Consider the following 57671-nt stretch of genomic DNA (forward strand, 5'->3'; position numbering starts at 1 on the left):
ACCGACCTGAAATGGCGCCAGCTTCTCGGTCTCATACTCGCCTGCCGACAGGATCACATCCGCATTCAGGTCATCGGAGACAGAAGCCTCGAACGCTTCGAGGAAGCGGTCGATGGCGCGATCCTCCCAGTAGATGGCGGGGCTGGCGGCGATGAAGGTCCGGAACGAGAGCGGGCGCGTGAGCAAAGCGTAGAGCGCGAACAGGCCACCGAAGGAATGCCCGTAAAGCGCCTGGCGCGTCTCGTCGATCCTGGTCCGGCTGGCGACCCACGGCTTCAGCTCATCCTCGATGAAGGCGAGAAAATCCCCTGCCCCGCCGGTCCTGACTTCAGGCGTGCCCTCGTAGAAGGGCGGATAGGTCTTGCCCGGCGGCGGGCCGAGGTCCCAGGAGCGGCGCAGCGGGTCATAAGCGCCCGCGACGGGATAGCCGATGGCGACAATGACGCCCCAGCCGACATTGGTGCCCAAGGGATAGAAGGCCTGAGCGCGCATGGCATCGACCGCCGTGCCGATGACGGCGTTGCCGTCGGTCATGTAGAGCACCGGCCAGCCGGCCACCGGCGCCGGCCCAGACGGCAAATGGATGAAGACCCGCCAGGGGTCGCCGCCATGTGCCGGGACGAAGTCGTGAACAGTGGTGTCGGCGATCGAGGCTGGCGTCGACTTGGACATGAATATCTCACAGGGACAAAAATTCAGCGGCGGCGCAAGAGCCACATCAGCACCGGGCCGCCGATCAGCGTGGCGACGAGGCCGGCGGGGATCTGGCGCGGAAAGATGGCGGTGCGGCCGACCCAGTCGGCGCAGACCATGATCAGCGCGCCGGCGAGCACCGCGCCGACGGCTTGCGGCAGCGCGCGCGACAGGCCGAGGCGGCGGGCAAGGTGCGGCGCCATCAGGCCGATGAAGGTCAGCGGCCCCACCACAAGCGTCGAGGCGGCAGTAAGTGCTGCGACCATCAACAGCACCAGAAGCCGCGTTGCCCTGAGGTTGATGCCAAGACTTTGCACTGCGGCCGATCCAAGCGGCAGCATGTCCAGCCAGCGCATCAAGAGCGGGGCTGCCAGGAACAGGCAAAAGGCGATCGTCGAGGTCAAAAGCGCCGAGTTCGCGTCGACGCCATAGGTCGAGCCGGTGAGCCAGTTGAGCAAAAGCATGGCGCGCGGATCACCGGTGGCGGTGAGCACCAGGATCAGCGCGTCGAACAGGGCGGTCAGGGCGATGCCGGCAAGCAGCAGCCGCTCCGGCGCGTAGGCGGCACGGCGGCCGATCGCCAGCGTCACCAGCAAAGCGGCGAAGGCGCCGATGGTGGCGGCGGCAGTCTGCGTCGGACGACCGGCATCAGCCAGCGAAAACAGCGCCACCATCATGCCGAGCGCAGCACCCGCACTGATGCCGAGCACTTCGGGGCTGGCCATCGGATTGCCGGTCAGCCGCTGCATCATCAGCCCGGCCAACGCCAGCATGGCGCCGGCGGCCAGCGCAGCGGACACACGGGGCAACCGCCAGGACAACAAGGGCTGCAGCTGGTCGCCGGACGCGAATGTCCAGCCATGTGGCCCCGGCGCGTAAAGCAAGGCCAGCCCGAGCAGCACAAGCAGGACGCCTCCGATCACCGCCAGTACGAGGGCGGAGCGACGGGCGCGCGGCAGACGCTCCGAGCCGAGCGCCGGCGTTTCCAGCCCGAGCGCCAGGCGCGGCAGCAGCCAGAGCAGCAGCGGCGCACCGAGAAGCGCCGTCATCGCGCCGGTCGGCAGCAGGTCGCCTTGCGGGCCGGTCGCTATCTGCACGCCCTGGTCGGCGGCCCAAAGCAAGGCGCCGCCGATGAGCGGGGCCATTACCAGCTGCTGGCCAAGCCGACGGGCGCCACCAATGCGGGCAAGGGTCGCGGCAGCAAGGCCGACGAAACCGATGACGCCAACGGCGGCGACGACAAAGGCAATCAGCGCGACCGCCGCCGCCAGTCCGGCGAAACGATAGGCGCCGAGCGGGATGCCCAGGCTGCGCGCGCCTTCATCGTCGAGGCCAAGCAAGGTCAGCGGCCGCACCATCAGGCCGATCAGCAGCGCGGCGGCACCCAGGCGCGGCAGGAGCCACAGCGTCGTCGACCAGTCCTGCTGGCCGAGCGAACCGGCGCCCCAGATGAACAGGCTGGCCAACCATTCATGCCGCAGCACCACCAGGGCGGCACCAATGGCGCCGGCATAGAGGCTGACGACCAGCCCGGCGAGCAGGACCGAAAGCGGCGACAGGCCCTTGTGCCAGGACAGCGCGAAGACCGCGGCAAGGGCCGTGAAGGCGCCGGCAAGCGCCACCCATTCGCGGCCGTAGGCAAGCAGCGACGGCGCAAGCAGCGTCGCCAGCGCCAGTGCCAGATGGGCGCCGGCCGAGACGCCGACCGTTTCGGGCGAGGCGAGCGGGTTGCGCAGGACCTGTTGCAGCACCGTCCCGGCCAATCCGAGGGCAGCGCCGCAGAGAAGGCTGACGGCAAGCCTGGGCAGGAAGGCGTAGTGGACGAGCACCTGCCGCATGTCGTCGATATCGGGGCTTGCGAGCGCGTCGAGCCAGAGCGCCGGCGGCAATTGCACGACGAGGTTCGAGAGGGTCGCTGCGGCTGCAACTCCAAGAAGCACGACGCAAAGCAGAATCGCGCCCAGGGGATATCTGTCTGATAGGCGAGCCTTCGACCCACGACCGGGGATGAGGCTGGTGTCGCCTGACAGGATTGCTTGCTGCTCAGCCACCGGCGTGCTCCGCCGTCAGCGCTGCGGCCAGCAGCCGGGCAAAGCGGCTCGCCGAAGGCAGCGCGCCGAACATCAGCGTTGGAGCAAGGCGCATGATCGAGCGGTTGCGCACGAAAGGCATGGCTTTCCAGACCGGACTTTCGGTCAGCGTGCCCACAGCCCCCTCGGGCAAGGGTTCGAGATAGGCGAGGCGCGCGTCGCTTGACGTCGCCAGGCCGTCGATGCCGACGGTTGCAAACCCCCAGTAATTGGTCTCGCCGGTCCAGGCGTTGCGGATGCCGATGCGGTCGAACACCGCCTGGAACAGGCTTTTCTCGCCATAGACGCGCACATTGCGCGGATCGAGAAAGCTGACGGCGTAGATCGGCCGCGCCGAAAGCGGTCCCAGCCTCTGCCCGACATCGGAGAAACAGGCCTCCGTCGCTGCGATCAGCGCTCCGCCTTCGCTTTCCTTGCCGACAAGGGTTGCCAGTTGTCGGGTCGCCTCAATGGCGCGCCGATAGGGCTGGCCGTCCGGCGTGTAGATGCCGATCGTCGTCACCGGCGCGACGCGTTCGAGCAGCGGCTTGATGCCGTCGAGATAGGGAGTGGAAAGGATGACGTCGGGGCGAAGCTGCTGCAGGAATTCGAGATTGGGCTCCAGGATCGTCCCGACATCGGCAACTTCAGGCGGCAATGGCGGCTCGACCACCCACTTCTCCCAGACTTCATGGTCGGCGACGGCGATTGGTGTAACGCCGAGCATCAGCAAGGTCTCCGCCAGCCCGTCATCCAGGCAAACGATGCGCAATGGCTTCGCCGCGGCCGCCCGTGGCATGAAAGCGGCCAAGGGCAACGCGAACAGCGCCAAAGCGCCGCGCCGGGTAATGCAGCCGCGCGCGGGTTTGGCTGTCCCTCCGGGCCGGGCTTTCTGGTCTGTTTCCAACGTGGCGTGCCTGTCTGCGGACGACGGCCTCGAGCGGCCCATGTCGGTTGACTATAAAAACATGACTTTCATAGTCAACATTGAAGATGCAGCCGGGCATCAACAATCTGGCTGTCGCATGCCTGGATGCTGCGACTCCCCGCCGCAGCCGCGTGGCGCATGCCGACGCCGAATTGATCGGCGGCATCATCTTTTCCCCGCGAACGGGGCCTATATGGAAAGGAGATCACGGCGTGCCATCCGAGCGCGGGCGGGTGTTGCATTCGAGCCAGGTGCCCCGAAAAAGCGGTGACAAGCGCCGCCGGAACGTGTTGAAGATGACGGCCAACACGGAGAGGGGCGTGCGATCGGGTTGCACTCGGCAAGTGTTGATGGTTTGTTGCCGGTCAGCGGAGAATGAGTGATGCGAGAATCGATCGGTCAAGACGAATACGGGTCGACGAACCCCTTCGATCCGGACGACCTGCCCAATCTGAATGCGATCGGGCCAGCCATGGGCGGCGGCAACGATTTCGAGAAGTACGCGGTCGCTGTGATCATCGTGTTCGGCGCCCTGATCATCGGCGGGCTGATGGCCGCGTCGATGACCTTTGGCCATCGCAACGGGTTCCTCTTCGCGCTCGGCGGCGCCACGTCGGCCTGGATCTCCGGAAACGCGCTTCTGCTCGACCGGCCGCGCATCTACGCGCTGTTCGTCGGCATCGCCGCCCTGATGCTGATCGCATCGACCATCACGCTGGTTACCTGACGGCCCGGCCCGGCGTGAGCCGGCGCGGACCAAGAACTCACCCGGGTAAATCAGTATCCAAGCGCTTCGCCTGAGGCCGCGCGGCTGTCGATGGCGCCATTGTAGCGCGCGCCGCCGCCCTTTTCGATTTCCGCCAGACTCTTGCCGCCGACCAAGATGCCGGCCGCCTGCCCCCAGGTCTGCCCGCCTAGATCGAGATGGTAGCCCATCCCGGCCAGCAATTTCTCGGTATCCGGCGACAGGCCGAACGGCTCCACATAAACCGTGTCGGGCAGCCACTGATGATGGATGCGCGGCGCGTCGATCGCTTCCTGGATGTTCATGCCGTGGTCGATGACGTTGACGATCGCTTCCAGCGTGATGGTGATGATGCGCGAGCCGCCCGGGCTGCCGATGACCATGAACGGCTTGCCGTCCCTGGCGACGATGGTCGGGCTCATCGATGACAGCGGCGTCTTCTTCGGCTGGATGGCGTTGGCCTCGCCCTGGACCAGACCATAGAGGTTGGGCACGCCCGGTTTCTGGGTGAAATCGTCCATCTCGTTGTTGAGCAGGATGCCGGTGCCGTCGGCGACGACGCCGGCGCCGAAGGAGCCGTTCAGCGTATAGGTGACCGCGACCGCGTTGCCGTCCTTGTCGATGATCGAATAGTGCGTGGTCTCCTTCGACTCGCCAAAACCCTTCGGCATCAGATCCTGAGACACGCCGGCCCGGAACGGATCGATCTTGTCGCGGATGTCCTTGGCATAGGCCTTGTCCAGCAGCTTCGAGACCGGATTGTCGACGAAGTCGGGATCGCCGAGGGTGGAATTACGGTCGACATAGGCATGGCGCATCGCCTCGACCATGACATGCACCGCCTCGGCCGAACCGGCGCCGAGATAGGACAGGGGATAACCCTCCAGCACGTTGAGGATTTCGCAGATGATGATACCGCCGGAGCTTGGCGGCGGCGAGGAGGTGATCTCGTAGCCGCGATAGGTGCAGGTCACGGGCTTGAGTTCACGGACCGCATATTGCTCGAAATCGGCCTTGGCGAGGATGCCGCCCTTGGCGCCGCTCGCCTTGACGATCTCATCCGCGATGGCGCCCTTGTAGAAGGCATCGGGGCCTTTCTCGGAAATCGCCGTGAGCGACGCGGCCAGATCAGGCTGGGTGAGCCGCTCGCCGATCCCATAGGGCTTGCCATCCGCCTTCAGGAAGGCGGCAGCCGCCGCCGGGTCCTTCGCCAACCGGTCCGCACTGCCGGCAAAGGAAGCGGCATCGCCCTGATTGAGGATGAAACCGTCCTTGGCATAGGCGATCGCCGGCGCCATCAGGTCCTGTCTTGAAAGCGTGCCATATTTCTCGCGCGCCATTTCCAAACCGGCGACCGAGCCCGGCACGCCGACGGCGAGATAGCCGTCCAGGCTGGCGCCCTTGACCGGATTGCCATCCTTGTCGAGATACATGGTCTTGGTCGCCGCCAGCGGCGCGCGCTCGCGAAAGTCGAGAAAAGTCGATTTCCCACCGGCGAAGCGGATGGTCATGAAGCCGCCGCCGCCGATATTGCCGGCATTGGGGTAGACGACGGCCAGCGCATAGCCGACGGCGACCGCCGCATCGACGGCATTGCCGCCCTTCTTCAGCACCTCGACGCCGACTTCCGAGGCCAGATGCTGGGCCGTCACCACCATGCCATGCTCGCCCTTGGCCGGCGCGGGCGACGCGGCGAAGACGTTGGCCAGTGGCGCGAGGGCAAAGCTGAAGGAAAGACTGGCGGCGATCAGTGTCCGACGGGTGACATGCATGGCGGGTTCTCCGGGCGGGGGACGCCTAGAAGAGCCCGTCGCAGCGGCCGAGTCCACCATCAACGGTGGGCCAGGCGCATCAATTCAGATGTCAGGCGTGTCAGACAATTCCGCCCGAGCCACCGGCGACTGCCGGGCGTTCGGCGGCGACCTTGGCGCGGTAGCCCGCTGCCCGGTAGGCGGCGACGGGATCGATGGCGCCGCCGGTGTTCAGCCGCGCCATCGCCAGGATCGGCTCGACATCGGTGCGGTAGGCTGCCTTCAGCGTCTGCGTCGCCATCAGCGCGTCATTGGCGTCCTGAAAGCCTTCGAGCGCCTTGCGATCGACCAGCAATGCCTGCGCATAGGCGCGCTGCACCTCGACCGCCGACAGCATCAGGCTTTCGATCGGGTCGGTGACGTTGTGGCTCTGGTCGAGCATGTGAGCGGGATCGAAACCCTCGGCGCCGGACAGTTCGGCATCGACCAGTTCGTTGAAGACCAGGAACAGCCGGTAGGGGTCGATCGAGCCGGCGTCGAGATCGTCGTCGCCATATTTCGAATCGTTGAAGTGGAAGCCGCCGAGTTTCTTGAACTGGATCAGCCGCGACACGATCATCTCGATGTTGACGTTGGGCGCGTGGTGGCCGAGGTCGACGAGACAGAAAGCTTTGTCGCCCAATTCCTTTGATATGAGGTAGTTGGTGCCCCAGTCCTGCACGACCGTGGAATAGAAGGCCGGCTCGTACATTTTGTGCTCGGTGAACAGCTTCCAGTCAGCGGGCAGCCCTGCATAAACCTCCTTCATGGCGTCGAGATAGCGTTCGAACGCCCTGGCGAAATTGACCTGGCCCGGAAAATTCGAGCCGTCGCCGATCCACACCGTCAGCGCCTTGGAGCCAAGCGTCTTGCCGATCTCGATGCATTCGAGATTGTGCTCGACGGCCTGCCGGCGCGTGCCGGCATCGGCATGCGACAGCGAGCCGAATTTGTAGGACAGCTTCTGGTCCCTGGCATCCGAGAAGGTATTGGAATTCATGGCGTCGAAGCCAAGGCCGAAACGCGAGGCCGCCTGCTTCAGCCGGTTCGGATCGGCCTTGTCCCATGGAATGTGCAAGGAAACGGTCGGCGTCGCCTGCGTCAACTGGCTGATGACGGCGCAATCCTCGATCTTGTCGAAAATGTCGCGCGGCTCGCCGGCGCCGGGAAAGCGGGCAAAGCGCGTGCCGCCGGTGCCGACGCCCCAGGACGGGATGGCGACCGCGAATTTTTCGACCTTGTCGCGGACAGCGTCGATGGCGATGCCGCGACGGTCAAGGCGTTCGCCGAGCGAGGCGTAGTCGCGCTCGAGGTCGGGCTGGCGGGCGGCGTTGTGGCTGGCGACGAGGTCGGCTGAGACGATGGTTTCGGACAAGTGCTGGTTCCTCCCAAATGCGTTCAGTCAGCGCTGCCCCTCATCCGGCCCTTCGGGCCACCTTCTCCCCGTATAGTGACGGGGAGAAGGGAAGCGCTCCGCCGTTAGCTCAGCGCGTAAAGCTCTGCGCGTTGCCGGCGTCGACGTTGATGATGTTGCCGGTCGATTTGGCCGACATGTCGGAGGCGAAGAAATAGATCGCCTCGGCGATGTCTTCCGGGAAGACCGAGCGCTTCAGCATCGAGCGCGAGCGGTAATGTTCTTCGAGGTCGTCCGTGGACATCTTGTAGGCGGCGGCGCGCTGTTCCTTCCACTCGCCGGTCCAGATTTTCGAACCGCGCAGCACCGCGTCCGGATTGACGACATTGACCCTGATCTGCGCTTCCGCGCCCTCCAGCGCGAGACAACGAGCGAGATGGATCTCGGCGGCCTTGGCGGTGCAATAGGCGGCGGCATTGGGCGATGCGGCAAGGCCGTTCTTGGAGGCGACGAAGACGACATTGCCGCCGATCTTCTGCACCCTGAACAACCGGAACGCTTCCCGCGACACCAGGAAATAGCCCGTGGACAGGATATCCATGTTCCTGTTCCACAGCGCCAACGTCGTTTCCTCGATCGGCGCCGAGGAGGCGAGACCTGCATTCGACACCAGGATGTCGATGCCGCCGAACTCGACCGCCGTCTCGGCAAAGCCGGAGATGACCTGGTCCTCGGAGGTGACGTTGATCACCACCGGGCGGACGAAATCCTTGCCATAGGCCTTGGCCAGTTCCTCATTGGCGCTGGCAAGTGCAGCCTCATCGATATCGGCCAGCACCACGCAGGCGCCTTCGCGCAGCAAGCGATTGGCGGTCGCGCGGCCGATGCCGCCGGCGCCGCCGGTGACCAGCGCGATCTGGCCGGCAAGCGACTTCGGTTTCGGCATGCGCTGCAGCTTCAGATCCTCAAGCAGCCAGTATTCGATGTCGAAAGCTTCCTGCGCCGGCAGGCCGACATAGGACGAGACAGTCGAGGCGCCGCGCATGACGTTGATGGCGTTGACGTAGAATTCGCCCGAGATGCGCGCCGTCGCCTTGTCGCCGGCGAAGGTGAACATGCCGACGCCGGGCATCAGATAGACCACGGCATTGGGGTCGCGGATGGCGGGCGAGTCCAGATGCTTGCAGCTGTCGTAATAGGCCTGGTAGCCGACGCGGTATGCGGCGATGTCGTCGGCGAGGCGCGCGATGACCGCATCGACATCGGGCTTGGCCGGATCGAACTCGATCACCAGCGGCCGGATCTTGGTGCGCAGGAAGTGGTCGGGGCATGATGTGCCCAGTGCCGCCAGCGGGCGCAGATCCCTGGAGTTGACGAATTCGAGCACGGCGGCGGAATCGTCGAAATGGCCGAGCTTGTGGCTCTTTTCGGAGATCAGCCCGCGAATCCTGGGCATCAGTTTCGCGGCGATGGCGCGACGCTCAGTGGCGTCGAGCGACTTGACCACTTCGCCGCCGAAAATGGCGAGGCCCTCGGAGCGGCGCTCGAACCACTCGATCGCCTGGTTGATCACCGAGATCGTCGTCTCGTAGCACTCCTTGGGCGTGTCGCCCCAGGTGAACAGGCCGTGGCTTTCGAGGATGACACCCTTGGCGGCGGGGTGTTCAACACAGAATTTCTCCAGCCACAGGCCAAGTTCGAAGCCCGGCCGCTTCCACGGCAGCCAGCCGATGGCATCGCCGAAGATCTCTGTCGTCAGCGCCTTGGAGTCCTTGGCCGCGGCGATGGCGATGATGGCGTCGGGATGCATGTGGTCGACGAAAGGCTTCGGCACATAGGCATGCAGCGGCGTGTCGATCGAGGCCGCGCGCGGATTGAGATTGAAGGTGCAGTGGGGCAGATATCCCACCATCTCGTCCTCATGCTCGACGCCGCGATAGAGGCTTTTGAGCGCGCGCAATTTGTCCATGTAGAGCGTGGCGAAGCCGTCGAGCTTGATCGAGGCGCTGTCGCCACCCGAGCCCTTAACCCAGAGCACCTCGACGGTGTCGCCGCTGAGCGGATCCTTCTGCTGGATCTTCGAGGACGTGTTGCCGCCACCATAATTGGTGACGCGCTTGTCGGAGCCGAGCGTGTTGGAGCGATAGACCAGAAGCTCGGGGCCGCTCATCCCCTGGGTTTTCGCATCATCCCACAGATTGGCAAGGCGCGAGCCGGAGCGCTTGTCGAGCATAGGTATCCTCCCTGGGACGCAAAGAGCCGCAGTCCATTTTGCCGGGAATGTCTACGCAACCAGCCCGCTTGTCAATCACAAACGATCAAGATCAATCATATTGCACTGCACAATGAAATTATATGATCGGAAATGATTGACATTGCTCGTTTTGAGTGCCTAGATGGCCAGGCAGGGAGGAACCATGCACGAAAAAGAGCGCCACAGGATCATTCTGTCCGCCGTCCAGGAAAAGCCTGTGGTGACGGTGCAGGAGATGGTCGACCTGACGGAGTCGTCCGAGGCGACGATCCGGCGCGATATCGCGGCTCTTCATGTGCAAAAGCGCCTGCGCCGGGTGCGCGGTGGTGCCGAGGCGATCGCGCCGCCACAATTCATCGGCCTCGCCGGCCGGCCCTTTTCCGTCAACGAAACGATCAACGCCTCGCAGAAGCGTGCGATCGCCCGCGAAGCGGTCGAATTGTGCGGGGATGGCGAGCCGATCATCATCAATGGCGGCACCACCACCTTCCAGATGGTGCATTTCCTGACCGGCCGCCGCATGCCGATCTTCACCAATTCGTTCCCGATCGCCGAGCATCTGCTCAAGCACTCCAAGAACACGGTGATGCTGTCGGGCGGCACGATCTATCGCGAGCAGAACATCATCCTGTCGCCCTTCGACAATGACGTGACGCGCAATTTCTATGCGCGCCGCATGTTCATGGGCGCGCAAGGGCTGGGGCCGCTCGGCCTGATGGAAGGCGACCCGCTGCTGATCCAGGCGGAGCAGAAACTGATCGACCAGGCCGACGAGCTGGTGGTGCTGGTCGATTCCTCGAAATTTCGCAAACGCTCCAGCCTGATCCTGTGCGGCCTGTCGCGCATCGCCACCGTCATCACCGATGACGGCATCGAGGATCGCGAAGCCAAAATGTTGGAGACCGCGGGCGTGACGCTGATCGTCGCCCGCAAGACGGCAAAGGAAGAATCTTCACTGCAGGCCTGAGACACCCTCACGCCCGCAGCGGTGATGGAATGCAACGCTCAAGGGAGGATATTCGATGAGCTTCTTGAAGAAATTGATGGTTACGGCGGCCTTTTCAGCCGCCATGTTCGTGAATGCCGCCTATGCCGAGAACGTCAAGATCGCGCTGGTGGTGAAGTCGCTCGGCAACGGCTTCTTCGACGCCGCCAACAAGGGCGCCGAAGAGGCAGCCAAGGAACTCGGCGATGTCGACATCATCTACACCGGCCCGACCAAGGCGACCGCCGAAGCGCAGATCGAAGTGGTCAATTCGCTGATCGCCCAGAAGGTCAACGCCATCGCGATTTCCGCCAATGACGCCGACGCGCTGGTGCCGGTGCTGAAGAAGGCCATGGAGCGCGGCATCACCGTCATCTCCTGGGATTCGGGCGTTGCCAAGGAAGGCCGCCAGCTTCACCTCAACCCGTCCGACACCGGCCTGATCGGCGAGACGATCATCAAGCTCGCCGCCGACTATCTGCCTGAGGGCGGCGACGTCGCCATCCTGTCGGCCTCCTCGACCGCGACCAACCAGAACGCCTGGATCGACGCGGCCAAGAAAATCCTGCCGGAGAAGTTCCCCAAGATCAAACTCGTCGCCACCGTCTATGGCGATGACGACTCGGCCAAGAGCACCGACGAAGCCAAGGGCCTGCTGAAGTCCTACCCGAACCTCAAGGCGATCATCGCGCCGACCACCGTCGGCGTCGTTGCCGCCGCCCAGGTCGTCACCGACGAGAACCTGATCGGCAAGGTCAATGTCACCGGCCTGGCGCTGCCGTCCGAGTTCAAGAAGTTCATCGACAACGGTGCTTCACAGGCCGTGGCTCTTTGGAACCCGATCGACCTCGGGTACTCCGCCGTCTACCTCGCCCATGATCTGGCGGTGAAGAAGGAAGAGGCCAAGCCCGGCGCGACGCTGTCGATCGGCCGCGTCGGCAAGGTCACGCTCGACGATACCAACTCGGCTGCGATGGCTCCGCCCTTCCAGTTCGACAAGACCAACATCGAGAAGTTCTCCAAGATCTATTGATCTGGGGCACTTGCACCCTCCCCCTTGTGGGGAGGGTCGGCGAGGCGGTCTTGCGAAGCAAAACCGGCGAGACGGGGTGGGGGTGGCGACATCTCCACGCACCAGGACCTTGATATGCTAGACAACCCCCACCCCGCTCACGTTGTTCGCGACTCTCCCCACAAGGGGGAGGGTGAAGCGGCGCCACGCCTGACGCTGTCCGGCATCTCGAAGAGCTTTCCCGGCGTGCGGGCGCTGCACGATGTCAGCCTGTCGCTCTATCCCGGCCAGGTGACGGCGTTGATCGGCGAAAACGGCGCCGGCAAGTCGACGCTGGTCAAGATCATGACCGGCATCTACCAGCCCGACGCCGGCACGATCAGCATCGACGACCGGGCCGTCACTTTGCACAGCGCGCATGCCGCTTTCGGCCATGGCGTCACCGCCATCCATCAGGAAACCGTGCTGTTCGACGATCTGAGCGTCGCCGAAAACATCTTTCTCGGCCACGCGCCGCGCACGCGCTTCGGCACAATCGACTGGCGCATGATGCGCAAAAATGCGCGCGAAGTGCTCGACACCATGCATGCCGGCCATATCGACGCCGATGCGCGGCTGAAGGACCTCGGCATCGCCAACAAGCACCTGGTCGCCGTCGCCCGTGCCATGTCGATCGACGCGCAGATCGTCATCATGGACGAGCCGACCGCGGCGCTGTCGATGAAGGAGATCGAGGAGCTCTTCCTGCTGATCGAGTTCCTCAAGAGCGAAGGCAAGGCGATCCTGTTCATCAGCCACAAGTTCGACGAGATTTATCGGATCGCCGACCGCTACACGGTGTTCCGCGATGGCGAGATGGTCGGCGAAGGGCTGATCAGGGATGCCGGCCAGAGCCAGATCGTGCGCATGATGGTCGGCCGCTCGGTCGACCATATCTTTCCGCAGCGCAAGGCCGAGATCGGCGCGCCGGTGCTGTCCGTCGCCGGCCTGTCGCACCCGACCGAATTCAACGATATCGGTTTCGAACTGCACAAGGGCGAGATCCTCGGCTTCTACGGCCTTGTCGGCGCCGGGCGCAGCGAGGTGATGCAGGCGATATCGGGCATCACCCGCACATCAGCCGGCACGATCACGCTGGAAGGCAAGGTAATCGCGCCCAAATCGGCGGCGGATTCGATCGAGGCTGGCATCGTCTACGTGCCGGAAGAGCGCGGCAAGCAGGGCGTGGTGATCGGCCTGCCAATCTTCCAGAACGTCTCGCTGCCGTCGCTGAAGCGTACCTCCAAGTCCGGCCTGTTGCGGCTGGCGGAGGAGTTTTCGCTCGCCCGCTCCTATACCGAGCGGCTGGATCTCAGGGCCTCTTCGCTCAGCCAGGATGTCGGCACGCTGTCGGGCGGCAACCAGCAGAAGATCGTCATCGCCAAATGGCTGGCGACGTCGCCCAAGGTGATCATTCTGGACGAACCAACCAAGGGCATCGACATCGGTTCCAAGGCCGCCGTGCACGGCTTCATGGCCGAGCTCGTCGCGCAGGGCCTGTCGGTGATCATGGTGTCGTCGGAGCTGCCGGAGATTCTCGGCATGTCCGACCGCGTCGTGGTCATGCGTGAAGGCCTTGTCGCGGCGGTCTATGATAATAAAGGGCTAGACGCCGAGACGCTGGTCCGGACGGCAGCGGGGATCGCGGCATGAAGGCTTTCCTGAAATACCGCGAGGTCTGGCTGGCGGCGGCCATCATCGTGCTGATCGGGCTGATCTCGACTCGCTTCCCGGCATTCGCCGATCCCGGCAATCTGCGCCAGGTGTTCAACGACACCTCGATCCTGATGATCCTGGCGCTCGGCCAGATGGTGGTCATCCTGACCCGGTCGATCGACCTGTCGATGGCCTCGAACCTGTGCTTCACCGGCATGGTGGTGGCGATGCTGAATGCGGCACACCCGGCGATCCCGATCCCGTTGCTGATCGTCATTGCGCTGGTCGTCGGACTGGTTCTGGGTGCCATCAACGGCCTTCTGGTATGGCGGTTGAACATTCCGTCAATCGTGGTGACATTGGGCACGCTGACCATCTATCGCGGCGCGACCTTCGTCCTGTCTGGTGGCGCCTGGGTCAATGCCGACAAGATGAGCCCGGATTTCATCGGCTTCCAGCGCGCGGCCTTCCTCGGCATTCCTGTGCTGTCGTGGATCGCCATCCTGGTCATCGCGCTGTTCTTCGTGCTGATGACGCGAACGGCGCTTGGCCGCTCGATCTACGCCATCGGCGTCAACCCGACGGCGTCGGTCTATACCGGCATCGATGTCGGCCGGACCAAATTCATCGTCTTCTGCATCTCCGGCATGATCGGCGGGCTTGCCGGCTATCTCTGGATCTCGCGCTATGTGATCGCCTCGGTCGAGGTCGCCAATGGCTATGAACTCAACATCATCGCCGCTTGCGTCATCGGCGGCATCTCGATCGCCGGCGGCATCGGCTCGGTCGGCGGCGCGGTGCTGGGTGCGCTGTTCCTCGGCATCATCTCCAACGCGCTGCCGGTCATCAACATCTCGCCCTTCTGGCAGATGGCGATTTCAGGCAGCGCCATCATCCTTGCCGTCGTGCTCAACGCGCGCGGCGAACGCCAGCAGGGCCGCATCATCCTGAGGAAAGTGGAGGCGGCATGACCGACATCCCTGCCCCGCGCCATATTCCCGACCGGCTCGACAAGCCGCTGTCCTCGGCGATCTTTTCCTGGGAGGCGCTGCTGGTCGTGGTGGCCGTCGCCATCTTCGCCATCAACAGCTTCGCCTCGCCTTATTTTCTCGACCCCTATTCGCTGTCGGATCTGACCTTCAACTTCACCGAGAAGGGCCTGATCGCCTTTGCCATGGCGCTGCTGATCATTTCCGGCGAAATCGACCTGTCGGTGGCCGCCATCATCGCGCTCGCCTCGACGATGATGGGCATGGCGGTGCAGGCCGGCGCCGGCACACCGGTGCTGGTGCTGATCGGCATCGTCGTCGGGCTCGGCTGCGGCGCTTTCAACGGGCTCTTGGTGACAAGGCTCGGCCTGCCGTCGATCGTCGTCACCATCGGCACGATGAGCCTGTTCCGCGGCATCGCCTTCATCATCCTCGGCGACCAAGCCTATAAGGGTTATCCCGAAAGTTTTGCTTTCTTCGGCCAGGGTTACGTCTGGTGGGTGGTGTCGTTCGAGCTGGTGCTCTTCCTCATCGCGGCTGTCGTCTACTGGTTCCTGCTGCATCGCACGAGTTTCGGCCGCCGTGTCTTTGCCATCGGCAACAACCCGGTCGCGGCGCAGTTTTCCGGCGTGCGCGTCGGCCGCATCAAATTCATCCTGTTCTGCCTGACCGGGCTGATGTCCGGCATCGCCTCAGTGCTGATCACCTCGCGCCTCGGCTCGACCCGCCCGTCGATCGCGCAAGGTTATGAGCTCGAAGTCATCACCATGGTGGTGCTCGGCGGCGTCAGCATTCTGGGCGGTGCCGGCAGCATTGTCGGCGTGGTGCTTGCCGCCTTCATCATGGGGCTGGTGACCTTCGGGCTTGGCCTGCTCAACGTGCCTGGCATCGTCATGTCGATCTTCATCGGCCTGCTGCTGATCATCGTCATCGCATTGCCGATCGTCTGGCGGCGGCTGCGCGGTGGACGCTGATGCCGGAAAAGCACGCGTTCAAGATGAAGCTCAAACCGGGCATGAAGGCCGAGTACAGGAAGCGCCATGACGAGATCTGGCCGTCGCTGGTCGCGCTCTTGAAGCAAGCCGGCGTGTCCGATTATTCGATCCATCTCGACGAAGAGACCAACATCCTGTTCGGCGTGCTGTGGCGGCGCGATGACCATGGCATGGCCGACCTGCCGAAGCACCCGGTGATGCAGCGCTGGTGGGCCCACATGGCCGACATCATGGAAACGAAGCCGGACAATGAGCCGGTGGCCGTGCCGCTGGAAACAATGTTCCATATGGCATGAGTGCTCCGCGCCACATCACCGTCATCGATATCGGCAAGACCAACGCCAAGGTGGCGCTGGTCGATCTCATGACATTGAGCGAGGTGGCGCTGCGCCGCACGGCCAACGCGCCGCTGCGGCAGGCGCCCTACCCGCATCACGATGTCGAGGCGCTGTGGACGTTCATCCTCGACAGCCTGGCCAGCCTCAACCGCCAACAGCGCATCGACGCCATTTCGATCACCACCCACGGCGCGACGGGCGCGCTGGTGGACGCTTCGGGTAAACTCGTTTTGCCTGTCCTCGACTATGAATTCGATGGCCCCGACACGCTGTCGTCGGAGTACGATGCGATCCGCCCGCCTTTCGCCGAGACCGGCACGCCGCGGCTGCCGCTCGGCCTCAATCTCGGCGCGCAGTTCTTCTGGCAGCAAAGAAACTTCCCGGCGGAATTCGCCAAGGCCGCCGCGCTGCTGATGTATCCGCAATTCTGGGCTTTGCGCCTGACCGGCGTCACCGCCAATGAGGTGACTTCGCTTGGTTGCCACACCGATCTGTGGAACCCGTGGACCGCGGATTTTTCATCATTGGTCGACGGCCTGAAATGGCGCCGGCTGATGGCGCCGGTGCGGCTGGCCAGAGATCGTCTCGGGCCAATCCTGCCCGTGCTTGCCGCGCGCACCGGCCTTGATCCGCAAACGCCGGTGTTCTGCGGCCTGCACGATTCCAACGCCTCGCTGCTGCCGCATCTCGTGTCCGACGCGCCACCCTTCTCAGTCGTCTCGACCGGCACCTGGGTGGTGTCGATGGCGGTCGGCGGCAGGCCGGTCAAGCTCGACCCAGCGCGCGACACTTTGGTCAATGTCAACGCACTGGGCGACCCGGTCCCCTCGGCCCGGTTCATGGGTGGTCGAGAGTTTTCGCTGCTGACAGAAGGGCAGCCGGAGAACTGGACCGAAGACGATATCGGTGCCGTGCTGGCGCGAAAGACGTTGCTGCTGCCTTCGACCCAGCAAGGGTCAGGGCCGTTCCCACACCAGGCCGCAACATGGTTCAATGCCGATGGCATCAGCAACGGCCAGCGTTTTGCCGCCATCTCGTTCTATCTGGCACTGATGACGGCGACCTGCCTCGACTTGATCGGCGCCGACGGCCCGACAACGGTCGAAGGACCCTTTGCCCGCAACCGGCTGTTCGTCGGCATGCTGGCGGCAAGCACAGGTCGCGCCGTCGTCGCCTCCGAAGCCGCCACCGGCACCAGCATTGGCGCAGCATTGCTGGCATCGGATCAGGTCACGGCGCATGGCAAAGGCGAAAGACTGGAGCAGCCGACCGACGCGGCCTGGGCCGGCTATGTCAGCGCCTGGCGCGCGGCGGTCGAAGTACGGGCCTGATCACAGGATCCGCTTGCCGAAGGCCGACATGACGAAGTTCACCGTGTCGGTGCCGATCCTGGGCTCCATATCCCCGGTCAAGCCCGAAACATCCATCGACAGCAGGCCGCCGGAGAGCGCGATCGCCTCCATTGCCTGATGCGTTTCGCGCACTGTCAGCCCGCCGGAGCCAGCCGCCCAGCCGGCGAATTCGGTGGCTGTCGTCGAATAGCTGACATGAAAGCCTTGCGTGCCCGATGTGGCGATGCGGATCGCCTCATGCATCAGGTCGCGCATGCCCATGGCGTCGATATCGGTCATGGTGAAGGCCGAGACACGCGAATCCTTCAGCACCCGCGCCTCGGCCGGATCGGCATGGCGCAGGCCGACGATGACGACATTTTCCGGCGACAGCTGCGGCTGCAGCGCGCCGGCCTTGTGATCAAGACCGAGGGTACGCGCCAGCACCGAGGCCTCCGGCAGGTCGATGCCCTCTTCGTCCTCGGGCATCAGCGCGGCGATGGAATCGATCCAGATCAGGCCGAAGGAATGCGTCGCGCGCGCCGTCGCCGTCAGCGCCTTGTGGGCGACGCGGCGGTCGGCGCCGGCAGCGAGCCGTATCAACCCGGAGGGCGGCCGCTCGACATCGGCGAGTTCCACAACATCGAAATTCATCGCTTCCAGCCGCGCGCCGGTTCCCTCGCGGGCGAGGATGCCGCCGGCCTCCTGTTCGGCCGAGATCGACACCATCTTGCGGCCGGAAAAGTCGGCGACGTCATGCATCGGCGCCTTCTCGACATACTCCGACGTCATCGCCAGCAGCATGGCGCCATAGCTCATGCGGAAGGCGACGCGGTCGCCGACAGTGGGCCGCGGTTCGGCGTCCTGCACGTCGAGCAGCAGATGGTCGCTGGAGGCGCCGAGCACGCGAATCCCCTTGGCGATCGGCGTCAGCCCTTCGACCAGCACGTCCTCGCGGCCGATATTGGCGATGGCGCGCAGCCTGTCGCCCTCGTCGGGGAAGACCGGCTGGTTGCCGAAAGCATCGTAGCCGGACTCGCCGATCGGCCGCGAGGGCTTGAGCTTGACTTCGATGATATCGCTGGTCAGGCGGCAGGCATCGGGCTCGAGTTCAGCCCATGGCACATCGCGGAAGGTCTCGACGCCGCCTTGCAGGATCGCCTCGCCGACCCTGAGATTGTTGATGCCGGCCGGCAGCCTGCCCTCGAGCAGCAGCGTCAGCGACGACGACGCCCCGCCTGAGATCCAGTCGAGGCTTTTGCCGGACAGGCGCTCGGTCTTGTAGGCGTGGGCGACGAGCTGGCCGAGATTCTCCGGTGTCGGCATGATGGCGCCGAAGCAGCCGAGATTGGTGCCGATGCCGGCGATGCGCACGCCCTTGAACTCGAGGATCCGCTCGACGGTGGGGATCAGGTCACTCGGCCAGATGCCTTCGCGGAGATCGCCGAGATCGATCATCAGCATGATGTCGTGGACGCGGCCCATGCGCTCGGCGATGCGCGAGATCTCGCGGATGGTGGCGAGTTCCGACTGCAGGCTGATGTCGACGGTGCGCACCACCTCCTCGACACGCGCCATGGGCGGGCTGCGCAGCAGCATGATCGGTGCGTTGATGCCGCTGTCGCGCAGCCGGCGGATGTTTTCGAAACGCGATTCGGCAATGCCGGCGACGTCGCCGCGCAGCATGGCACGCGCCACTTGCGGCATGCCGCACGTGCCCTTGGTGACGCCGAACACCTTGATGCCAGACAGCGCACAGCGCTCGACGATGGTGCGGGCGTTGCGCTCGATACGGCCAAGGTCGATGGCGACTTGCGGTCCCGACATTTTTATCCCCTGTAGACCAACCCCTGCGGGTCGATCTCGGGCTTACGGCCGGCAACGAGGTCGGCCAGGAATTTTCCGGAGCCGCAGGCCATGGTCCAACCGACATGGCCGTGGCCGGTATCGAGATAGAGGTTTTTGTAACGCGCCTGGCCGATGACCGGCACGGAGTTCGGCATCATCGGCCGCAGGCCTGCCCACAGTTCCGCTTTCTTCTCGTCGAAGGCGCCGGGGAACAGGTCCTTTCCGGTCCTGAACATGGTGGCGAAGTCGCTGGGCTTGTGGGTGCGGTCGAAGCCGGTGAATTCGGCCGTCGAGGCCAGCCGCAGCCGGTTGCCAAGGCGCGAATAGGCCATGAGTTGGTCCTCGTCGGCGCCGCCCATGGTTGGCCCATTGCTCTCGTCCTCCAGCGGAATGGTCGCCGTATAACCCTTCACCGGGTAGACCGGCAGATCGATGCCGTAGCGGCGGCCGAGCAGGCCGCTTTCCGGCCCCATCGAGATGACCACCGCGTCGCCGGCTACAGGTCCGGCCGAGGTCATCACCGCGCGTACACGGTCGCCGTCGATATCGAGACCTTGGACCGTGGTATCGAACAGGAATTTGACGCCAAGCTTTTCGCTGATATAGGCGGCGAGATTGTCGACGAACATTCTGGAATCGCCAGTCTGGTCGATCGGCGAATAGACGCCGCCGGCGATCTTCTCCTTCACCCCGGCAAGACCCGGTTCCAGCTCGACCAGCCGGTCGCGGCCGACAATCTCGATCGGCAGGCCATGCTCGGCCAGATAGCGGTAATTGTCGGTGCCGGTGTCGAGGCTGTGCTGCGAGCGGAAGAAATAGAGAATGCCTTTCTTGCGCTCGTCATAGTGGATGCCGGTGTCGGCCGAGATGGCGTTGATGCACTCGCGCGAATAGAGCGCCAGCCGCAGCTTGACCTCACTGTTGGCGCGCAGACGGGCCACTGTGCACTGGCGCAGGAAGCGCAAGCTCCAGGCAAGAAAATAGGGATCGAAGCGCAGCCGCACCTTGATGCCGAGATCATGGTTCCAGAGTGCGCGCAGAAACGTCTTCAGGGCCGCCGGCGAGGCCCAGGCGGTGGCATCGCCCGGCGAAACCAGGCCGGCATTGGACTGGCTGGTTCCGCGCGCCGGCGCCGGGTGGCGCTCGATCACGGTGACCTCGTGGCCATCGGCAGCCAGATAATAGGCGGCCGCCGTACCGACAACGCCGGCCCCGAGCACCGTTATCTTCATGCCATCCCCCTAAGCTCTTCGCGGCACGGCGCCTCCACGCTGTGTCGCGACTGCTTCCATAGCGCGTCACCGCGCGCCTTGCGAGCCCTTGGGGGACCTGGCTCAGCCGCGCGCGGAGTTCTTGCTGGTCAGGATGCGCTCCCAAGCAAGCGCATCGGCAACGATCTGGTCGAGATCGTCACGTTGCGGCGTCCAGCCGAGTTCCGCCCGGGCGAGGTCCGAATTCGCGACAACAGCGGCGGCGTCACCGGGACGCCGGTCGCCCATCTTGACCTCGAAATCGCGGCCAAAAGCACGCCGAACGCTCTCGATCACCTCGAGCACCGAATAGCCATGGCTGTAGCCGCAATTGGCGACGAGGCTCTGTCCTCCATCGCGCAGCCGCTGCAGGGCCAGGCGATGCGCCGCCGCCAGGTCGCTGACATGGATGTAATCGCGCATGCAGGTGCCGTCCGGCGTCGGATAGTCGGTGCCGAATACCTGCATGAACGGACGCTTGCCGAGCGCGGTCTCGCAGGCGACCTTGATCAGATGGGTGGCGCCAGGCGTCGACTGGCCGGTGCGGCCCTTCGGGTCGGCGCCGGCGACGTTGAAATAGCGCAGCGCCGTGTAGCGGATGTCGTGCGCGAGGCCGGCATCGCGCAACATCCACTCGCTCATCAGCTTGGACAGGCCATAGGGCGATTCCGGCGCCAGGCGGGCATCTTCGCGCACCGGCTCCAGCCCGGCGCCGCCATAGACGGCGGCGGTCGAGGAAAAGATGAAATGCGGCACGCCCTCGCGCACCGCGGTTTCGATCAGCGTGCGGGTCTTCGAGGTGTTGTTCTCGTAGTAGGCGAGCGGGTCGGCGACCGATTCCGGCACCACGATCGAACCGGCGAAATGGATGATCGCATCGACATGATTGTCCCTGATGATCGAACCGACCAATTCCTTGTCGGCGACATCGCCGACGACCAGCTTTGCCTCCGGCGCCACCGCCCATTCGAAGCCGGTGGAAAGACGGTCGAGCACGACCACGCTTTCGCCGGCATCCAGCAATTCCCACACCATGTGGCTGCCGATATAGCCGGCACCGCCTGTCACCAAAACCGTCATCCGCATCCTCGCATCTCAAGATTTATCGGAAACTGTCTCAAACACCGCCTTACTGGAAAGCCTGCGGCATGGCCATTAGAACCCTCGGTAACCGGCGTTCACCAAATGTGGCATCGTGCTGAAACAAACGTGATCCACAGAGTGTATCGTGGAGTGGGAATAGGCCACGATCCGCCATCGTTAGGAACAGGTGCGGGGCGTGGCATTTTGACCAAAACGGCCCGGTGGACGACCAATAGGCCAATGATTATGATCCCGCGCAAAATTGGGAAGCCGACATGAACTACCAGCGGTTCTTCGAAGAAGCGATCGACCAGCTCCATGCGGAGCGTCGCTATCGTGTCTTCGCCGACCTCGAGCGCATCGCGGGCAAGTTTCCGCGCGCCATCTGGCGCTCCAATGGCCGCGCCGAGGAAATCACCGTCTGGTGCTCCAACGATTATCTCGGCATGGGCCAGCACCCCGATGTCATCGCCGCGTTTCAGGAAGCGGCCGGCAAGATGGGGTCGGGCGCCGGCGGCACCCGCAACATTTCCGGCACCTCCAACCCGCTGGTCGAACTCGAGCATGAGCTTGCCGACCTGCACGGCAAGGACGCGGCACTGGTCTTCACCTCCGGCTTCGTCTCCAACGAAGCGTCGATCTCGACCATCGCGCGGCTGTTGCCCAATTGCCTGATCATTTCGGACGAACTGAACCACGCCTCGATGATCGAAGGCGTGCGGCGCTCGGGCGCCGAGAAGAAGATCTTCCGGCACAATGACGTCGCGCATCTGGAAAGCCTGCTGCAGGCGGCCGGGCGCGAACGGGCCAAGCTGATCGTCTTCGAAAGCGTCTATTCGATGGATGGCGACATTGCGCCGATCAGGGAGATCGTCGAGCTCGCCGAGCGCTACAACGCCATGACCTATATCGACGAGGTCCATGCTGTCGGCATGTACGGACCGCGCGGCGGCGGCATCACCGAGCGCGAAGGCCTGGCCGACCGCATCGATATCATCGAAGGGACGCTGGCCAAGGCATTCGGAACGCTGGGCGGCTACATCACCGGCACCAGTGCGGTGATCGACGCGGTGCGCTCCTATGCGCCGGGCTTCATCTTCACCACGGCGCTGCCACCGGCGATCGCCGCCGCGGCGACGACATCGATCCGCCATCTCAAGCGCTCGCAGGCCGAGCGCGACGCCCAGCAGCAGCAAGCGAGCCGAACCAAGCAGATCCTGTCGGCGGCCGGCCTGCCGGTGATGGACTCTCCGACCCATATCGTACCGCTCTTGGTTGGCGACCCGGAACTCTGCAAGATGGCCAGCGACCGCCTGCTTGGCGTGCACGGCATCTACATCCAGCCGATCAACTACCCGACCGTGCCGCGCGGCACCGAACGGCTGCGCATCACGCCGACGCCGTTCCATTCCGATGCGCTGATCGCGGGACTGCAGGACGCGCTGGTCGAGACCTGGGATGCACTCGGCATTCCCTACGGCTCCGCCGGCCGGCCCGCGGTGGCGAAGAGCGATCGGATCGTTCCACTCCTGGTGCCCAAGTCGGGCGGCTGACGGTCGGCGGCTAAGGCCGCCGCCTGCTCAAACGGTCTTCATCCACTTCGCCAGCCGGTGTGCGGCTTCCTCGACCTGGTCGAGGCGGCGGTGGAAGCATAGCCGCAGGAAAGCCTCGCCGCCGGGGCCGAAGGCGGTGCCCGGCGCCAAGCCGACATTGGCCTTGTCGACGATGTCGAAGGCGGCCGTGCGGGAATCGGTAATACCGTCGACGGTGAAGAACAGATAGAAGGCGCCCTGCGGCACGGTAAACCGGGCGCGGCCGGTGGCGCCGAGAATGCCGCAGACCAGGTCGCGCGCCTTCCTTGCCCGCTCCACCTGCTCGACGACGAAACCATCGCCCTCGTCGAGCGCGGCGACCGCGCCACGCTGCATGAACTGGGCAACGCCCGAATTCGAATACTGGATCAGGTTCTCGAACACCTGCTGCAGGCTCGGATGCGTCTTGATCCAGCCGACACGCCAGCCGGTCATCGCCCAGTTCTTGGAAAAGGAGTTGACGAACAGGATGCGGTCTTCCGCCGTCGCAATGTCGAGGAAGGAGGGCGCGCGGCCGTGGCCGTAGTGGAACAGCGAATAGATCTCGTCGGCAATGATCCAGAGGTTTTTGGCGCGAGCAAGATCGAGGATCGCCTGCAAGGTCTCGTGATCGGCGGTCCAGCCGGTCGGGTTCGACGGCGTGTTGATGAACAGCGCCTTGGTGCGCGGGGTGATTGCCGCGGCGATCTTCTCGACGTCGCAGGACCAGCCATTGCCGGAATGATCGAGCGTGACCGCGACCGGAACAGCTCCCGACAGTGCCGCCGCAGCGTCGAAATTCGGCCAGGCCGGCGACAGATAGATCGCCTCGTCACCGGCGCCGGCAAGAGCGGTCAGCGCCAGCTGGATGGCATGCATGCCGGATCCGGTGACGATGAATTGCTCCTCCGGAAACGTCTTGCCGAAATGCCTGGTGTAGTAGCGGGCAAGCGCCTGCCTGAGGTCAGGGATGCCCCTCTGCCAGGTGTAGAATGTCTCGCCGCCGGCCAGCGCCTTCGACGCGGCATCGGTGATGAAGGCGGGGGTCGGCAGGTCGCCCTCGCCGGCCCAGAGCGGGATCAGGCCCTCACGCAGGCGGCCGTAGTTGACGACGGCGACAATGCCGCTTTCCGGTGCGGCGCGGGCTTCGGCGCGAAAGCTATCGATCAGGCTCATGGACAAATCCGTTTTTCCCTGGGGTTGCCGCTCTTTACCAGATACGAAAACAGAAAACCCCGGCCGTGAGCGACCGGGGTTTTGGTCCAGCAAGGCCGGCTGATTTATCGCTTGGCGAGCAGATCGCGGATTTCGGTGAGCAGTGCGACATCGGCGGGGGGCGGCGCGGCCGGGGCGGCAGGCTTCTCGCGCTCGAGCCGCCGGCGCAGATTGTTCACCCCTTTGACCATCAGGAAAATGACAAAGGCGATGATCAGGAAGTTCAGCGCCACGGTGATGAAGCTGCCGTAGGCAAAGACCGCGCCTTGCTTGCGCGCATCTTCAAGGTTGGTGGCAGTTACATTGTGCGACAGGCCAATGAAGTAGTTGTTGAAATCGACCCCTCCGAGCGCGCCAATGAAAGGCATGATGACATCGTCGACCAGCGAAGTGACGATCTTGCCGAACGCAGCGCCGATGATGACGCCGACGGCCAAGTCCATCACATTGCCCTTGGAAACGAATTCCTGGAATTCTTTCAGCATTCGACCCTCCTTGTCATGACCGGTCGCGCTGCCGTTCCGTCCTTGCGGCATCGACCCGGCGGCAACATAACAAAAACCTGCGGTTGCAACATGGGCAAAAAGGAGAAAGCAACCGCTTTGTCCTTCCGTCACGGCACCTCGGCCTCCCTCCTGAATCTTGCACCACAACCATGCTGCCAAAGCCGCAATGGACTCCAGCGCCAAGCTGTGATTGCGTTCGGACAAGCCGGATAGAAAGACGGCAAAGGAGGAAAATACAGGCGTGCAGGGCTTGTTCATCGTCATCATCGCGATCGCCTATGTGACGCTGCTGTTCGCCATCGCCAGCCTGGGCGACCGCCGCTCGGCGACATCCGGGCCGAGCCGAGCGCGGCCTTTCATCTATGCGCTCAGCCTGGCCATCTATTGCACGTCCTGGACCTTCTTCGGCTCGGTCGGTCTCTCCTCCGAACGCGGCCTCGAATTCCTCGGCATCTATACCGGCCCGGTGCTGGTGTTCGTGTTCGGTTTTCCGCTGCTCAACCGCATCGTGCGGCTGGCCAAGACGGAGAAGATCACCTCGATCGCCGACTTCCTCGGCGCACGCTACGGCAAAAGCTTTACCGTCGCGGCCATCGCCACGCTGATCGCCACCATCGGGGCGGTGCCCTATATCGCGCTGCAGCTGAAGGCGATTTCCGGCTCGGTCAGCCTGATGGTCGAGCACTATACGGGATCGCCGCCCTCCTTCGATCCGTTCGTCAGCGACATATCGCTGGTCGTCGCCATGCTGCTGGCACTGTTTGCCGTGCTGTTCGGCACCCGTCATGCCGACGCCACCGAACACCAGGACGGGCTAGTGCTGGCGGTGGCGGTCGAAACCGTGGTCAAGCTCGCCGCTTTCCTGGCGATCGGCCTGATGGTCACCTTCCTGATCTTCGGCGGCCCGGGCGACATGTTCGCCAAGCTGGCTGAGAATGCACAGGTGCGCCAGGCGATGGGCTACAACACCTCGCTCGCCACCTGGCTGGTGCTGACGGGCTTGAGCGGCTTTGCCATCATCATGCTGCCGCGGCAGTTCTACGTCACCATCGTCGAGAACCGCGGCGAGGCCGAATTGCGCACCGCGACCTGGGTGTTTCCGCTCTACCTCGTGGCGATCAACCTGTTCGTGCTGCCGATCGCCTTTGCCGGCCTGTCGCTGGTCGGCACCGGCACCAGCAGCGATCTCTACGTGCTGTCGCTGCCGCTGTTCAGCGGCCACGACGTGCTCGCCATGGCGGCCTTCATCGGCGGGCTGTCGGCGGCAACAGCGATGGTCATCGTCGAAAGCGTGGCGCTGTCGATCATGATCTCCAACGACCTCGTCATTCCGCTGTTCGTGCGCCGCCTGCTCAAGACCTCGACTTCCGAGAATGAGGACTGGTCGACGCTGATCCTCAATGTGCGGCGCGGGGCGATCTTCATCCTGTTGTTCATCGCCTTCCTCTACTATCGCGAGAGCACCAACAGCGCGCGGCTGTCGTCGATCGGGCTGATGTCCTTCGCGGCCATCGCGCAATTCGCGCCGGCGCTGATCGGCGGGCTGATCTGGCGCGGCGCCAATGGCAGGGGTGCCGCACTCGGCATGGTCGCCGGCATCCTCGTCTGGGGCTACACGCTGCTGCTGCCGTCGTTTGTCGCGCCCGATACCGACATCCTCATGCATGGGCTGTTCGGCTTCGAGGCGCTGCGGCCGCAGGCGCTGTTCGGCACGGTCGCCGAACCGCTGAACCATGGCGTGTTGTGGAGCCTGTCGATCAATACGCTGTTCTTCGTCCTTGGCTCGCTGTCGCGCGCGTCAGTGCCGCTGGAGCGCATCCAGGCGTCGATCTTCGTGCCAAGGGATGCCGGCCCGATGCCCAGCCTGCGCCGCTTCCGCACCGCCATCACCGTCAACGACCTCAAGGACACGATCGCACGCTATCTCGGCACCGAGCGCACCGAGCGCTCGTTCCAGTCGTTCGAGAAGACCAACGGCACCTCGCTGCACGGCAAGGAGCAGGCGAGCATGGACGTCATCCGCTTCTCCGAGCAGCTTCTGGCCAGCGCCGTCGGCTCCTCCTCGGCGCGGCTGATCCTGTCGCTGCTGTTTCGGCGCCACGACCGCGAATCCCGGGATGCCTTCCGCCTGCTCGACGACGCCACCGAGGCGCTGCAGCACAATCGCGACCTGCTGCAGATCGCGCTCGACCAGATGGAGCAAGGTATCACTGTCTTCGACCGGGATTTCCGCCTGATCTGCTGGAACCGCCAGTACAGGACGCTGTTCGACCTGCCCGACGAGATGGGCCAGGTCGGCGTTTCGCTCGACCAGATCCTGCGCCATCTCGCCGAGCGCGGCGACATCCCCGCCGACCAGCGCGTGACGATGCTCAACCGGCTGACCAGCTTCGTCAGCCCCTGGCAGATGGAGTTGAAGACCAGCGGCCGCATCCTGGAGCTGCGCTCCAACCCGATGCCGGATGGCGGCATCGTCGCCACCTATGCCGACATTTCCGGACGCGTCGAGCAGGATCTGGCGTTGAAGCGCGCCAATGAATCGCTGGAGCAGCGGGTCAAGACCCGCACCATCGAGTTGACCCGGGTCAACGAGGAGTTGGCGCAGGCGCAGATGCTGGCCGAGGAGGCCAATCTCGGCAAGACACGCTTCCTCGCCGCCGCCGGCCACGACATCCTGCAGCCGCTGAACGCCGCCCGGCTCTATTGCTCGTCGCTGATCGAGAAGGCCGGCAAGGGGCCGGCCGGCAAGGCGGCGGTCAACATCGAATCCTCGCTGGAATCGGTCGAGACCATTTTGGGCGCCGTGCTCGACATCTCGCGCCTCGATGCCGGCGCGATGAAGCCGGACGACACCGCTTTCAACCTCGACGGATTGCTGCGCCAGATAGGCAATGATTTTCGGCCAATGGCGGCGGAGAAAAAGCTCGGCCTGACGATCATGCCGTCGTCGCTGACGGTGGTGACCGACCGCAATTTGCTGCGCCGCCTGATCCAGAACCTCGTCTCCAACGCGATTAAATATACCCGCAGGGGCCGCATCCTGGTCGGCGTTCGGCGGCGCGGTGAATTGGCGGAGATCCAGGTGATCGATACCGGCATCGGCATCGCCGGCGACAAGCTGAACACCGTCTTCCATGAGTTCACCCGGCTGGATGAAGGCGCGCGCGAAGCCGAGGGCCTTGGTCTTGGCCTCTCCATCGTCGACCGCATCGCCCGGGTGCTCAGGCTCGAAATCCGTATTTTCTCCAATCCGGGCCGAGGTACGCGCTTTTCCGTCATCCTGCCCGTCGCGGCGGTGCAGGAGCCGCGACGCGAGGTCGAAACCAAGGCGCCCGCCCGTGCCGCGGCTTCGCTGGCCGGGCTCAATGTGCTCTGTATCGACAATGACGCCCGCATCCTTGAAGGCATGCGGCTGTTGCTCGAAGGCTGGGGATGCAAGGTCGACACGGTGTCCGGCTCACGCGATCTGGAGAACGCCGCGATACACCGCCCGGACATCGTGCTCGCCGACTATCATCTCGACGGCGAAACCGGTCTCGACATCATTGCCAGGTTGCGCGCCATCCATGGCGACGACCTGCCGGCCGTGCTGGTCACCGCCGACCGTTCCAACGAGGTGCGGGCGGCGGCCGGCGGGCTTGAGATCGCGGTGATCAACAAGCCGCTGAAACCGGCAGTGCTGCGCTCGATGATGGCCAGAGTCAGGCCGCTGGCATCGGCGGCAGAGTAACGCCAAGGGCGGACCGGGCAGAGCCGGCGACCTCAGCCCCTGTAGCCGAGGCTTTCGAGGTAGGCGCAGAACATATCTGCCATCGCGTCGGCATAGGTTTCGACCTCGGCCGGTGTTCGCGGGCTTTCCGAAAAATCCTTCCCCACCGCGCTGAGTGTCGTTTTGATCAGATCGCCGGCGAGGGCGCGAACGGCCTCCGGAGCCTCGGGCAATGCCTCCCGCAGAAAGGTCTGGACGGTACGCTCTGCTGAGGCTCTCGCCTCGTGTGCCTCTGGTGCGTCACGATAGAGAGGAGCGGCGTCATTAAGTGCCACGCGCACCGCAGCCTCTTCGCACTCCGAACGGATGAAGGCGTGGACAAGGGCACGCAGCCGTTCGAGCGGCGGTTTCTGGCCGTCCTCGAGTATGGTGCGCAGCAGGCCGCCGGTCTGCCGCCATTCATCGCTCTGCAGCCTGAACAGCAGTGCCGCCTTGTTGGGGAAATGTTGGTAGAGCGAACCGACGCTGACGCCTGCCTTTTCCGCCACGCGCGTGGTGGTGAAACGCTGCGCGCCTTCGCTCGCCAAAACCTGAACAGCAGCTTCCAAAATCGCCGCGACAAGGTCCGTCGCGCGCGCCTGTTTGGGCTGTTTTCGTGAGGAAATCGAATGGCTTGGGCGTCCGGTCATGTCTCGGCTCGGCAATGCGAATTGGAAACCTGAAGGATTATTCGTATTTTTCGGCGCAACACAAGCACGCAACCATTTCGACTGGAGACTTTCATGACGACGCTGACCAACGCCCCGCTGGCACCCCTGCTCGCCCGCCTGTTCAAAGAAGCCAATACCGCGACCAGTCCGGCGGTGGCCGCGCTCTCGCATGAGGAGCGGGCGCGCCTGCTCAACAGCAAGACCGAATATGTCGATTTCTACGGACGGCTGAAGGACCTCTGGCTGGCGATCTCGCCGGAGACGGGCACGCTGCTCTACATGCTGGCACGCAGCAGTGGCGCGCGCATCATCATCGAATTCGGCACCTCGTTCGGCATTTCGACGCTCTATCTCGCCGCGGCGCTACGCGACAATGGCGGTGGCCGCCTGATCACCACCGAGTTCGAGCCGTCCAAGGTGATGCACGCCAAGGCCAATCTGACCGAAGGCGGCCTCATCGACCTGGTGGAGATCCGTGAGGGAGACGCGCTTGAAACGCTGAGCGCCGACCTGCCGGAGACGATCGACCTGTTGCTGCTCGACGGCGCCAAGGCGATCTATCCGGAGATCCTCAGCCTGGTCGAGAGCCGCTTGCGGCCCGGCGCGCTGGTCATCGCCGACAATGCCGATTTCTGCCCCGAATATCTGGAACGGGTGCGCTCACCGGCATCGGGCTACATGTCCACGCCCTTCGGGGAGGACGTTGAACTGTCCGTGCGGCTCGGCTGAAGCCGGTCCCATCGCCGCATGGGATTCAACCCTGCGGCTCAAACCTCCATGTCGCTCCAGGGCGACCGTAGGCGTTTACGTCAACCAACGCGCAAACCCCCGGGCCATCGACGACGGTCGGGCCTCCAGGCGCAGGTGACGTCATGATCAACACGCTTCTTTCCTCCTTTCGCGCTGCCCCGCGCCCAGCCTTGCTGGGGCTTCTGCTTTTCTTCTGCGCGGGCTTCGCCGATGGCGCGCTCGTGCCTTTCTTTCCGCTCTGGGCGAGCAGCGAGGCGGGCATTCCCGTCGGCGCGATCGGCCTGCTGTTCGGCTGCTATGCCGGCGGCGAACTTCTGGCCGCGCCGCTGATCGGCGGCATCGCCGACCGGATCGGCCGGCGGCCGGTGCTGATTGCCTCGTCGCTCGGCGTCGGCGCCGGCTTCCTGGCCCTGTTCTTCGTGCATGGCGTCGCCGTTACCGCGATTGTTCTGCTTCTGACCGGCATGTGCGAGTCGGTGCTTCATCCGACGATCCTGACCGTGATCGCCGATGTGACGTCGCCATCCACCCATCCCCGCTGGTTCAGCCTGGCGCGCGTGAGTTCTAGCGCCGGGCAGATCCTCGGACCAGCCTGCGGCGCCCTGCTTGCGCTCATGTCGCTGCGCAGTGTGTTTCTCGCCGGTGGTGCGATGCTTGTGCTGGGCGGGATCGTGATGCTCTTCGCGCTCAACGAGACGATCGGCGTCGGCCACGCCACCGGCGACGATCGCCATGACGGTGAGGACGAGGAAGGCTTGTCCGCGCTGCTGCCGGCATTCCGCGACGGCCGGCTGGCCAAGCTCCTGCTTTGGGTCGTGCTGTTTGAGGTCGCCGGCAACTGGATCGAGGCGGTGATCCCGCTCTACGCGCAGGATGCCGGGACGTTGACACCATCCGGCGTCGGCGCGCTGTTCGCCTACGCTGCCGCGCTGACGGTCGGCCTGCAGATGCTGGTCAGCCGCATGGTCGAGGCACGGCCCGCTCTGTGGCTGACGGTCGGCGCCGGCCTGGCAACGATACTCGCCTTCGCACTGCTGGCCGCCTCGCCTGCGATGCTGACGCTGATCGGAGCGGTCAGCCTGTGCTCGATCGCGCAGATGCTGGTTGGGCCGCTGGTGCCGACCGCCGTCAATGCGCTGGCGCCACCGGCACGGCGCGCCTCCTACATGGCGGCTTCGTCGGTGGCGGTCGACCTCAAGGACTCGCTTGGGCCATCGATCGGCACGGCACTCTACGCGCTGGCACCGCGCCTGCCCTGGATCGCCGGCATTCCACTGGTGGCGATCGCGTCGCTCGGCCTTGGCGCGGCAATCGGCCGGGCGCGGCGCCCTTCGCGGCCGACCGAGGATGATGCCACGCCGCAACTGGGCTCAGCCGTCGAAAACTATCGCTGAGGTAGTCGTTCGGCGTCATCGCGCAGACGCAGGTCGGGCAGCCTCAGACGGGGCTGTCGACCATCTGCGAATTGCGGAACCGGGGCTTCGGGCCGTTGGCCACCGGCGACGGACGATGCTCGCGAAACGCCATGGCAAGGGTGCGCAACGCATCGCGCGATTGAGGGTCTGAGAGCGTGGACAAGAGCATGATCTCCGACGCCGGCAGCGGCGGCAGGCCGAATTTGCGACTGACCTCGATGGTACCGGGCGGAACCAGGCGAGACGAGAAGGCCCCGGCGGCGAGGCCGGCGGAAACGGCCTCGGCAACGGCGAAGGAGCCGCAGCCGAGGAAAACCTGCGTCCACGGTATTCCAACCGCATCGAGCGTGCCGGTGATGACGTCGCGGATGCTGCAGGATGGGGCGGAGGCCGCCAGCCGTAGCGGCTCGCCGGCGCGGCAGACGAAATCCGGCGTGGCGTACCAGCCGAAATGTTCGGGCGCCAGCACCTCACCATCGCGGCGGTCGTCCTCGCGCCGGACGATCGCGGCATCGAGGTCGCCACGATCGAACGCAGCGATCAACTCGCGCGTATCGTCGAGCCGCACCTCGATGGTCAAGGCCGGATCATGCGCATTGAGGCGCGCCAGCAAGGTCGGCACTTCGGCACCGCCGACATGGGTGGCTATGCCCAGCCGAAAGTGGCGACGAACAGCAGCGAGACTGGCGACGGCACGGTCATGCGCGGCGAGCAGTTCGCGCGCCGGTTCGAGGAACACCGCACCACGCGCTGAAAGGCGCACCAGTCGCGGCGTCCGCTCGATCAGCTTCTGCCCCACCCGGTCCTCCAGCCGCTTCAGCTTGACGCTGATTGCGCCTTGCGTGCTGCCAAGCGCCTCGGCCGCGCGTGTAAAACTACGCAACTCGGCGACGGCGACGAAAGCTTTCACCGCATCTACGTCCAGCGTCATGTCAGTTATCTCATATTGTTGTCTCTGAAATAGCCAACCATGCAATTCTAAAATGATCAAGCCTGACCTAGTCTGGGTCGAGCGGGTCGGCCGTCATACCGACTCGTCCTGCCTAAGAAGTCGAAAGGTTTGATCATGCCCACTGCCCTGACCCGTCGAGGCATCGTCGTTCTGTCCGCCGCCTGCCTGGCATGCCTGATGTTCGGGCTGGAGATTTCAAGCGTTCCCACCATCCTGCCGACGTTGGAGCAAGAGCTGCATGCCGACTTCAGGCAATTGCAATGGGTGATGAACGCTTACACGATCGCGGTCACGACCGTGCTGATGGCGGTCGGCACCATCGCCGACCGCTACGGACGCAAACGCGTCTTCCTGGTTTCCATCGCCGCCTTCGGCCTGACGTCACTGATCTGCGGCCTGGCGGACGACGTATCGACCTTGATCGTCGCCAGGTTCCTGCAAGGGTTGAGCGGCGGCGCGATGCTGATCTGCCAGCTCGCCGTGCTGTCGCACGAATTCAGGGAGGGGCGCGAGCGCGCCGTCGCCTGGGGCTGGTGGGGCGTCATCTTCGGTGTCGGCCTCGGCTTCGGGCCGATCATCGGTGGCGGCATCGTCGCGGTCTCGAGCTGGGAATGGGTGTTCCTTATCCACGTACCGGCAGCGGCCGTGGCGTTCGTGCTGGCTTTGACGGGTGTCCATGAATCGAAGGATCCGCAGGCGGGAAAGCTCGACCTCGCGGGCATCGTGACGTTGTCGCCGTCGGTCTTCTGCCTGATCTTCTACATCACGCAGGGATCGGACCTCGGTTTCGCCAGTCCGATCGCGCTGGCGATCCTCGGCATCTCGGTCGCGAGCTTCATCGCCTTCCTCATCGCCGAGAAGATCAGCAAGCGGCCGATGTTCGATTCTCGGTCTTCCGGATCCGGCCGTTTTCCGGCGCGATCGTCGGTTCGGCGGCGATGAACCTCTCCTATTGGCCTTTCATGATCTACCTGCCGATCTGGTTCCATGCCGGGCTCGGCTATGACAGTGTCGCCACCGGCCTTGCCTTGCTCGCCTACACGCTGCCGACGCTCGTCATGCCGCCCCTGGCGGAGCGGCTTTCGCTGCGCTACCAGCCCGGCATCATCATTCCGGCCGGGCTCGCCATCATCGGTGTCGGCTTCATCCTGATGAAGTTCGGCAGCGCCGCCGCGCGGCCGGATTGGCTGACGATGCTGCCTGATCGCCGGAACCGGTCTTGGGATCACCAATACGCCCGTCACCAACACGACGACGGGCTCCGTTTCGAGCGACCGGGCGGGCATGGCCTCGGGCATCGACATGAGCGCCCGCATGGTTTCGCTGGCGGTGAACATAGCGCTGATGGGCTTCATCCTGGCAAGCGGCGTGCTGGCGCATCTGAGAGTAAGCGCTGCCCGACCTCGACGCCAGCCAGTTGCGTCTGCTCGCCGACGGCATCGCGGCCGGAAACCCCAATCCCGATCTTACCGATTCCGTCGTCCACGATGCGCTGCGCAACGGCTTTGGCTGGGTGATGCTCTATGGCGGCATCGGCGTCTGGATCATGGCCGCCATCGCCTTCGTGAGCTTCAACGCCCGGCCGGTGCGGACAGAGGTTCAGTGTTCCGATTGAACGGGCGACGCAGGCACTCAGCTGTTGGTCTGCAACGGGTCACTGCCGATCTTGGACAAAAGGATCACCGCCTGGGTGCGGCTGTCGACGCCGAGCTTCTGCAGGATGGCCGAGACATGCGCCTTGATGGTCGCCTCGGAAACGCCGAGCTCATAGGCGATCTGCTTGTTGAGCAAGCCTTCAGCCAGCATGCCGAGCACACGAGTCTGCTGCGGTGTCAGCGCCTGCAGCCGCCTGATCAGGTCCGATATTTCGGGGTCGCGCTCGACACCGAGATCGACGCCGACGGGCGCCGCGATGTCGCCGGCCAGCACCGATTGCACGGCGTTGCGGATTTCCTCCATGCTGGCCGATTTGGAGATGAAGCCGGATGCACCAAGATCGAGCGCGCGCCTGATGGTCGCCGGATCGTCATGCGCCGAGATCACGATCAGCGGCACCGCCGGGTGGATCCCGCGCAGCGAGATCAGGCCGGAGAGGCCGCTGGCGCCCGGCATCGACAGGTCGAGCAGCACTAGATCGACATCCTCATTGGCCACGACCAATGCCTTGGCGCTTTCGAAATCGCCGGCCTCGTGAATGACAGCGACATTACCTATGCCGGCAAGCGCCTCGCGCAGCGCGCCACGAAACAGCGGGTGATCGTCGGCGATGACGAAAGAATAGCCTGACGGCAAATGTTCCTCCCCGAATCCCGTCGATGATTTTTAAGCTTTTCGGGACCAGTCGGACGATTATGAGGGGCAGCGCGCTGTTTTCAAGCGGCAAAACCAGCGCGCGGCATTTTCCCTACTTCGCAAGATCAAAGTACTACAGCGTCCTTTGCGCGTCCAAAAGGACGCGCGGCGCTGTAGGAAGCTCAGGTCTTCTGCGAATTGAGCTGAGCGCCGCCACCGTTGTCCTTGTCCATCTCCTTGACGATGCCCATGAAGCCCTTCAGGAAGCGCTCCATATAGCTCATCGTCTTGTTGAAATCCTCCTCGCTCGGCAGTTTCGATTCGAGGCGGGCGGACAGCGAATTCTCGAGCTTGGTGACGCGCTCGTCCATCGCCTTCATCGAGGTTTGCAGGCGGTCGATTTCGTCCTGGAAGGCGGCGCGTTCGTCGGCCGCCACCTTGCAGACGAGTTGGCCCGAACGTTCCTCGCAAATCGACATCGCACCGGTCTGCGTGTCCATGCGGACGTAGCCGTTGGCGGATTTTTCCAGCCGGTAGCGGTCGGTTTCTTCCGAAGAGGCGGAGGCCGCGACCAGCGAAACCAGCGCGGCGGGGATCAAGATGTGTTGCAGACGCATGTTGTCCTCCATGGCCAAGGCCTGAAATATCGCATGTTTGCGCCGGAAATGGGGAAGACCCTTGGCGTGGCCTTCCCCGCACGACTGGTTCGGACTATAGCGCAACCATGTCTCAGTTTATCTACAAGATAACCCCGCAAGCGCCTTGGCGCGAGGCCGAAGCCAGTGGCCGCTTCACCGGCGCGCCGATCGACGTCGCCGACGGCTTCATCCATTTCTCCACGGCAGCGCAGGTCCGGGAAACCGCGGCAAAGCATTTTTCCGGCCAGGTAGACCTACTGCTGGTCGCCATCGACGCCGCCAGCCTGGGCGATGCCTTGAAATACGAGGTTTCGCGCGGCGGCGCTCTGTTTCCGCATTTCTACGGCGTGCTGGAGCTGAAAGCCGTCAAGTGGGTACGACCGCTGCCGCTTGGTGCCGATGGCGCGCACCAGTTCCCGCCGTTGGAGGCCGAATGAGTCTGTTCGACCGGCTTGGCCAAAAACTGCTGTTCACCTTCGATCCGGAGACCGCGCATGGGATGTCGATCGCGGCACTGCGTTGCGGCTTGCCGGTCGGCGCGCGGGCGGTGCGCGACAGCAGGCTGAAGGTCAGCCTTTGCGGTCTCGATTTCCCCAACCCGCTCGGCATGGCGGCCGGCTATGACAAGAATGCCGAGGTGCCCGACGCGCTGCTTGGCCTCGGCTTTGGTTTTGCCGAGGTCGGCACGGTCACACCGCTGCCGCAGGCCGGCAACCCGAAGCCGCGCATCTTCCGGCTGACGGCGGACGAGGCGGTGATCAACCGGCTGGGCTTCAACAATGAAGGCCATGCAGCGGCCGAAAAGCGCCTTGCCGCGCGCAAGCGGCGTTCCGGCATTGTCGGCGTCAACATCGGCGCCAACAAGGACAGCACCGATCGCGTTGGCGACTATGAGCGCGGCGTCGTGCGCTTTGCCGCCTACGCCAGTTACCTGACGGTCAACATTTCCTCGCCCAACACGCCTGGCCTGCGCAACATGCAAGCGCGCGAGCAGCTCGGCGAACTTTTGTCGCGGGTCATGGCCGCGCGCGCCACGGCTGCAGCCCAGCCGCCGGTCTTCCTCAAGATCGCGCCGGATCTGGTCGAGGCCGAGCTGGAGGACATCGCCGCCGAGGTCGCTGAAAAGCGGATCGACGGCGTCATCGTCTCCAACACCACGATTTCGCGGCCGCCGCTGCGCAGCGGCGACGCGGCGCGCGAGACCGGCGGGCTTTCAGGAAAACCGCTGTTCGAACGCTCGACCACCGTGCTGGCAAAGATGCGCAAGCTGCTTGGCCCGGGCATCGCCATCGTCGGGGTGGGCGGCGTCGATTCCGCCGAGACGGCGCTGGAGAAGATCCGTGCGGGTGCCGATCTCGTCCAACTCTACACCAGCATGATCTATGCCGGACCGGCACTGCCGGGACGCATTGTTGCAGGGATGGCACGCTTCGCCGAGATGGCGCGGCTCAAGTCGATTCGCGAATTGCGCGACAGCCATCTAGATCTATGGGCGTCGAAGCCGCTCTAAAGAATTGCTCGAAAAGTGACCAGTCCTGTTTGAAATCCGCTGGCACGCGACTTTCCCGAGACTCGCAACTCCGCGTTCCGGCCAATTATCCGAGTCCCCTCAACCGGGCGAGTTCGGCTTGTCGAGCCAAAGCTTGCACCCGATAGGCATTCAGAATCTCTACCATCTTGTCGGTTGAAAATTGCCATCCACCAGGAAGGCAGCCCTCGGCTCCAAGACCTCTGTTAATTCGCATGAGCGAGGTGTCCTTCCTGGCGCCGGGTTCGAAGCTGTAACCGACCACCTTGCCGCGGCTACGCGGCGGCCTCCAGACGTGGAAACCCTTTATATCTTGCCATGCAACTTTCTTCGGACCAGCATCTATCATGAAGCCGCTATCGTCCAAGGTCAAAGTGTGAGGGCGGATAAGCGACCGGACCAGGAATGGCACACTCGACCCTGAGAGAAATATTCCGATCCACCCAACCAGGTGCCCACCGGCTGGGCTCCGCACCACTCCAATCCCGGCCAAAATGAAAATCGGGCATGCTAGAAGCAACAGGAATGTCTTACCTCGTGATCCTCTTATGATCCTTGGCTCGATTGGTTCGACCACGTCTCCCATTGCTTCCCCGACATGTTAGCGCCCTCAATTCCGGAAGGGTAAAACAGTCTAGGTCCATTTTCCACCTTGCTGAAAAATCGGACAGAGAGGTAGCCTAGAACGCTGTCCGCACCCTTAGCTGCAAGATCGCAAGCAGGCTGAGGCCGCGCGCCAGCAGGAACACGTGCAGCGCCGCCCACAGGCCGTGATTGCCGAAGGCAGGCGCGAGCGTCAGCAGAGCGACGGCAAAGACCAGGAACGACAGCAACATCATGTTGCGCATGTCGCGCGACCAGGTCGCGCCGATGAAGACGCCGTCCATCTGGAACGCCAGCACGCCGCTCAGCGCGGTGAATGCCGCCCAGGGCAAATAGATGTCGGCGACCGAGCGGACCTCCTGCGATGTCGTGACGACGGCGACCAGATTGACGCCGGCCGACAGCAGCACAAGGGTCGCGGCGCCGGCCAGCCCGAACCCCCAGAACAGGGTCAGCCGCACCGCCTGCCGGAAGGGCTGTTCTGCCCGCGCGCCGACGGCACGGCCGGCGAGTTGTTCGGCGGCGGTGGCAAAACCGTCGAGGAAATAGCCGGCGACGAGGAAGAAGTTCATCAACACCGCATTGGCGGCCAGCGTCACCGTGCCGAACTGCGCCCCCTGGCGGGTGAACAGCGCGAAGGCGGCAAGCAGCGAGAACGAGCGGATCATGATATCGCGGTTGAGCGACAGCATGCGCAGGAAGGCGGCCATGTCGAGCAGCCGATGGCGCGGCAAGGGCGGGGTTGCGCGGAAGCGGCGGACCACGATGGCAAGACCAAGCAGCATGGCCACGAACTCACCCGTGACGGTCGCCCAGGCGACGCCGGCAACGCCCCAGCCGAGCTTCAGGCCAAGCAGGAAGCAGAGCGCGATGTTGATGCCGTTCAGCACCAGCTGCAGCACAAGGCCGAGCCCGCCCTCGCCACGCCCCAGCACATAGCCGAGGATGGCGTAGTTGATCAGCGAGAACGGGGCAGCCAGCAGCCTGATCCTGATATAGATGCCCATCGCCTCGCTGACGCGCGGTTCGGCGCCCATGAACCACTGGCCGCCGATGGCGATCAGCGGCGAAAGCGCCGCCAGCACAATGCCGGCAACGACAGCGATCAGCACGGCGCGCCAAAACACCGCCTGTTCCTCAAGCGCGTCGCCACGCCCAAACGCCTGGGCGACGAGGCCGGTGGTGCCCGAACGCAGGAAATTGAAGCTGGTGAAGACGACGTCGAACACCAGAGCGCCAGCCGCAAGGCCACCGAGTAGGGCCGCGTCACCAAACTGGCCGATCACAGCCGTGTCGACCAGGCCGAGCATCGGCGTGGTCAGATAGGCCAGCGTCATCGGCACCGCTATAGCGAGCACAGAACGGTTGGTGACGACAAAAGATCTGACGTCGGCTGGGGTTGCACCCTTGTCCAAGGGATCGCGCCTTGCTGATTGCTGCTTGATCGAAGAGCCGATGTGCCCCATTTTCCGGCCACCGCGCAATCATTCTTCCCACGACGGCCAACCGAAATCCCGGTCTGGTGCGAAGCCGCCGGATCCAGTTCATGCCCTTACAGATCGTCCACCACCCCGACTACGATGCCGGCTTCGCCACCAACCATCGCTTCCCGATGAGCAAGTACCCGCTGCTGATGGAGGCCTTGCGTGCACACGGCCTGGCCGGGCCTGACGCGCTCAATACGGCGGAACCGGCCCCGGCGTCATGGCTGAAGCTTGCCCATGCGGCCGACTATGTCGACCAGGTCATCAGCTGTTCGGTGCCGGAAAAAATCGAGCGTGAGATCGGCTTTCCGGTCGGCCCCCGCGTTTCGCTGCGCGCGCAGCTTGCCGCCGGCGGCACTGTGCTGGCGGCGCGGCTTGCCCTGCGCCACGGCATCGCCTGCAACACCGCCGGCGGCAGCCATCATGCGCGGCGCGCGCAAGGTGCCGGCTTCTGCACCTTCAACGACGTCGCCGTCGCCGCGCTGGTGCTGCTCGCCGATGGCGCGGTCCAGAACAGCCTGGTCGTCGATCTCGACGTGCATCAGGGCGATGGCACGGCGGACATTCTGAGCGAGGAGCCACGCGTGTTCACCTTCTCCATGCATGGCGATCGCAATTACCCCGTGCGCAAGATCGCCTCCGACCTCGATATCGCGCTGCCCGACGGTACGGGCGATGCCGCCTATCTCGAAAGGCTGGCCGCCATCCTGCCGGAGTTGTCGGCGCGTGAGCATTGGGACATGGTTTTCTACAATGCCGGCGTCGACGTCCATGCTGAGGACCGGCTCGGCAGGCTGGCGCTTTCCAATGACGGCCTGCGCGGCCGCGATACAATGGTGATCGATCATTTCCGCGCGATCGGCATTCCCGTCTGTGGCGTCATCGGCGGCGGCTATTCCACGGATGTCCCGACACTTGCCGCGCGGCACGCCATCCTGTTCGAGGTCGCGTCGGACTACACCTAGGAAGCTACTTCCGGTAATTGGCGATCCTGAGCAGGATGAAGGCCGGCACGACGATCGCGGCACCGAGCAGGATATAGCCGAGGAAGCGGTCGATGGCGTGGAAGCCCAGGTTCCAGAGGTCGATGAAGAACCTTTGGATGCTGTAGAACACATCCATCGGCGACCAGCCGAAGGCATTCATGACAAGGCCGACGAGGAACGACACCACCAGCAGCTTCAGGATCACCCTGAGCGGCGAGTCGCCGAGAAAGCGCGTCAGTGCGGACAAGGCCGTCTCCCGATTGAGATGCCCGGACTCATGGGCACGGCCCAGAGATACGTGCTTGACGGCCATCCATCAAGCCAGCCCGGTCTGTGCCCGGGCAAGCCCGGAACAGGTGATGGAGACTCCGAGCTTCAGACGGCCTGAAATTCTTAAATATCGGTAAACGAGATCATTTTAATTTATTGAAAATAAAGCACAAAATCGTCATTTTCGAATTTTGCGCAATGTGCGTGCAATTTTCACCTGCGAGACAGGCGGCGTCTTTCAGGTGACTGGTTGCGCGGCGCTCTGACCCCCTACCGCTGCTGGCGAACGCCAGTTTCAGGACCGTGCAGCCATCCCTGAAAGACACCAAATCGGAGCCCGACCGCCCCAACGGTCAGGCTCCCCGGGAGTTAACTTGCGTACCGATTTGCCGGATGCGCGTTTGTGTTGGAGTAATGCTCGTGTCCTCTCAAGCGAAGATCTTCCTAACGGCCGGTGTCCTTGGCATCTGCCTTCTCGGGCCGGCGATGGCCGCCGACCTTTCACCCCCCTACAATGATCCCCCCGCCTTCCAGTGGAGCGGCGCCTATGTCGGCGTCCATGGCGGCACGGCGTTCACCAGGATGCCCAATCCGTTCGCCGATCGGAACGGCTTCGCTGGCGGCGTTCAGGCCGGCTACAACCAGCAAATGGGTCCCGCCGTTCTCGGCGCCGAGATCGAGGGTTCCTATCTCGGCGGCGCCGAACACGACGTCCAGGGCGGCAAGATCAAGGAGAAATGGCGCGGTGCCGCCAAGGCCAAGGCAGGGGTGAGCTTCGACCAGACGCTGCTGTTTGGAACCGGCGGCGTTGCCCTGACCAAATTCGACAAGGGCGACAATGTCAGCAGCGCCGACGGATGGAAGGTCGGCTATCTCCTCGGCGCCGGCATCGAGCAGGGCTTTGCCGGCGGGCTGTCCGCCAAGGTCGAGTACGACTATGTCCGCACCCCCGGCGTCGAGACGACATCAGTTCTTGGCACGTCCAAGACGACGATCGGCAACCATGAACTGAAGGCCGGCATAAATTACCGGTTCTAGAACGGGCGAAGTGGATTGCGCGGTGCCCCTGAGCATCGCGCAATCCAGTGTTTCGATATGCGCCGCCCAGGACTGCCGGCTTTTTCCGCATTGGACCCTGCTTCCCGCGCCTCGCTGCAATGTCGATGCAATGTTCGCGATCTAGGTCCCGCGTGAACTTTCATGATGGGAATCTGTTCCGATATGCCCACACACGGCGCCCGCCTCCTCTTCATCGCAATCGCGCTCGCTCTCGCGGCCTGTGCCTCCGACATCATGAAGAATTATGTCGGACAGCCGGTCGAATCGGTCGTCCTGGACTATGGTCCGCCAACGGCGATCGTCGATCTCGGCCAGGGCGAACGTGCCTATCAGTGGCGCAAGGTGTCGACGTCAGCGGTTTCCGGTACATCGAGCGGCGAGGTTCGCGAGACAAAACACGGAACCGTCTATGAAGAGACCGAGACGCCCGGCTATATCGAGCGTCAGGAATGCTTCTACACATTCTACGCCCGCGCTTCCGGCGGCCGCTGGTTCATCACCAATTTCCGCCAGCCTAAGCTGGAATGCGAATGAATTGCCGCGGCCCCCGACCGGCCGCGGACAAAGGAGAATATTTATGCGCGTCCTGTTGATCGAGGACGAACCGGAAATGGCCTCCGTGCTGAAGGCCGCGCTCGAGCGCCTGGACATCATCGTCGACCATGCCGCGACATTGGCCGACGCCGAGGCGGTGGCGCGTCTGGGCTATCATGACGCCGTGGTGCTGGACCGCCGGCTGCCGGATGGCGACGGCCTCAGCCTCATAGCGCGCCTGCGTGCCTTGCACCTCGATGTGCCTGTCATCGCACTGACGGCGATGAGCGGGTTGGATGACCGCGTCGCCGGGCTCGACGCCGGCGCCGACGACTACATGGTCAAGCCCTTCGCCACGGTGGAACTGGTCGCGCGGCTTCATGCCTTGCACCGGCGCTCGTTCACCTCGCGCGCCAACCAGACCATGGTCGGCCGCCTCACCTATGATTTCCGCCACCGCGAGGCGCTGGTCGAGGATCAGGCGCTGGATCTGCCGCGGCGCGAAAGGCTGGTGCTCGAAACGCTGATCCGCCGGCCGGGGCGGACCATCATGCGCAGCGCGCTGGAGGAGGCCGTCTACGCGCTGGACGACGAGATCGGCTCCAATGCGCTCGATGCGCATATTTCGCGGCTGCGCCGCAAGCTCGACGATGTCGCCGCCGGCATCGAGATCCGGGCGATCCGCAACCTCGGCTATCTCTTGCGGGCGGCCTCGTGAAGAAGGTCCGCACAGGCTCACTGCAATGGATCCTGGTCCGGCGGCTGATCTTGCTGCAGGCGGCAACGCTGCTGATCTTCATCGTGCTTTGCGCGGCAGCACTTTGGATTGCCAATCCGCGCCTTTTGATCGACAACGAGGCCGCCGTCGCCGCGGTCAAGGATGCCGTCGACCGGGACAAGGACGGCAGACTGATCGTGCGCGATACGGAAGAACTCACCGCGTTTCGCGAGGGCTTCCCCAATGTCTGGTACATCGTTCGCGATGGCAGCGGCGAGAGCGTCCGCTCCGGCAACATACCCGACATCTACACCAGGAGCGTCGGCGACCTGCTTGGCGGGGCCGATCATGCCACGATCGGATTCTCCGACAAGGACATGCGGCCAGAAGCCTATATCGAAAACGCTTCGACCAGAGCCGGCACGGTGCAGATCATCGCCGCGACGCAGTCGTCGCGCCAGCAGACCGACGGCCTCGAAATCAACATTTCGGCCACCGTCGAAGTCGCCCGCAATCCGGACGGCAGCAGGAACTGGGAGCGCGCCCTGCCGGCGCTCGCGCTCGTGATCGCGATCCTGCTTTTGCCGATAATCCTCGTCATGGGCGCGACGACGCTGGTGACGACGCCAGCCGTGGTACGCCGCTCCTTTGCCGGCCTTGTCGAAACGGTCCGCCAGGCGGCGCGCATCGACATCGGCACCCGCGCCATGCAATTGCCGGTCAAGCAGGTGCCGCAGGAAATCGCACCACTGGTGCATGCCTTCAACGAGGCGCTTTCCCGCCTCGCCCAGGGCTATGACCGCCACAACCGTTTCCTCACCGACGCGGCGCATGAACTGCGCACGCCGATCGCCATCCTGCGCACACGCGCCGAACTCTTGAAGCAGGAGCCGCAGAGCGCGCGGCTGCTGCGCGACATCGAGCGCCTGTCGCACCTTGCCCAGCAATTGCTCGACCATCAGCTGCTCGACCGGCCATCGGACCAGCGCGAGATCGTCGACCTCGACGATCTCGTCAGCCGGGTCGCCGCCGACTTCGCCCCGCTCGCCATCGAGGCCGGCTACGACCTTGCCTTCGAGCCTCCGCCCGGCAAGGCCGAGGTGGAGGTCAATGTCCTGCAGATCGAACGTGCGCTCGCTAATCTGGTGCGCAACGCCATCGAGCATGGCGGCGGCAGCGGCACGATCACGATCGCCATCGACGGAACCGGCGGCATCGAAGTGCGCGACGAGGGCCCGGGCATTCCCTTAGCAGAGCGCGAGAATGTCTTCGAACCCTTTTACCGCTTGCAGCCGCAATCGCGCGGGGCGGGGCTGGGCCTGAATCTTGCCCGGCAGATCGCGCTGCTGCATGACGGCACGATCCGCATCCTGACGGGTTCATGGCGCGGCGCGCGCATCCGCATGGAATTGCCGGTGCGTTCGTGACGGTGCCGAGTCCATCGCGTCAGCCGACCGATGCCGCGATGTCGACCCCTGGCTTATCTGTTTTCTAACCAATTGCCGCTATTGCCATTCCAAGAGCGGGAGCCAGGCTTTGGTGGGAACGGGAAAAATCGGCGCGCGCCGCGCAATCACGCTGTCAGTCGTCGTGCCATGCTACAATGAGCGCGACGGCGTCGCCGAGCTTCACCGACGCGTCAGCGCCGTATGCCTCGAGCAAAGCCCTTCCTACGAGATCGTGCTTGTCATCGACGGGGCGACCGACGGCACCCGCGAGGCCATTTTCGAACTGGCCGAAAAGGACGACCATGTGGTCGCCATCGACCTTGCCCGCAATTACGGCCACCAGATCGCCTTGAGCGCGGGGCTGGAGTTCTGCCGCGGCGAGCGCATCCTCATTCTCGACGCCGACCTCCAGGATCCGCCCGAACTGCTTGGCGCGATGATGGCGAAGATGGATGAAGGCTTCGACGTCGTTTACGGCCAAAGGGTGAAGCGCGACGGCGAAAGCTGGTTCAAGCGGGCTTCCGCCTCGATCTTCTACCGCTTGCTCGGTCGGATGGTCGATGTCGAGATCGCGCCGGACTCCGGAGACTTCAGGCTGATGAGCCGCCGGGCGCTCGACCATCTGAACGCGATGCCCGAACGCTACAGGTTCATTCGCGGCATGGTGAGTTGGATAGGGTTGAAGCAGGTCGCCTTCCCTTACGAGCGGCACCGGCGCTTTGCCGGCACCACACACTATCCGCTGAAGAAGATGGTTCTGCTGGCGGTCGATGCGATGACCAGCTTTTCGATCGTGCCTTTGCGGTTTGCCTCGATGCTGGGCATGATGTTCGGTCTGCTCGGCCTGGTCGTGCTCGGCTACACGCTGCTCGAATGGTCCAGGGGTAACGTGGTGCCCGGCTGGACGAGCCTTGCCGCGATCATGCTGATCCTGGGCAGCGTCCAGCTTCTGGTGCTCGGCATCTTCGGCGAGTATCTCGGCCGCATGTACATGGAGACGAAGCGGCGGCCGCTCTATTTCGTCAGCGAAATCGTTTCATGCGACCAGCCCGCCAAGGACAGCGACCTGCCCGTCCATCGCCTGCAGGAGATGGCGAAAAGAGCCGCGCGTGGCTGAGGCAAAGGTCGAGCGGATGCAACAGGAATGGCGTGGGCAGAATGTGGTCGGCGCTTCCGTTTGATGTCTGGCGCATGCTGCGCTTCGGTGCCGTCGGGCTTCTCAACACAGCGCTTGGATATTCGCTGATCCTGGCCGGGCTTGCGCTCGGCCTCGGCGATATCGTTTCCAATGCGGCAGGCTATGCCGCGGGCCTCACCCTTGGCTTCTTCCTCAATCGCCAATGGACATTCGGAGGTGCCGGCGGCTTTCGCCCCGGTGCCGTCGCTCGATACGCGATCACCTTCGTCGTCGCCTATGGCGCCAATCTGGGCGTCGTGATCGCCGCCATGTCCGCCGGCTTCATAGAGAACCCGTTTGTCCATCTGGCGGGAAATTGTCTCTACTCGATCATCTTTTATCTCGGCTCGGCCCGGTTCGTCTTTGTCGGCGGCGCGGACGACCCTGACGCCCTGGCCGCAACGAACGCGAAATGGCCGGGAGCCGCGACATGAACGGGGCCACAGCAATCGTGACGGCGACGCCGTCACCTGGAGCCGCGACATGAACCAGGCCACAGCAATCGTGACGGCGACGCCTTCGCTCGGGGACGCGCAACGCATCAGGCTGATATTCTGCCTTCTCGGCGCCTGTGTCGTGGCCTTTGTGCTCACCGCCTTTGCCGGCGCGATCCTGCAGGATCCCGACAATTGGTGGCAGGTGAAGGTCGGACTGGACTTCCTGGAAAACCGGACGTTTCCGGCCGTCGACCCCTATTCCTATACGTTCGCCGGCCAACCCTGGATCGCCAAGGAATGGCTGGGGCAGGTCTTTCTGGCCCTTGCCTACAGCGCGGGCGGCTGGAATGGCGTCGTCACGCTGATCATCGCCACGGTCGGCCTGACCGTCTTCCTGATGGCATGGTTCCTCAGCGCGTGGCTGAAGCCGATACTGGCGATAGCGCTGGCCTTTGCAGCGGCCTTCCTGATTGCCTCGATCTATACGGCGCGCCCCCACGTCTTCACCTTGCCGATCATCGTCGTCTGGACGGCGATGCTGTTTCGTGCCGCGCAGGAGGAGAAGGCACCGCCTTTGTGGCTGCTGCTACTTGTCGTCTTGTGGGCCAACCTGCATGCCACGTTCACCCTGAGCTTCGTCATTGCCGCCTTTGCCGGGCTCGCTGTGCTGGCGCGCTCGGGCCTGTCGAAACCCGTCCTCCTGGCAAAATGGGTGGCTTTCGGCCTGCTCTGCCCACTGGTCAGCCTGCTGCATCCCTATGGCGTGAAAGCCATCCTGGCCACGTTCACGGTGGCCTATGGCAACGAGGCGGTGCCCCTTATCCTGGAGTGGCAAGCGTTCAATGCCCAGGAGCAGGTCTTCCAGGAAGCGGCGATGCTGTTGGCGCTGTTCGGGCTTCTGGTATCGAGGCCGCGGATCGGCTGGGCCAAAGCGTTGTTCATCGTTTTCGCCTTGCATGTCTATCTCGCCCATCTGCGATTTGTGTATCTGCCCTTCCTGTTGATCCCCTTGGTGATCGCGGTCGAGGTGGCACAGCAATACCCTTCGCTGTCGACGACGGCCTGGCTGGCGGAAAGGCGTGACGGGCTGGAAAAACTCTTCGCCAACCGGTTCTACGCGATCTGCGGCGCGATAGCTGTCTTGCTGGTCGGCTCGGTCTTGATCCTCGGCAGTGCCTATCAGGTGGCGCCGAGCCCGAAGACATCCGCCACTGGCGCCCTCGCATTCGCCAGGGATCACCAGCTCACAGGTAACGTGCTGAACTCCTACAATTTCGGTGGCACGCTGATTTTCCACGGCATCAAGACCTATATCGACGGCAGGACGGACCAGTTGTTCCTGGGCGGGTTCACGAAAGCCGACGACGCGACGGGGCACAGCGACGGAAAACCGCTGCTCGAGGCCCAGTTGAAGAAATACGCCATCGGCTGGGCATTGCTTACGGCCGACGACACCCGCATCCCCTTTTTCACGGAGTTGGGCTGGAAACGGGCCTATACCGACGACGATGCCGTGATCTACGTGCCCGGCGCCTGATTTTTCGGCGCCTGCGCCAAATCGGGTTCGCCAATCGAACCACCGGTTTTCCCGCCTTGACACTCATGTTGCAGTGCAGCAAAGTTGCGCAACAGAGGATAGGCTCGTGAGATCGACGAACCGGCATTTTTCACAGTATCAGGACGTCGCCGCATGAGCAGCACAGCAAGTTGCGCCGCACCAATACCGCCGACCGCACCAAACGGACCGGCCGAATGAACTACAGGCGCGACATCGATGGCCTGCGCGCTGTTGCGGTGCTGCCCGTGGTGCTCTTCCACTTCGGCGTGTCCGCCATTCCCGGCGGCTTCACCGGCGTCGACATCTTCTTCGTCATATCGGGCTATCTGATCAGCGGCAGCCTGCTCGACGATCTCGAGCGCGGCCAGTTCTCGATCGGCCGCTTCTACTGGCGCCGCGCGCGGCGCATCCTGCCGGCGCTGACCTTCGTCATCCTGCTTGCGAGCGTTGCGGCCTGGTTCATCCTGCTGCCGTCCGACCTCCACGAATACAGTCAGAGCGTGATCGCGGCCTCGACCTTCTGGTCGAACATCTATTTCTGGAAAACGACCAACTATTTTTCCATCGACGCGGAATTGCGGCCGCTGCTGCACACATGGTCGCTTTCGGTCGAAGAGCAGTATTACATCTTCGCGCCGATCCTGGTGTATCTGATCTACCGATACGCCGCGAAGCGCTGGCTGACGATATTGCTGCCGATTGCCATAGGCAGCTTTGCCCTGGCGGTCATGGCAACCACGCTGGCGCCGACCGCCGGCTTCTACCTGCTGCCGACGCGCATCTGGGAACTGGCGCTGGGCGCCATGCTGATGCTGAGAAAGCCGCCGGCGCTTGCCAGCCGTCCGCTGACGGAACTGATCGGCCTCGCCGGTTTTGGCCTGATCGCCTTCGGCTTTCTGACGATTTCGGAGAGCGACCCGTTTCCGGGCTACAATGCCCTGTTTCCCTGCATCGGAACGGCGCTGCTCATCTATGCGGGCCAGCCCCACGCCGACAGGCCGGTGCCGGTCGCCACGCAGGTGCTGCGGCTCACCCCGCTGGTATGGGTCGGGCTCATTTCCTATTCGCTCTACCTCGTTCACTGGCCGATCAATTCGTTCGTCCACTATCTCTCGCTGAAAGCCATCGGCGTGCCGACGATCGTGGCGATGACGGTGGCAAGCGTCGCCCTGGCGACATTCTCGTGGAAGTATGTCGAGCAACCCTTCCGTCAGAAGCGGGCGTTCACCGCCCCGCTGCCGATCTTCGCCTTCTCCGCGACAGCGATCGCCTTGCTGTGCGTCGGCGGCGTGGCCGGTGTGCTGGGCAAGGGTTTTCCACAACGGTTCCCGGACTTCTCGACAGAACGGGTCCTGGTGGGCGACTGGCGCAACGGCGTCTGTTTCAACGAGGGCGCGAATCGGATCGAGGACTGGAACCTCGCCGACTGCACCCGCACGCATGGCTTTGCCACCAATGTGTTGCTGTGGGGCGATTCCTTCGCCGCTCACTATGTGTCGGGACTGGAGGCCAATGCTGAGAAGATCCAGGCCAATGTCATCCAGTACACCTATGCCGGCTGCCCACCCAACCTGAGCTACTTCTCCTATGCCCGGCCGGCCTGCACGCGCTTCAACGAACGGGCGCTGTCGATCATCCGCGAGGCCAACATCCAGGCCGTGATCCTGAGCGGCCGCTGGACCGACTATCAGGCCAGGGGTTTTGACGGCCTGCAGAAGACGGTCGACCGGCTGCGCGACATGGGCGTGAAGGTCTATGTCATCGGTCAGTCTCCGGAATTCATCGCCGACGTCCAAAAAATCGCCTTCTTCGCAAAACGGGAGCATGTCGCGAACACATCCTGGCCGATGGCCATGGATCCGGACATCAACAAGCAGGTGCTTCCCTTTACCAAAGGGGCCACTTTCATCGACCCGCTGGCCTATCTGTGCGACGCGGCCGGCTGTTCCTATGCCGACGCCGGCACCAGGCAGTTTCTCTACTTCGACTACGGTCATTTCTCGTCCGCCGGCGCGACGCTCGCCATTTCGAAATACTGGCCAAGCTTTGCCGCCAGCAACAAAGTCGCGAAGGCAAAATAGGAATCGCGGACCAGCGCCGAGGGAACCGCTGAAGAGTGTGTTTCGAGAGCCGCTTTGCGATTGCCCGAAGGCCGACCCTCATGGTAACGAGGGCGCGCGCGGGTATGATGTAATGGTAGCCTGTCAGCTTCCCAAGCTGAACGCGCGGGTTCGATTCCCGCTACCCGCTCCAGACTCTCCGGAATTTCTCGTAATCAGGGTTTTGCCGGAATCTTGCGTATCAAATGTATCCGTCGCGGCGACTTCAGACCGATTCAATCAACTTGGTCAAAAACGTCGAGAACACGCGGACGCGTGGACTTTCTGAACTCGCGGGAGGTCGTATGAGCCAAATGTCGCCCCGACTGACTGCATAGTCGGCGAGCACCGTGCGAAGACGTCCATCCGCGATGGCACGCGCCGCGAGATAGTGGGGCAGTTGGGCAAGGCCGAGGCCGGCTATAGCGGCCAGCGCCACGGCTTCGATGTCGTTGAACACAGGCCCATTTGCTGGACGTCCGGGTGGCTTCCATCCTTTGAAGGCCCAATATTCCAGCCGGCCTGTCGTAGGGAACCGGAGACGCAGACAAGTATGGGCGGGTACGTCATCGGGCGTCTCGGGTGCCCCCCGTCGTTCCAGATAGGCGGGAGATCCGCAGGTGACGAACCGATGTGGCGCGAGCTTGCGCGCAATCAACCGAGAGTCTTCAAGGTCACCTGTGCGCAGGACTAGGTCAAAACCCCCTTCCACGATATCCACCATCCGATCGTCCAGACTGACGTCGAGAACGACCTTGGGATAGGCCGCGATGAATTGATCGAGCGCTGGAACGATAATGCGGCGTCCCATGGCTGCCGGTATACTCACCTTCAATAACCCGCGCGGGAAGGTGCGTGTCTCGGCGATCGCATTCTCGGCTTCCTGAACATCTTCGATGATGCGCATCGCGCGTTCAAACAGAAGATTGCCTTCGCCGGTCAACGCGATGGAGCGAGTCGTACGGTGGAGAAGCCTGACACCAAGCCGGGCCTCCAGGCGAGCAACGGCCTTACCGACCGCTGAAGCAGATACGCCAAGACGCCGCCCCGCCGCTGCGAAGCCGCCGGTCTCGACCGAAGCGACAAACGCCACCAAGCCGCTCATTGATTCGAGACTGCTAATTGCGGACATTTCGTCCGTATTATTCGGTCAAAGGCACCCATTCCGTCAACAAGAGACTTGCCCGATATTGCGTCCGGGAAGGATCAACCCTTCGGCCAGCCTGGTCGCGTCAAGGTTTACCTAGCAGGCAAACGGAATGGAGCAGGTTGTGCAAAATGCAAATTTGGTGAGCCGGGAAACGCCATCGTTCCGTGAAATTCAAACCGACGACCGGCCGACCTTTACCACAACCATCTTGTGAAGGTCGGCAGGACAAGCGCCGCTCAAGTGTTCAACATTTCCTAACTTAACGCCACTCGCTTACCCAGGAGAACAGACATGAAAGACAGCAAGCGCCTCATGGAGCGGTTCGTCGAGTTTATCAACACTGCGAGCGAAAAGCTCGCCGAGGAACTCATCTCTCCGAAAGCAATGTTCCACGTTCCCGGTCGTCCCGAGCCGGTGACTGGACCGGCCGGCTATCTCGAGATCATCGGAATGATGCGCGGCGGCTTTCCTGACATCCAGTGGACTCTCGAGGAGACGATCACCGAGGGAGGCAACGTTGCCGCGCGCTTCACCATGAGAGGCACACATCAAGGGAGCTTCTTCGGCGTTCCACCCACGGGAAAGAAAATCGCCGTCCAGGCGATGAATTTCTATCACTGGTCGAATGGACAGATCGTCGGCGAACGTGGGCAGCCGGACTTGTTGGGGCTACTGCAACAAATCGGCGCCGCACCCATGTGACGTGTGGTGCATGCCCCCTGCATCGAGATGGTAGCCGATGACTGAACCGGGCCGATGGTCGCGAGACAGCTCGGCATGAGCGAGGCCACGATGCGCTGGCGCCTCGCTTTTGAGGACGCCCTTCACCCGCTCCATTTGAACGCGCTACCCGCTCCAGCATGTGGCCGGAGATTTTGCTGCTGAATTTGGTCCGTCTGAAAACCTGACAGCGGAACCGGCACGGAATTGGTCAGGCACGCCTAAGCCTGGCCAATGCGCATCTGCTTCTTGAGGAGGAACCGGGCGAGGTTTTTGATATTTCGCGGCGCCACCTTCTTGGGGAGATGCGCCAGTAGGCCCTTGGATTTGGCGTCGCTCTGGAACCGCTCGGCCCACTCTTCGGTGCAGCTGTCGCGCTGTAACCGCAAATTCGTCTCGAACCCGCCATTCGGCATTTCAACCGACAACTGCCGGGCCACCGATGCAATGTAAGGACGAGGGTCGTCCAACAGATCTTCATAAAACAAATGGTCGTAAGGCAGGTCGGCCATGTGCAGATAGGCTTCCCAGAAGGCATAGCTCTGCCCGATCAGGAAATAGGCCTGGCAGATACCGGCGAAGTCGTATTGCGGAACCAGATCCGCGCCGTCCATCGTGCTTCTCCAACGACCTGACGCCTTTGCCCGGCAATAGGAGATCGCCTGGCGAAGGCGGTCCCGCCGTTCCAGCAGGATCAAACCCATGGCATGGCGTCGGACGCATTCAGCGAGGAAGTCGGCTCCATATTTGGCCTGCGACCAGTGAAGGTGCCGCGGAAACAGCTTTACAGCGAATCTGCCATTTTCGGTCCCGCCGCGATCGATCACAGCGGACAGGAGCTCGTCGAAGGATTTCGGCCTGCATCCCAGCGTGTCCGTATCGAGCCATTCGGCCGACTGACCCAATATTCCGGTGCTGTTTGCCAGACTGCCTAGCCATTCGGAGCCGCTGCGGGCTTCGGTCAGTATCGCCACACCTTTCATGCGTGCCGATCGCCCCTGGTCTGTAAACGTGTCGCCGACGTTACGGGATATGATTCTGCTCCTTGATAGGCCCTCGGCATGGTCTGCCTGACAGCATTCGATTAGTAAAGTCTAATATGATTCTGCCAATTCGATCCTAGGCTAAGTGGGGGCCCATTCCGTCACGGTTGGGTGATCGGTGCCAGCCCCGGCACCGATTGCAAGACGCAAGCCTTGGACCCTGAAAATCGACGCGTTGACGACACCGGCCACGCTGCGGTGGCCGGCCTTTCGTCAACGGTTCGTCACCAGACGCCGAGCCAAACCCGCTCGCGCCAGCAACGGACATGGCGGCGCCCATGGCGCCAGTACCGACGGCAAACCCGTCTCCAGCCGTGGCGCCGTCTTCCTCCGTGATGGCGGCGATGCCAGCGATCCCAGTGACGATGGGAGACCTGCTCCACCTCGACCCCGTCATCCCCTTCGAAGACAGCCGGATCCGGCTTGTCCAGTTCATCGAGAATTCCATTGCCCTGGGGAATACCGGCAACCGCGCGGCCGGGTCCGACTGCGGCCGCCAACGCCACTGCCCCCGCAACGCCCAGCATTCCAGTGAGAAATAACCGACGTTCCATCAAAACCTCCCGAGTTGTTGACATCGGCACCTCGTTCCCTCGCCCAAAACGGGCTCCAGCGAGAATGCCGATTGGGCCTGAACGCACGAGTGCACTTGTTGTTCCATCACCCCACTTCGCGCAGGATGAAATCGTGCAGCATCTTGGCGGCCGGCGACAGTGCGCGATTCCTGACCGTGATCAGGCTGTAGGGCCTGACCTCGATGTCGAATTCGGTCTGCACGACGTCGATGGCGCCGGCGAGCCCATCGGGGTTCTGGATGAATTTCGCCACCTGCACCGAAACCGGCGCGATGGCGTCGGACTGTGCGACCATGACCAGCGTCAGCAGCAGCGAACTGGTGTTGAGGATCCGGTCCGGCAGCGCGATGTTGCGGTTGAGGAAATTGCTCTCCATCGCCTGGCGCAAAGGCGAGCCACCCGACTGGAAGACCCAGTCATAGGCGGCGGTGTCTTCCAGCCGCACCACGCTGCCCCTGGTGAGCGGGTGGCCACGGCGTACGATCAGGCAGGCTTTCTCGACGCCGATGACACGCGATTCGAACAGCCGCGGATTGAGATCGTCGGGGATGCGCGCGATGATGAAATCGTGGCGCGTGGCGATCAGTTCGCGCGCCAGCACATTGGAGGTCTCGACCTGCATGGTGATCTCGATGCGCGGATAGATGCGGCGGATTTCGCGGATCGCCGGCACCGCCAGCTCGATCGCAGGTGCCGTCACGGCACCGAGAAACACGGAACCGCCCTTGCCCGCCTTGAGCTCGGAAATTTCGCGGTCGACCTCGCGCATCTCCAGCAGGATCGAGCGCGCACGCCTGGCCAGCGCCTTGCCGTAGGGCGTCAGCGTGATGCCGCGTGGCAGCCTCTCGCACAGCTTGACCTCGAGCACCGCCTCCATCTCGGCGATCATGCGCGATGCCGCCGGCTGTGAAATGTTCATGACCTGCGCCGCCGCGCTCACCCGGCCATGGTCGTCGAGCGCGACGATCATACGCATGTGACGCAGGCTGAGACCACTGCGCAGCAGGGTTTCGCCATCACCCGGAGTTTCATTGTAACCATTTGAAATTGAAGACGGATTCCGTAACGCCGCCATTGTCTTCCCAGCCTCCACATGCGACCCCCTGGCATTTGCCAGCAATCTGTCATGCCTCATAACATATACCGCTCTCGGTATAGCAACCATCAAAGATCGCATTTGACAGTTATGGCAAAAGGGTCGCAACGTCAGCGCGTTCCGAGACGCAACGGTCGCCGACGATAAAAATCGTATCGATTGAAATCAGCGGCTCGGGGCCATGGGAGGATACCGGAGATCGATATGACGGCAGTGGTGCCTTGGCGCTTCTGCACGATTGCGCGGCCCGCGACCCCCGGGGTGCCGTGTCCATCAACCAGGGAGAGTTACGTGAAAATCATCAAGACACTGGCCGCAGTCGCGGCGCTTGGCATCGCTGCCATGACCTATTCGGCGCACGCAGCCGACAAGGGTCTTGTCGGCGTGCTGATGCCGACCAAGGAATCGCAGCGCTGGATCAATGACGGCGACGCCGTCAAGTCCCAGCTCGAGGCTCTCGGCTACACGGTCGACCTGCAGTACGCGCAGAACGACATCCCCAACCAGCTCAGCCAGCTGGAAAACGAAATCACCAAAGGCCCGAAGGCGCTGATCATCGCCTCGATCGACGGCACCACCCTGTCGGATGCGCTGCAGAAGGCCGCTGACGCGGGCGTCGTCGTCGTCGCCTATGACCGCCTGATCAAGAAGACCAAGAATGTCGACTACTACACCACCTTCGACAATTTCGGCGTCGGCGTGATCCAGGCGAATTCGCTGGTCAAGGGCCTTAAGGAGCGTTTCCCGAACACCAAGCCGTGGAATGTCGAACTGTTCGGCGGCTCGCCCGACGACAACAACGCCTTCTTCTTCTACAATGGTGCGATTTCCGTGCTGCAGCCGTTGATCGACAACGGCTCGATCAAGATCAAGTCCGGCCAGACCGGCATGGACAAGGTCGGCACGCTGCGCTGGCTGGCGGCCACCGCCCAGGCACGCATGGACAACCTCCTGTCGGCCAACTACTCGGACGGCAGCCGCGTCGATGGCGTTCTGTCGCCCTATGATGGCCTGTCGCGCGGCATCACCGCCTCGCTGCGCGCCGTGGGCTACGGCACGGCCGCTCAGCCCTGGCCGATCGTGACCGGCCAGGACGCCGAGACCGCTTCGGTCAAGCTGATCATCTCGGGCGAGCAGTACTCGACCGTGTTCAAGGACACCCGCGAACTGGCCAAGGCGACGGTCGGTCTGGTCGACAAGGTGCTCTCGGGCGGCAAGGCGGAAGGCCTCGACGAAAAGACCTACAACAACGACGTCAAGGTCGTTCCCTCGATCCTGCTGACGCCGCATGATGTCGACAAGTCGAACTACCAGAAGCTGGTCGTCGACTCCGGCTACATCAAGGCCGAAGACCTGAAGTAATCTCGGTTATAAAATCAGGGGTCCTGCGCAACGCAGGACCCCTTTTCGTTCACAAGCGACCCCGGTATTGTTTCTGCCGGCCTAGAGCAATTCCAGGAAAAGTGCGTAGCGGTTTTCCCGGGAAAAAGCGTAGCGCTTTCCCCTGGGAATTGCGTAAAAACAAGAAAGTCTAGGAGCTTGCCCTGATGACCTCGACGATTTTGGAGATGCGCGACATCACCAAGACGTTCCCCGGCGTGAAGGCGCTGTCGAACGTCAACCTCAGCGTCGAGGAAGGCGAGATCCACGCCGTGGTCGGCGAGAACGGCGCCGGCAAATCGACGCTGATGAAGGTTCTGTCAGGCGTCTATGCGTCCGGCACCTATGACGGCGCGATTGTCTACCGTGGTGAGGAATGTCATTTCAAAGGCATTCACGACAGCGAACACAAGGGCATCGTCATCATCCACCAGGAACTTGCGCTGGTGCCGATGCTGTCGATCACGGAGAACATTTTCCTTGGCAACGAACACGCCAAATTCGGGGTCATCGATTGGAATGCCAATGAGACGCGCACCAGCGCCTTGCTGAAGAAGGTGGGCCTCAAGGAGGACCCCAAGACGCTGATCACCAATATCGGCGTCGGCAAACAGCAATTGGTCGAGATCGCCAAGGCGCTCAGCAAGGAAGTCAAGCTGCTGATCCTCGACGAGCCGACGGCATCACTCAGCGAAAAGGACAGCCAGACGCTGCTCGACCTGCTGCTTGAATTCAAGCAGCAAGGCATCACCTCGATCCTGATCTCGCACAAGTTGAACGAGATAAATCGGGTCGCCGACAAGGTCACCATCATCCGCGATGGACGGACCATCGAGACGCTGGCCAGGAAAGACATTTCCGAAGACCGCATCATCACATCGATGGTCGGCCGCTCGCTCGACGACCGTTATCCGCCACGCGAGCCGAAGATTGGCGAGGTCGTGCTGCAGGTGAAGAACTGGTCGGTCTATCATCCGATCCATGCCGAGCGGCAGGTGATCAAGGGCATCGACATCAACGTCCGCAAGGGCGAAGTGGTGGGTATTGCCGGGCTGATGGGCGCTGGGCGCACCGAATTCGCGATGAGCCTGTTCGGCCGTTCCTATGGCCGCCGCATCACCGGCGAAGTGCTGCTCAAGGGCAAGCCGATCGACGTCTCCTCAGTTAGCAGGGCCGTGGACCATGGCATTGCCTACGTCACCGAGGACCGCAAGACCTACGGTCTCAACCTCATCGACCATATCAAGCACAACATAACGCTCGCCAATCTCGGCGGCGTGTCGCGTCACAGCGTGATCGACGATTTGCGCGAGCTTGCCGTTGCCAACGACTATCGCAAGAAGACCAATATCCGCGCTTCGAGCGTCTATCAGATGACCGGCAATCTTTCCGGCGGCAACCAGCAGAAGGTGGTCCTGTCGAAATGGCTGTTCGCCAATCCGGAAGTGCTGATCCTCGACGAGCCGACGCGCGGCATCGACGTCGGCGCCAAGTATGAAATCTACACCATCATCGCGCGTCTCGCCTCCGAGGGTAAGGCAATCATCGTCATCTCGTCGGAAATGCCCGAACTGCTCGGCATCACAGACCGCATCTACGTCATGAACGAAGGGCGCATTGTCGGCGAAATGGCGGCAGGCGACGCAAGCCAGGAAAAGATCATGCGCGCCATCGTTCGGGGAGAAGGAAAAGCATCATGAGCACCGAAATCTCTCCTGCGCCGAAAAGCGGCGTTGCCGAAGAAGTCCAGCAGGGGCCGCGCGTTGCCGTCTCGGCGCTGGTCACCAATCTGCGCGAATACGGCCTGATCCTGGCGCTGATCGCCATCATGGTGTTCTTCCAGTTCACCACCTCCGGAACGCTGTTCAAGCCGGTGAACCTGAGCAATCTGGTGCAGCAGAACTCGTTCATCATCGTGATGGCGCTGGGCATGCTGCTGGTCATCGTCTCCGGCCATATCGACCTCAGCGTCGGCTCCGTCGCCGGCTTCATCGGCGCGCTGGCGGCGATGATGATGGTCATCTGGCCGCTCGGCCCCTTGAGCAATCCGCTGGTGGTGTCAATCGTTTGCCTGGTCATCGGTGGCGCAATCGGCGCGGGGCAAGGCTACTGGGTCGCCTACCATCGAATACCGAGCTTCATCGTCACGCTGGCTGGGATGCTGATCTTCCGCGGCATCTGCCAAGCGCTGCTCGGAGGCGGGTCTTCCGTGGGTCCGCTTCCGGACGGCTTCAAGGCGCTCAGTTCCGGCTTCATCCCGGATGTGATCGGCCCCTTGACGCTGGTCCCGCCGACGGTGAATGCCGCCGGCAAGACCATCGTCGGCAGCGGCCTGACGCTGCACATGACGACGATCGTGCTCGGCCTCGTCGCCGTGCTCGCCTATGCCTATTTCGGGCTCAGGGCACGACGCACGCGCGAGCAGCATGGCTATCAGGCCGAGCCTTTCACGCTGTTCGTCATCAAGACCCTGGTGACCAGCGCGCTGGCGCTGTTCCTGGTCTACCAGTTCGCCAGCTACAAGGGCCTGCCGATCGTACTCATGGTGATGGGTGCGCTGATCGCGCTGTTCGTCTTCGTCACCAAACGCATGACGATTGGCCGCCGCATCTATGCGATGGGCGGCAATGCCAAGGCGGCGCAGCTGTCGGGCATCAAGACCGAACGGCTGACCCTGATGGTGTTCGTC

Annotated in this window: 48 protein-coding genes, 1 tRNA gene and 1 pseudogene (2 of these 50 cut by a window edge); 30 read left to right on the forward strand and 20 right to left on the reverse strand. The window is 63.3% G+C overall.

Going from position 1 to position 57671, the window contains the following annotated elements:
- The 3 genes in view from CKW40_RS02145 to CKW40_RS02155 are tightly spaced (at most 23 nt apart) and all read right to left on the reverse strand, a layout consistent with a single transcriptional unit that may run on beyond the window.
- Nucleotides 1–672, reverse strand: the 5' portion of a protein-coding gene (locus tag CKW40_RS02145) for an alpha/beta hydrolase (RefSeq protein ID WP_095198276.1). 228 nt of this gene lie to the left of the window's left edge; 672 of the gene's 900 nt are visible here — the first part of the coding sequence; the start codon lies at nucleotides 670–672; its stop codon lies off the left edge, out of view.
- A gap of 23 nt (nucleotides 673–695) precedes the next feature.
- A complete protein-coding gene (gene fhuB / locus CKW40_RS02150; protein ID WP_095198277.1) occupies nucleotides 696–2744 on the reverse strand; it encodes a Fe(3+)-hydroxamate ABC transporter permease FhuB in 2049 nt (682 codons plus the stop codon).
- On the reverse strand, nucleotides 2737–3561 hold the full coding sequence (locus CKW40_RS02155; RefSeq protein ID WP_244571058.1) for an ABC transporter substrate-binding protein: 825 nt from the start codon (nucleotides 3559–3561) through the stop codon (nucleotides 2737–2739). Before CKW40_RS02155 ends, fhuB begins: the two co-directional genes overlap by 8 nt.
- A 511-nt stretch (nucleotides 3562–4072) precedes the next feature.
- On the opposite strand from CKW40_RS02155, the gene CKW40_RS02160 reads away from it, so the two are divergent.
- Nucleotides 4073–4417, forward strand: a complete 345-nt coding sequence (locus CKW40_RS02160; protein WP_095198278.1) for a hypothetical protein — start codon at nucleotides 4073–4075, stop codon at nucleotides 4415–4417.
- Between the two features lie 50 nt (nucleotides 4418–4467).
- Here CKW40_RS02160 and ggt read toward each other — a convergent pair whose 3' ends face one another.
- The 3 genes from ggt to CKW40_RS02175 all read right to left on the reverse strand — a co-directional run bounded on the left by ggt (nucleotide 4468) and on the right by CKW40_RS02175 (nucleotide 9812).
- Nucleotides 4468–6207 (reverse strand): gamma-glutamyltransferase, encoded by a 1740-nt coding sequence (ggt, locus tag CKW40_RS02165; RefSeq protein WP_095198279.1) that lies wholly within the window; start codon nucleotides 6205–6207, stop codon nucleotides 4468–4470.
- A gap of 100 nt (nucleotides 6208–6307) precedes the next feature.
- Entirely contained in the window at nucleotides 6308–7600 is a 1293-nt protein-coding gene (gene rhaI, locus CKW40_RS02170) for an L-rhamnose catabolism isomerase (protein WP_095198280.1), read from the reverse strand.
- Between the two features lie 109 nt (nucleotides 7601–7709).
- Entirely contained in the window at nucleotides 7710–9812 is a 2103-nt protein-coding gene (locus CKW40_RS02175) for a bifunctional rhamnulose-1-phosphate aldolase/short-chain dehydrogenase (RefSeq protein ID WP_095198281.1), read from the reverse strand.
- 184 nt (nucleotides 9813–9996) lie between these two features.
- Here CKW40_RS02175 and CKW40_RS02180 point away from each other — a divergent pair, with 184 nt between their 5' ends.
- The 7 genes from CKW40_RS02180 to CKW40_RS02210 all read left to right on the forward strand — a co-directional run bounded on the left by CKW40_RS02180 (nucleotide 9997) and on the right by CKW40_RS02210 (nucleotide 17178).
- Nucleotides 9997–10800 (forward strand): DeoR/GlpR family DNA-binding transcription regulator, encoded by an 804-nt coding sequence (locus CKW40_RS02180; RefSeq protein WP_095198282.1) that lies wholly within the window; start codon nucleotides 9997–9999, stop codon nucleotides 10798–10800.
- Nucleotides 10801–10855: 55 nt separating this feature from the next.
- On the forward strand, nucleotides 10856–11851 hold the full coding sequence (rhaS, locus tag CKW40_RS02185) for a rhamnose ABC transporter substrate-binding protein (RefSeq protein ID WP_065005696.1): 996 nt from the start codon (nucleotides 10856–10858) through the stop codon (nucleotides 11849–11851).
- A 114-nt stretch (nucleotides 11852–11965) separates the two neighbouring features.
- Nucleotides 11966–13522 (forward strand): sugar ABC transporter ATP-binding protein, encoded by a 1557-nt coding sequence (locus tag CKW40_RS02190; protein ID WP_179297797.1) that lies wholly within the window; start codon nucleotides 11966–11968, stop codon nucleotides 13520–13522.
- The gene (locus CKW40_RS02195; protein ID WP_095198283.1) at nucleotides 13519–14496 is read left to right on the forward strand and encodes an ABC transporter permease; all 978 of its coding nucleotides are present in this window, start codon (nucleotides 13519–13521) and stop codon (nucleotides 14494–14496) included. The genes CKW40_RS02190 and CKW40_RS02195 overlap by 4 nt, the downstream gene beginning before the upstream one ends.
- Nucleotides 14493–15488: an ABC transporter permease gene (locus CKW40_RS02200; RefSeq protein WP_095198284.1), complete on the forward strand. Its 996-nt coding sequence runs from the start codon at nucleotides 14493–14495 to the stop codon at nucleotides 15486–15488. The genes CKW40_RS02195 and CKW40_RS02200 overlap by 4 nt, the downstream gene beginning before the upstream one ends.
- On the forward strand, nucleotides 15488–15805 hold the full coding sequence (gene rhaM, locus CKW40_RS02205; protein ID WP_095198285.1) for an L-rhamnose mutarotase: 318 nt from the start codon (nucleotides 15488–15490) through the stop codon (nucleotides 15803–15805). The genes CKW40_RS02200 and rhaM overlap by 1 nt, the downstream gene beginning before the upstream one ends.
- Nucleotides 15802–17178, forward strand: coding sequence for an FGGY-family carbohydrate kinase (locus tag CKW40_RS02210; RefSeq protein ID WP_095198286.1), 1377 nt, complete (start codon nucleotides 15802–15804; stop codon nucleotides 17176–17178). Before rhaM ends, CKW40_RS02210 begins: the two co-directional genes overlap by 4 nt.
- Here the strand turns inward: CKW40_RS02210 and CKW40_RS02215 are convergent, their stop codons facing one another.
- The 3 genes from CKW40_RS02215 to galE all read right to left on the reverse strand — a co-directional run bounded on the left by CKW40_RS02215 (nucleotide 17179) and on the right by galE (nucleotide 21356).
- Complete coding sequence (locus CKW40_RS02215) at nucleotides 17179–19005, reverse strand: alanine racemase (protein WP_095198287.1); 1827 nt, start codon at nucleotides 19003–19005, stop codon at nucleotides 17179–17181.
- Nucleotides 19006–19007: 2 nt separating this feature from the next.
- Nucleotides 19008–20258 carry a D-amino acid dehydrogenase gene (locus CKW40_RS02220; protein WP_095198288.1) on the reverse strand — a complete coding sequence of 417 codons (1251 nt, stop codon included), beginning with the start codon at nucleotides 20256–20258 and terminating at the stop codon, nucleotides 19008–19010.
- A 102-nt stretch (nucleotides 20259–20360) separates the two neighbouring features.
- Nucleotides 20361–21356 (reverse strand): UDP-glucose 4-epimerase GalE, encoded by a 996-nt coding sequence (gene galE, locus CKW40_RS02225; RefSeq protein WP_095198289.1) that lies wholly within the window; start codon nucleotides 21354–21356, stop codon nucleotides 20361–20363.
- Between the two features lie 278 nt (nucleotides 21357–21634).
- On the opposite strand from galE, the gene hemA reads away from it, so the two are divergent.
- Complete coding sequence (gene hemA, locus CKW40_RS02230; RefSeq protein WP_095198290.1) at nucleotides 21635–22912, forward strand: 5-aminolevulinate synthase; 1278 nt, start codon at nucleotides 21635–21637, stop codon at nucleotides 22910–22912.
- 27 nt (nucleotides 22913–22939) lie between these two features.
- Here the strand turns inward: hemA and CKW40_RS02235 are convergent, their stop codons facing one another.
- Both CKW40_RS02235 and mscL read right to left on the reverse strand, forming a co-directional pair.
- Nucleotides 22940–24106 carry a pyridoxal phosphate-dependent aminotransferase gene (locus CKW40_RS02235; protein ID WP_095198291.1) on the reverse strand — a complete coding sequence of 389 codons (1167 nt, stop codon included), beginning with the start codon at nucleotides 24104–24106 and terminating at the stop codon, nucleotides 22940–22942.
- Nucleotides 24107–24210: 104 nt separating this feature from the next.
- On the reverse strand, nucleotides 24211–24630 hold the full coding sequence (gene mscL / locus CKW40_RS02240) for a large conductance mechanosensitive channel protein MscL (RefSeq protein WP_095198503.1): 420 nt from the start codon (nucleotides 24628–24630) through the stop codon (nucleotides 24211–24213).
- 262 nt (nucleotides 24631–24892) lie between these two features.
- Here mscL and CKW40_RS02245 point away from each other — a divergent pair, with 262 nt between their 5' ends.
- Complete coding sequence (locus CKW40_RS02245; RefSeq protein WP_095198504.1) at nucleotides 24893–28381, forward strand: PAS domain-containing hybrid sensor histidine kinase/response regulator; 3489 nt, start codon at nucleotides 24893–24895, stop codon at nucleotides 28379–28381.
- A gap of 32 nt (nucleotides 28382–28413) precedes the next feature.
- Here the strand turns inward: CKW40_RS02245 and CKW40_RS02250 are convergent, their stop codons facing one another.
- Nucleotides 28414–29049, reverse strand: a complete 636-nt coding sequence (locus CKW40_RS02250) for a TetR/AcrR family transcriptional regulator (protein WP_095198292.1) — start codon at nucleotides 29047–29049, stop codon at nucleotides 28414–28416.
- 93 nt (nucleotides 29050–29142) lie between these two features.
- Here CKW40_RS02250 and CKW40_RS02255 point away from each other — a divergent pair, with 93 nt between their 5' ends.
- Together CKW40_RS02255 and CKW40_RS02260 are read left to right on the forward strand one after the other, a co-directional pair.
- A complete protein-coding gene (locus tag CKW40_RS02255) occupies nucleotides 29143–29799 on the forward strand; it encodes an O-methyltransferase (RefSeq protein ID WP_095198293.1) in 657 nt (218 codons plus the stop codon).
- 143 nt (nucleotides 29800–29942) lie between these two features.
- Nucleotides 29943–31214 carry an MDR family MFS transporter gene (locus tag CKW40_RS02260; RefSeq protein ID WP_244571059.1) on the forward strand — a complete coding sequence of 424 codons (1272 nt, stop codon included), beginning with the start codon at nucleotides 29943–29945 and terminating at the stop codon, nucleotides 31212–31214.
- A 43-nt stretch (nucleotides 31215–31257) separates the two neighbouring features.
- On the opposite strand, the gene CKW40_RS02265 is transcribed toward CKW40_RS02260, so the two are convergent.
- Nucleotides 31258–32166, reverse strand: a complete 909-nt coding sequence (locus tag CKW40_RS02265) for a LysR family transcriptional regulator (RefSeq protein ID WP_095198294.1) — start codon at nucleotides 32164–32166, stop codon at nucleotides 31258–31260.
- Nucleotides 32167–32301: 135 nt separating this feature from the next.
- On the opposite strand from CKW40_RS02265, the pseudogene CKW40_RS02270 reads away from it, so the two are divergent.
- A pseudogene (locus CKW40_RS02270) lies at nucleotides 32302–33802 on the forward strand (MFS transporter).
- Between the two features lie 17 nt (nucleotides 33803–33819).
- Here CKW40_RS02270 and CKW40_RS02275 read toward each other — a convergent pair.
- Both CKW40_RS02275 and CKW40_RS02280 read right to left on the reverse strand, forming a co-directional pair.
- Nucleotides 33820–34479: a response regulator transcription factor gene (locus CKW40_RS02275; protein ID WP_095198295.1), complete on the reverse strand. Its 660-nt coding sequence runs from the start codon at nucleotides 34477–34479 to the stop codon at nucleotides 33820–33822.
- 182 nt (nucleotides 34480–34661) lie between these two features.
- Nucleotides 34662–35096 carry a hypothetical protein gene (locus tag CKW40_RS02280; protein ID WP_095198506.1) on the reverse strand — a complete coding sequence of 145 codons (435 nt, stop codon included), beginning with the start codon at nucleotides 35094–35096 and terminating at the stop codon, nucleotides 34662–34664.
- Nucleotides 35097–35203: 107 nt separating this feature from the next.
- On the opposite strand from CKW40_RS02280, the gene CKW40_RS02285 reads away from it, so the two are divergent.
- Together CKW40_RS02285 and CKW40_RS02290 are read left to right on the forward strand one after the other, a co-directional pair.
- Complete coding sequence (locus CKW40_RS02285; protein WP_095198296.1) at nucleotides 35204–35554, forward strand: DUF952 domain-containing protein; 351 nt, start codon at nucleotides 35204–35206, stop codon at nucleotides 35552–35554.
- Nucleotides 35551–36627 (forward strand): quinone-dependent dihydroorotate dehydrogenase, encoded by a 1077-nt coding sequence (locus CKW40_RS02290; protein ID WP_095198297.1) that lies wholly within the window; start codon nucleotides 35551–35553, stop codon nucleotides 36625–36627. The genes CKW40_RS02285 and CKW40_RS02290 overlap by 4 nt, the downstream gene beginning before the upstream one ends.
- Nucleotides 36628–37325: 698 nt before the next feature.
- Here the strand turns inward: CKW40_RS02290 and CKW40_RS02300 are convergent.
- Complete coding sequence (locus tag CKW40_RS02300) at nucleotides 37326–38663, reverse strand: MATE family efflux transporter (protein ID WP_095198507.1); 1338 nt, start codon at nucleotides 38661–38663, stop codon at nucleotides 37326–37328.
- A gap of 131 nt (nucleotides 38664–38794) precedes the next feature.
- On the opposite strand from CKW40_RS02300, the gene CKW40_RS02305 reads away from it, so the two are divergent.
- On the forward strand, nucleotides 38795–39697 hold the full coding sequence (locus CKW40_RS02305; protein ID WP_095198508.1) for a histone deacetylase family protein: 903 nt from the start codon (nucleotides 38795–38797) through the stop codon (nucleotides 39695–39697).
- A 4-nt stretch (nucleotides 39698–39701) separates the two neighbouring features.
- Here CKW40_RS02305 and CKW40_RS02310 read toward each other — a convergent pair whose 3' ends face one another.
- Nucleotides 39702–39965, reverse strand: a complete 264-nt coding sequence (locus CKW40_RS02310; protein ID WP_095198509.1) for a DUF6460 domain-containing protein — start codon at nucleotides 39963–39965, stop codon at nucleotides 39702–39704.
- A 443-nt stretch (nucleotides 39966–40408) separates the two neighbouring features.
- On the opposite strand from CKW40_RS02310, the gene CKW40_RS02315 reads away from it, so the two are divergent.
- The 9 genes from CKW40_RS02315 to CKW40_RS02355 all read left to right on the forward strand — a co-directional run bounded on the left by CKW40_RS02315 (nucleotide 40409) and on the right by CKW40_RS02355 (nucleotide 49172).
- Nucleotides 40409–41026 (forward strand): outer membrane protein, encoded by a 618-nt coding sequence (locus tag CKW40_RS02315; protein WP_095198510.1) that lies wholly within the window; start codon nucleotides 40409–40411, stop codon nucleotides 41024–41026.
- A gap of 183 nt (nucleotides 41027–41209) precedes the next feature.
- Entirely contained in the window at nucleotides 41210–41581 is a 372-nt protein-coding gene (locus tag CKW40_RS02320; RefSeq protein ID WP_095198299.1) for a hypothetical protein, read from the forward strand.
- Nucleotides 41582–41624: 43 nt separating this feature from the next.
- Nucleotides 41625–42299 carry a response regulator transcription factor gene (locus tag CKW40_RS02325; protein WP_095198300.1) on the forward strand — a complete coding sequence of 225 codons (675 nt, stop codon included), beginning with the start codon at nucleotides 41625–41627 and terminating at the stop codon, nucleotides 42297–42299.
- Nucleotides 42296–43726 (forward strand): sensor histidine kinase, encoded by a 1431-nt coding sequence (locus CKW40_RS02330; protein WP_095198301.1) that lies wholly within the window; start codon nucleotides 42296–42298, stop codon nucleotides 43724–43726. Before CKW40_RS02325 ends, CKW40_RS02330 begins: the two co-directional genes overlap by 4 nt.
- A 112-nt stretch (nucleotides 43727–43838) precedes the next feature.
- Nucleotides 43839–44864: a glycosyltransferase family 2 protein gene (locus tag CKW40_RS02335; protein ID WP_179297798.1), complete on the forward strand. Its 1026-nt coding sequence runs from the start codon at nucleotides 43839–43841 to the stop codon at nucleotides 44862–44864.
- 41 nt (nucleotides 44865–44905) lie between these two features.
- Complete coding sequence (locus CKW40_RS02340; RefSeq protein ID WP_095198303.1) at nucleotides 44906–45358, forward strand: GtrA family protein; 453 nt, start codon at nucleotides 44906–44908, stop codon at nucleotides 45356–45358.
- A 49-nt stretch (nucleotides 45359–45407) separates the two neighbouring features.
- On the forward strand, nucleotides 45408–46898 hold the full coding sequence (locus CKW40_RS02345) for a hypothetical protein (RefSeq protein WP_095198304.1): 1491 nt from the start codon (nucleotides 45408–45410) through the stop codon (nucleotides 46896–46898).
- A 215-nt stretch (nucleotides 46899–47113) separates the two neighbouring features.
- Complete coding sequence (locus CKW40_RS02350) at nucleotides 47114–49000, forward strand: acyltransferase family protein (RefSeq protein ID WP_095198511.1); 1887 nt, start codon at nucleotides 47114–47116, stop codon at nucleotides 48998–49000.
- A 98-nt stretch (nucleotides 49001–49098) separates the two neighbouring features.
- A tRNA-Gly gene (locus CKW40_RS02355) sits at nucleotides 49099–49172 on the forward strand.
- A gap of 72 nt (nucleotides 49173–49244) precedes the next feature.
- On the opposite strand, the gene CKW40_RS02360 is transcribed toward CKW40_RS02355, so the two are convergent.
- Nucleotides 49245–50123: a LysR family transcriptional regulator gene (locus tag CKW40_RS02360; RefSeq protein ID WP_244571061.1), complete on the reverse strand. Its 879-nt coding sequence runs from the start codon at nucleotides 50121–50123 to the stop codon at nucleotides 49245–49247.
- A 336-nt stretch (nucleotides 50124–50459) separates the two neighbouring features.
- Between CKW40_RS02360 and CKW40_RS02365 the strand changes: the two genes are divergently transcribed.
- Nucleotides 50460–50870, forward strand: coding sequence for an ester cyclase (locus CKW40_RS02365; RefSeq protein ID WP_095198306.1), 411 nt, complete (start codon nucleotides 50460–50462; stop codon nucleotides 50868–50870).
- A 239-nt stretch (nucleotides 50871–51109) separates the two neighbouring features.
- Here the strand turns inward: CKW40_RS02365 and CKW40_RS02370 are convergent, their stop codons facing one another.
- Nucleotides 51110–51715 (reverse strand): Stf0 family sulfotransferase, encoded by a 606-nt coding sequence (locus CKW40_RS02370; protein ID WP_244571062.1) that lies wholly within the window; start codon nucleotides 51713–51715, stop codon nucleotides 51110–51112.
- Nucleotides 51716–52209: 494 nt separating this feature from the next.
- Between CKW40_RS02370 and CKW40_RS43640 the strand changes: the two genes are divergently transcribed.
- Complete coding sequence (locus CKW40_RS43640; RefSeq protein WP_179297800.1) at nucleotides 52210–52473, forward strand: hypothetical protein; 264 nt, start codon at nucleotides 52210–52212, stop codon at nucleotides 52471–52473.
- A gap of 118 nt (nucleotides 52474–52591) precedes the next feature.
- On the opposite strand, the gene CKW40_RS02380 is transcribed toward CKW40_RS43640, so the two are convergent.
- The gene (locus tag CKW40_RS02380; protein ID WP_095198308.1) at nucleotides 52592–53581 is read right to left on the reverse strand and encodes a LysR family transcriptional regulator; all 990 of its coding nucleotides are present in this window, start codon (nucleotides 53579–53581) and stop codon (nucleotides 52592–52594) included.
- A gap of 312 nt (nucleotides 53582–53893) precedes the next feature.
- Between CKW40_RS02380 and chvE the strand changes: the two genes are divergently transcribed.
- From chvE to mmsB, 3 genes are all read left to right on the forward strand, one after another.
- On the forward strand, nucleotides 53894–54964 hold the full coding sequence (gene chvE, locus CKW40_RS02385) for a multiple monosaccharide ABC transporter substrate-binding protein (RefSeq protein WP_095198309.1): 1071 nt from the start codon (nucleotides 53894–53896) through the stop codon (nucleotides 54962–54964).
- 185 nt (nucleotides 54965–55149) lie between these two features.
- Nucleotides 55150–56682 carry a multiple monosaccharide ABC transporter ATP-binding protein gene (gene mmsA, locus CKW40_RS02390; protein ID WP_095198310.1) on the forward strand — a complete coding sequence of 511 codons (1533 nt, stop codon included), beginning with the start codon at nucleotides 55150–55152 and terminating at the stop codon, nucleotides 56680–56682.
- Nucleotides 56679–57671: the 5' portion of a multiple monosaccharide ABC transporter permease gene (mmsB, locus tag CKW40_RS02395; RefSeq protein WP_095198311.1), read on the forward strand. 300 nt of this gene lie beyond the right edge of the window; only the first 993 of its 1293 coding nucleotides appear in the window; the start codon lies at nucleotides 56679–56681; its stop codon lies off the right edge, out of view. Before mmsA ends, mmsB begins: the two co-directional genes overlap by 4 nt.

Origin of the sequence: Mesorhizobium carmichaelinearum, assembly GCF_900199455.1 — a bacterium.
In the GTDB taxonomy this organism is placed as follows: domain Bacteria; phylum Pseudomonadota; class Alphaproteobacteria; order Rhizobiales; family Rhizobiaceae; genus Mesorhizobium; species Mesorhizobium carmichaelinearum.

Bases quoted from the DNA above. Each gene is read 5' to 3' on its own strand.
- CKW40_RS02155 (WP_244571058.1), bottom strand. From the start codon at position 3,561: ATGCCACGGGCGGCCGCGGCGAAGCCATTGCGCATCGTTTGCCTGGAT.
- CKW40_RS02160 (WP_095198278.1), top strand. From the start codon at position 4,073: ATGCGAGAATCGATCGGTCAAGACGAATACGGGTCGACGAACCCCTTC.
- ggt (WP_095198279.1), bottom strand. From the start codon at position 6,207: ATGCATGTCACCCGTCGGACACTGATCGCCGCCAGTCTTTCCTTCAGC.
- CKW40_RS02175 (WP_095198281.1), bottom strand. From the start codon at position 9,812: ATGCTCGACAAGCGCTCCGGCTCGCGCCTTGCCAATCTGTGGGATGAT.
- CKW40_RS02180 (WP_095198282.1), top strand. From the start codon at position 9,997: ATGCACGAAAAAGAGCGCCACAGGATCATTCTGTCCGCCGTCCAGGAA.
- rhaS (WP_065005696.1), top strand. From the start codon at position 10,856: ATGAGCTTCTTGAAGAAATTGATGGTTACGGCGGCCTTTTCAGCCGCC.
- CKW40_RS02190 (WP_179297797.1), top strand. From the start codon at position 11,966: ATGCTAGACAACCCCCACCCCGCTCACGTTGTTCGCGACTCTCCCCAC.
- CKW40_RS02195 (WP_095198283.1), top strand. From the start codon at position 13,519: ATGAAGGCTTTCCTGAAATACCGCGAGGTCTGGCTGGCGGCGGCCATC.
- CKW40_RS02200 (WP_095198284.1), top strand. From the start codon at position 14,493: ATGACCGACATCCCTGCCCCGCGCCATATTCCCGACCGGCTCGACAAG.
- rhaM (WP_095198285.1), top strand. From the start codon at position 15,488: ATGCCGGAAAAGCACGCGTTCAAGATGAAGCTCAAACCGGGCATGAAG.
- CKW40_RS02210 (WP_095198286.1), top strand. From the start codon at position 15,802: ATGAGTGCTCCGCGCCACATCACCGTCATCGATATCGGCAAGACCAAC.
- CKW40_RS02215 (WP_095198287.1), bottom strand. From the start codon at position 19,005: ATGTCGGGACCGCAAGTCGCCATCGACCTTGGCCGTATCGAGCGCAAC.
- CKW40_RS02220 (WP_095198288.1), bottom strand. From the start codon at position 20,258: ATGAAGATAACGGTGCTCGGGGCCGGCGTTGTCGGTACGGCGGCCGCC.
- galE (WP_095198289.1), bottom strand. From the start codon at position 21,356: ATGACGGTTTTGGTGACAGGCGGTGCCGGCTATATCGGCAGCCACATG.
- hemA (WP_095198290.1), top strand. From the start codon at position 21,635: ATGAACTACCAGCGGTTCTTCGAAGAAGCGATCGACCAGCTCCATGCG.
- CKW40_RS02235 (WP_095198291.1), bottom strand. From the start codon at position 24,106: ATGAGCCTGATCGATAGCTTTCGCGCCGAAGCCCGCGCCGCACCGGAA.
- mscL (WP_095198503.1), bottom strand. From the start codon at position 24,630: ATGCTGAAAGAATTCCAGGAATTCGTTTCCAAGGGCAATGTGATGGAC.
- CKW40_RS02250 (WP_095198292.1), bottom strand. From the start codon at position 29,049: ATGACCGGACGCCCAAGCCATTCGATTTCCTCACGAAAACAGCCCAAA.
- CKW40_RS02255 (WP_095198293.1), top strand. From the start codon at position 29,143: ATGACGACGCTGACCAACGCCCCGCTGGCACCCCTGCTCGCCCGCCTG.
- CKW40_RS02260 (WP_244571059.1), top strand. From the start codon at position 29,943: ATGATCAACACGCTTCTTTCCTCCTTTCGCGCTGCCCCGCGCCCAGCC.
- CKW40_RS02265 (WP_095198294.1), bottom strand. From the start codon at position 32,166: ATGACGCTGGACGTAGATGCGGTGAAAGCTTTCGTCGCCGTCGCCGAG.
- CKW40_RS02280 (WP_095198506.1), bottom strand. From the start codon at position 35,096: ATGCGTCTGCAACACATCTTGATCCCCGCCGCGCTGGTTTCGCTGGTC.
- CKW40_RS02285 (WP_095198296.1), top strand. From the start codon at position 35,204: ATGTCTCAGTTTATCTACAAGATAACCCCGCAAGCGCCTTGGCGCGAG.
- CKW40_RS02290 (WP_095198297.1), top strand. From the start codon at position 35,551: ATGAGTCTGTTCGACCGGCTTGGCCAAAAACTGCTGTTCACCTTCGAT.
- CKW40_RS02305 (WP_095198508.1), top strand. From the start codon at position 38,795: ATGCCCTTACAGATCGTCCACCACCCCGACTACGATGCCGGCTTCGCC.
- CKW40_RS02320 (WP_095198299.1), top strand. From the start codon at position 41,210: ATGCCCACACACGGCGCCCGCCTCCTCTTCATCGCAATCGCGCTCGCT.
- CKW40_RS02325 (WP_095198300.1), top strand. From the start codon at position 41,625: ATGCGCGTCCTGTTGATCGAGGACGAACCGGAAATGGCCTCCGTGCTG.
- CKW40_RS02340 (WP_095198303.1), top strand. From the start codon at position 44,906: ATGTGGTCGGCGCTTCCGTTTGATGTCTGGCGCATGCTGCGCTTCGGT.
- CKW40_RS02345 (WP_095198304.1), top strand. From the start codon at position 45,408: ATGAACCAGGCCACAGCAATCGTGACGGCGACGCCTTCGCTCGGGGAC.
- CKW40_RS02350 (WP_095198511.1), top strand. From the start codon at position 47,114: ATGAACTACAGGCGCGACATCGATGGCCTGCGCGCTGTTGCGGTGCTG.
- CKW40_RS02360 (WP_244571061.1), bottom strand. From the start codon at position 50,123: ATGAGCGGCTTGGTGGCGTTTGTCGCTTCGGTCGAGACCGGCGGCTTC.
- CKW40_RS02365 (WP_095198306.1), top strand. From the start codon at position 50,460: ATGAAAGACAGCAAGCGCCTCATGGAGCGGTTCGTCGAGTTTATCAAC.
- CKW40_RS43640 (WP_179297800.1), top strand. From the start codon at position 52,210: ATGGCGCCAGTACCGACGGCAAACCCGTCTCCAGCCGTGGCGCCGTCT.
- CKW40_RS02380 (WP_095198308.1), bottom strand. From the start codon at position 53,581: ATGGCGGCGTTACGGAATCCGTCTTCAATTTCAAATGGTTACAATGAA.
- mmsA (WP_095198310.1), top strand. From the start codon at position 55,150: ATGACCTCGACGATTTTGGAGATGCGCGACATCACCAAGACGTTCCCC.